The organism is Mesorhizobium sp. WSM3868, assembly GCF_002294785.1.
Classification (GTDB): Bacteria; Pseudomonadota; Alphaproteobacteria; order Rhizobiales; family Rhizobiaceae; genus Mesorhizobium.
In genome coordinates this window covers 223,558-277,985 of the sequence record NZ_NSGB01000005.1, presented here as the reverse complement: position 1 = coordinate 277,985, position 54,428 = coordinate 223,558, and the positions used below count along the sequence as shown (strand labels likewise).

Here is a 54,428-nt window from a genome sequence, read left to right as displayed (position 1 = left end):
CATTCCGGCCCAGCTGAAAGGCATCCGCAAGCGCGGCGAGGCTATGGCGCAGGTCGAGGCCACGCTGCATATGCGGGTCGCGCCGGACCGCTGGCGGGCCTTCATGCGGCCCGGCAAGCGCATCGCCGTCGGCGACCACATTCATTTCGGCCACGACCAGAATTCCTGCTTCCTCGGCCAGCTCGACGCGACAGTGATCGAGAAGGGCGAGGCGGGCGAGGTGTTGCTCGGCTTCGACCTCTCGGGCGTCTTTCTCGACGAGGCAATGCACGCCGTAGGCCATATCCCATTGCCGCCATACATCGCCTCGAAGCGAGATGACGACGAGCGCGACCGCAGCGACTACCAGACCATCTATGCCAGGGAAGAGGGCGCGGTCGCGGCCCCCACCGCCGGCCTGCATTTCACGCCGGAGCTGTTTGCAGCGCTGGAAGCCAAGGGCATCGAGCGGCGCTTCGTCACGCTGCATGTCGGCGCCGGCACCTTTTTGCCGGTTAAGGCCGACGATACCGCCGACCATAAGATGCATGCGGAAACGGGTTTGGTGAGCCAAGAGACGGCAGACGCGCTCAACGCTGCAAGGGCGCGGGGAGGGCGGATTGTCGCCGTCGGCACGACCTCGCTGCGCCTTCTGGAAAGTGCCGCGCGTGAGGACGGCAGGATCGAGGCCTGGTCCGGGCCGACCGATATCTTCATCACCCCCGGCTACCGCTTCAAGACAGCTGACATGCTGATGACCAATTTCCACCTGCCGCGCTCGACGCTGTTCATGCTGGTCTCGGCCTTCAGCGGACTGGACGCGATGCGTTCGGCCTATGCGCATGCCATCGAGAGCCGCTACAGGTTCTACTCCTACGGGGACTCCAGCCTGCTTTACCGAGCGGAGACGAGCGATGGACGATGATCTAGAGAGAATGGACCGCGAGGCGCTCATCGCGGAAGTGACAAAGCTGCGCGCCGGTATCCGCGCGCATCGCGATGCGACCGGCCATGATCTCTGCTGGCATCATCCCGACCTCTGGGACCTGCTGCCGGAGAAGACCGAGCCGGCGATCGCCGTGCCGCCGTGGCCGAAATTCATGCGCGGCTGCATCCGCTACCGGCAGTCGCTCGACGAGCAGGCACCCGGCGCCCCGGTGCACGACAAGGAATTCGATGACTGAGACTTTCTCTTTCAAGCTGCTCGCCACCGACGGTAATGCGCGGCGCGGCCTCATCAGCATGCCGCGCGGCGAGATCCGCACGCCGGCCTTCATGCCGGTCGGCACCGGCGGCACCGTCAAGGCCATGTATATGGATCAGGTGCGCGGCGTCGGCGCCGACATCATCCTCGGCAACACCTATCATTTGATGCTCAGGCCAGGCGCCGAGCGTGTGGCGAAGCTCGGCGGCCTGCATGAATTCGCGCGCTGGCCGCACCCGATCCTGACCGATAGCGGCGGCTTCCAGGTAATGTCGTTGTCGAAGCTGAGGAAGCTTAGCGAAACGGGCGTCACCTTCCGCTCGCATATCGACGGTGCGCGCTACGAGATGTCGCCGGAGCGGTCAATCGAAATCCAGGGGCTGCTCGATTCCGATATCCAGATGCAGCTCGACGAGTGTACGGCGCTTCCCGCCAAGCCGAAGGAAATCGAGCGCGCCATGGAACTGTCGCTGCGCTGGGCCGAACGCTGCAAGGCGGCGTTCGGCGATCAGCCGGGCAAGGCGATGTTCGGCATCGTGCAGGGCGGCGACAGTGCTGTGATGCGCGTGCGTTCGGCGCAGGCGCTGGCGGCGATGGACCTCAAAGGCTATGCCGTCGGTGGGCTGGCGGTCGGCGAGCCGCAGGCGGTGATGCTGGAGATGCTGGACATAACCTGCCCGGAACTGCCGGCCGACAGGCCGCGCTACCTGATGGGTGTCGGCACCCCGGACGACATCTTGAAATCCGTGGCATGCGGCATCGACATGTTCGACTGCGTGATGCCGACGCGCGCCGGCCGCCATGGTCTGGCCTATACGCGCCGCGGCAAGATCAACCTGCGCAACGCCCGCCATGCCGACGATCCGCGTCCGCTGGACGAGGAAAGCGACTGCCCGGCCGCGCGCGACTATTCGCGCGCCTATCTCCATCATCTCGTGCGCTCGCAGGAGTCGCTCGGCGCAATGCTGCTCACCTGGAACAACCTGTCCTACTACCAGAAGCTGATGCAGGACATCCGCGCCGCGATCGAGGCAAAAGCCTTCGAGACGCGCGCTGCCGAGATTTCGGAATGCTGGGCGAGGGGCGATCTGCCGGCGCTATGAACGCTTTTATGTGCTCACCGAAGTCGCGGCGCGCAGGCTGCAGCCGGTGATCTTAAAGCTGCCGTCGGGCTGCTGTTCGAGCGTGTACACCGCCTCATAGTCCTTGCCGTCGGGCCCGACGATCAGCACCTGCTGGACGATCGAGGCCGGCCCGGTCTGCTCCACCTTGCCGAAGGAATAGTTCTGCGGCCTGCGCACCGGCGCATAGCCGTTGGTCACCATGTTCATGAAGGTGTCGACGGTCGGGAAGATCCGCTTCACATTTGGCGCGGCGAAGCTGTAGGCGGTGGCGCCGTCATCGGCGAGAAAGGCCTTGAGCTGGCTGTCGATGACTGTTTGCGCCGCTTTGATCTCGGCGTCACCGGCGAAGGCCATGGATGCAAGAACCATCGGAACGAGAGCGAGTGCGAACAATACGCGGCGCATGGCCTGTCTCCAGAATTCGCGTGGAACAACTATCATACGCTGGCCGGCGTGCCGTGGTTTCACCGTTTCGCAGATTTCTTGCCTGCATGGATGCCTCCGCTAGGACCTGACCTGAGGTGTTCCCGAACTGTCCTTGGTGGAGTCCCCGGGCCAGTGTGGCATGCCGATGGCGGAGTTGCGGCAAGCGGCCGCCAAGGCGCGTGCAGCCTGATGCTTGAAAGCCCGTCGCCAGTCTGCCACAAGGGCCGCTCATTCGCGAAGACTGGCAGGACTGGGAAATGAAGGCATTTTTCGTGCAGATAAAGTGCGATCTGGGCAAAGCCTATGAGGTCGCCAGCGCGCTCGCCGATGCCGAGATCGCCTCCGAAATCTATTCGACCGCCGGCAATTACGACCTGCTCGCAAAATTCTATGTCGACGACGAGGAAGACATCGGCCACTTCATCAATGAACGGGTGCAGATCCTGCCTGGAATCAAGGACACCTTCACCATCGTCACTTTCCGGGCGTTCTGATTTGCCGTTTGATGCCCGCTCACCGGGCATGAACTGACCCGGCGTCGCTCCCGCTGCCCTAATCGTAGGCAATTTGCATAGGACGGCCGCCAGCGCCGCCCAAATCATCGATTGCGCTTGATTTTCTCCAGCCGGGCCAGTGAAATGGCTTCAGAGGGGAGTACGCGATTGGCAGCGTTCGACGAAATGCTTCCGGAAGTCTCCGGATTGAGAAGACCATATCAGGCTTATGATCGCTGGCTGAAGGAACAGGACCCGGCCAGGCTCACCCAGAAAATGGAGGACGCCGAACGCGTCTTCCGCAAGACCGGCATCACCTTCGCCGTCTATGGCGAGCAGGAAGCTTCCGAACGGCTGATCCCCTTCGACATCGTCCCGCGCATCATTTCCGGCCAGGAATGGCGCCGGCTGACGCAGGGCATCGAGCAGCGCGTGCAGGCGCTCAACGCCTTTCTCGACGATATCTACCACCGCCAGGAAATCCTGCGCGCCGGGCGCGTTCCCAAGGAGCTGGTGGCGAAGAATGAAGCGTTCCTGCCGGAGATGATCGGTGTGAGACCGCCGGCCGGCGTCTACACCCATATCATCGGCGTCGACATCGTGCGCATCAGCGAGAATGAATTCTACGTGCTCGAGGACAATGCCCGCACGCCGTCGGGCGTCTCCTACATGCTGGAGAACCGCGAGACGATGATGCAGCTCTTCCCGGAGCTGTTCCAGCAGATCAAGGTGCGGCCGGTCGAGAACTACCCGCAACTGCTGCGCCAGTCGCTGGCGGCGGTGCGGCCGCAGAGCGCAAAGGGCGCGCCGACCATCGCGGTGCTGACGCCGGGCAGCTACAACTCCGCCTATTTCGAGCACGCCTTCCTCGCCGACCAGATGGGGGTGCAACTGGTCGAAGGACAGGATCTGCGCGTGGTCGACGGCCATGTCACGATGCGCACCACCGAAGGCTACAAGCAGATCGACGTGCTTTACCGGCGCGTGGACGACGCCTTCCTCGATCCGCTGACCTTCCGGCCGGATTCCGCGCTCGGCGTGCCGGGCATCATGGATGTCTATCGGGCCGGCAACATCACCATCGCTAACGCGCCGGGCACCGGCATTGCCGACGACAAGGCGATCTATTCCTACATGCCCGAGATCGTCGAGTTCTACACAGGCCGCAAGGCGATCCTCGGCAACATCCCGACCTGGCGCTGCTCGGAGCCCGACAGCCTGAAATATGTGCTGGAGCACATCGGCGAGCTTGTCATCAAGGAAGTGCACGGCTCCGGCGGCTACGGCATGCTGGTCGGCCCCGCGGCGACCAAGAAGGAATGCGAGGCGTTCGCCAAGAAGCTGCAGGCCAAACCCGGCAACTACATCGCCCAGCCGACGCTCGCGCTGTCGACATGCCCGATCCTGACCGAGAAGGGGCTGTCGCCGCGCCATGTCGATCTTAGGCCTTACGTGCTGGTTTCGGATCGTATCCAGATTGTCCCGGGCGGCCTGACTCGCGTCGCGCTCAAGGAGGGGTCGCTTGTGGTCAACTCCTCGCAAGGCGGTGGGACGAAGGATACGTGGGTGTTGGATGATTAAAGAGCGAATAGAGAGTAGCGAATAGCGAATAGGGAATAGGGAAAGAGGGGAATCCGACGCAATCAATTCTTACAGAGACCTAATTGTTTGGAAGGTGGCCAAACTGACGAAATCGGAAAAATGCTGCGATCGATGATCAGGAGCCTTCAACAGAGATCATGAAATCTTTTTTTCGCTACTCGCTACTCACTATTCGCTATTCGCTCGACACCGGAGCAAGCTGACATGCTTCTCGGCCGCACCGCCAACGGTCTCTACTGGATGAACCGCTATATAGAGCGGGCCGAAAACATGGCGCGCCTGGTCGATGCCGGCCTGCGCATGGCGCTGACGCGCACGCAGAACGCGTCGGAGGAATGGAACTCCGTCCTGCTCAGCGCCGGTTCCGACCTTGCCTTCTCGCAGAAATACCAGGACTACACCGTCGCCAACGTCTCGGATTTCCTGCTGCGCGACACTTCGAATCCGTCGAGTACGATGGCCTCGATCGAGACGGCGCGCAACAATGCGCGCATGGTGCGCACAGCGCTGACGCGCGAGACCTGGGAGAGCATCAACGAGGCCTGGATGTCGCTGAAGCGGATGCTGGCACGGCCGATCGACGAGCGCGATCTGCCGACGGTGCTCGACGCGATCAAGCGCGAGACGGCGCTGATCCGCGGCTCGTTCTACGGCACGATGCTGCGCAACGAGATCTTCGACTTCTCGCAGCTCGGCACCTATGTGGAGCGCGCCGACAACACGGCCCGCATCCTCGACGTGAAATATTATGTGCTCTTGCCGTCGATCTCCTGGGTGGGCTCGACACTCGACAATTATCAATGGGAATCGATCCTGCGCTCGGTGTCGGCGCACCGCTCCTACCGGTGGGTGTATGACGCGGACTACAAGCCGACCAACATCGCCGACTATCTGATCCTCAATGTCCGCATGCCGCGCTCGCTGACCTTCTGCTATCGCTTCCTGGGCGAGCATCTGAGATTCCTCGCCGACGACTATGGCGAGCGCCATGCCTGCCACGCCACCGCCGAGAAAATTCAGACGATGCTGAAGAAAGGGTCGATCAAGGATATTTTCGACCACGGCCTGCATGAATTCCTGGCGGAATTCATTCGTGACAACACCAGGCTGGGGGATGAGATCGCCTTGGACTACCGGTTCTACTGAGCGCTGGAGAGACAGGCGCCATGCGGCTCAAGATCACACACCGGACCGAGTACCGCTACGATGCACCGGTGCAGTACCTGTTGCAGCGGCTGCGCCTGATGCCGGTTAGCGGATCGACTCAGACGGTTGCGTCCTGGGTGATCAAAATCGACGGCGCGCGAGAGGAGGTTCGCTTCACGGACCATTTCGGCAATGACACGCAGTTGGTGAGCGCCGAGGGCGGCCAGCACACCATGATAGTCGAGGCGGCGGGCGAGGTGACGACGCGCGACACCGCCGGTGTGTCCGGTGCGCATCATGGTTTCGCGCCGCTCTGGCTGTTCAGCCAGCAAACGCCGCTTACGACCGTCGGCGACGGCATTCGCGACCTGGCCGCTTCGGTCGGGGAGGGGACGGATATCGACAGGCTGCACAAGCTGATGGGCGCGATCCGGGAGCGCGTCGCCTATAAGCCCGGGACGACCAGCGCCGTGACGCCGGCGGAAGAAGCGCTAACGCTGAAGGCCGGTGTCTGCCAGGATCACAGCCACATCTTCACCGCCGTGGCGCGCGTGATGGGCTTCCCCGCGCGCTATATCAGCGGCTATCTGATGATGGATGCCTCGGTCGAGCAGGCGGCAAGCCATGCCTGGGCAGAAGCGCATGTGCCGGGCCTGGGATGGGTTGCCTTTGATCCCGCCAACGGTATCTCTCCCGACGAACGCTATGTAAGAGTGGCGGCGGGTCGGGACTATAGCGATGCCTCGCCTGTGTCGGGAATACTGCTGGGGCAAGCGGAAGAGAAGCTTGCCGTCACCGTCACGGTAGAGCAGTAGTCTCTGCCAAGATTCACCAGAAGAGCGACCATGACCTATTGCGTCGGCCTCAAGATCGATCGTGGACTCGTGTTCATGTCGGACACGCGCACCAATGCCGGCATGGATTCGATTTCGACCTTCAGGAAAATGCATGTCTGGGAAGAGCCTGGCGAGCGCGTCATCGTGCTGATGTCTGCAGGCAATCTTGCCACGACGCAAGCCGTGGTCAGCCTGCTGGACGAGCGCAACAAGGCGGCCGGCGACCGTCACGAGAAGCTGCTCGAGACCCCGTCAATGTACCAGACGGTGCGGCTGGTCGGCGAGACGGTGAAAGAGGTGATCGCACACTCTTCGCCGGCCGGCGATCAGGCGGATTCCTATTTCAACGCCTCCTTCATCCTCGGCGGCCAAATCAAGGGCAGCCAACCCCGGCTGTTCATGATCTATCCCGAGGGCAATTTCATCGAGTCGACCGACGACACGCCATTCTTCCAGATCGGCGAGACCAAATACGGCAAGCCGATCATCATCCGTGCCTATGACCGTACGATGAGCCTGGCCGAGACGGTGAAGCTGCTGTTGGTCTCCTTCGACTCGACGCTGAAGTCGAACCTGTCGGTCGGCCTGCCGCTCGACCTGCTCTTCCTGGAACTGGATGCTTTCAAGGTCGGCCTGAAGAAGCGGATCGGTCATGACGACCAATATTACCGAACGATATCGGATGGCTGGTCCAACGCGCTAAAGGCGGCCTTCGCCAGCCTGCCCGATTTTCCCGGCTAGGGCGTTCGCCTACGAAGCGGTTGCCTCATTATATTTAACATGGTCGAAGTGGCGGGCCGATCAAGGTCCGGCGGCTGCTGAGAGGATACATGGACAAGAAAGAATTCCGCGATTGGTCGAGGCGAGCCGCGGATTGGGGCGTGGACTACCGGTCCAGCCTGCGCGATCGTCCGGTGCGGCCGGCGATCGCGCCCGGCGACATATTCAGGAGCATCGAAGAGTCGCCGCCCGAGACGGCCGAGCCGATGGAAAAAATCTTCGCCGATTTCGAAACGAAGATCGTGCCCGGGATGACGCATTGGCAGCATCCGCGCTTCTTCGCCTATTTCCCGGCCAATGCGGCGCCGGTCTCGGTGGTGGCCGAGTATCTCGTCTCGGCGATGGCCGCGCAGTGCATGCTGTGGCAGACCTCGCCGGCGGCGACAGAGCTCGAGACGCGTATCGTCGACTGGATGCGCCAGGCGCTGGGCCTGCCCGAAGGATTCTCCGGTGTCATTCAGGATTCGGCTTCGTCGGCGACGCTTGCCGCGGTGCTCACCATACGCGAGCGGGCGCTTGACTGGCAGGGAAACAGACAAGGTCTCGCCGGCCAGGCGAAGCTGCGTGTCTATTGCTCCAACCAGGTTCACACCTCGATCGACCGAGCGATCTGGGTCGCCGGCATCGGCGAGGAGAATCTCATCCGTATCCCGGTAACCGGTCGTTTTCGCGCGATGGACACGCCGGCGCTCGAGGCGGCAATTATCGCCGATCGCGAGGCCGGCCTGCTGCCGGCGGGCATTATCGCCTGCGTCGGCGGCACCAGCACCGGCGGCACCGATGACATCGCTGCCGTAGCGGCTGTGGCGAAGCGGCACGGCCTTTACCTGCACGTCGATGCGGCCTGGGCCGGGTCGGCAATGATCTGCCCGGCGTACCGGCATTTCTGGGCCGGTGTCGAGAGCGCCGATTCCATCGTCTTCAATCCTCACAAATGGCTCGGCGCGCAATTCGACTGCTCGATCCAGTTCGTCAGCCAACCGGAAGACCTTGTGCGCACGCTGGCCATCAAGCCGGACTATCTCAAGACCGGAGGTCATGACGGCATCATCAATTATTCGGAATGGTCGGTGCCGCTCGGCCGCCGCTTCCGTGCGCTGAAACTCTGGTTCCTGCTGCGCGCCCACGGGCTGGAAGGATTGCGCAAGATGATCCGAAACCATATAGCCTGGAGCGAGGGCCTTGCCGCACGGCTGGTCGGGGAAGCGGATTTCGAGCTCGTCACCGAGCCGATGCTGTCGCTGTTCTCGTTCCGCCATCGCGCCCCTCAGGGTGCCGATCCAGACGAGCACAATTTGCGTCTCGTCGATGCCATCAACACGGACGGACGCATCTATCTGACGCAAACGCGCGTCGATGGTCGGGTGGCGATCCGCTTTCAGGCGGGACAGTTCGAGACCACGGCCGGCGATATTGATGCGGCCTTCGATGTCGTCACAGAGATTGCGCGTCGGCTTACCCTTGAGGCGACAAACTGATTGCGGACCGGTTTGCCTTTGCGAGAAGGTGAATTTCGTTAGCCGGCTTGCCCCTTTCCATCACTTTCGTTTTCCGATATAGACGGAAAAAACGAAAATGAAGGGTAGCGGATGTTCCTTTCGCCACGCCACGCCGAGATCATCCAGATGGCGAAGGACAACGGCCGGGTGCTGGTCGACGACCTGGCGACACATTTCAGCGTGACGCCGCAGACCATCCGCAAGGACCTCAACGACCTCTGTGACCAGCGGTTGCTGACGCGCATCCATGGCGGGGCGCTGTTCCCGTCCGGCATCGAGAACATGGAATACGAGGCGCGGCGCAAAATCGCTGCCGATGAGAAGGAAGCGATCGGCCGCGCCGCGGCCAGGCTCATTCCCGACAACGCCTCGCTGTTCATCAATATAGGCACCACGACGGAAGCCGTCTCAAAGGCGCTTCTCGACCATAACGGGCTTATGGTCATCACCAATAACATCAACGTTGCCAATAGGATGCGGATCTATCCTTCGATCGAGGTGGTGATCGCCGGCGGCGTTGTGCGCGGCTCCGACGGCGGCGTCGTCGGTGAGGCCGCGGTGGATTTCATTCGCCAGTTCAAAGTCGACTACGCCGTCATCGGCGCCTCGGCCATCGACCATGACGGCGCGCTGCTCGACTTCGACTTTCGCGAAGTGAAAGTGGCGCAGGCCATCATCGCCAATGCGCGTCATGTGATTCTCGTCTCCGACCGGACAAAATTCGAGCGCACGGCGCCGGTTCGCATTGGTCACCTGTCGCAGGTGAACACCTTCATCACCGACCGTTGCGACATTCCTTCGGTGCGCCGGATTTGCGAGGAAACGGAGGTTCGTTTGATCGAGACAGCGCTCGGATAGAGTCTCTTCACGGACATCTCACGCATCTGTGATATTTCGTTTGACATTCGGATTGAGTTCGAAATAATCCCGCCACGGTTTCGCGAAACACAAAAATGGTGCAATGCGAAATCGTGGAGGAACCCTGTGGACGCATCTCCGATCCATGACATTTTTGTCATAGGCGGCGGCATCAATGGCTGCGGCATCGCCCGCGACGCCGTTGGCCGCGGATTTTCCGTATACCTCGCCGAGATGAACGATCTCGCCAGCGGGACTTCCTCCGGCTCGACCAAACTGATCCATGGCGGGTTGCGCTATCTCGAGTTCTACGAATTCCGGCTGGTGCGCGAAGCGCTGATGGAGCGCGAGGTTCTGTGGAAGAACGCGCCGCATATCATCTGGCCGATGCGCTTCGTGCTGCCCTACGCCAAGGGCCTGCGTCCGGCCTGGCTGATCCGGCTCGGCCTTTTCCTTTACGACCATATCGGCGGGCGCAAGCTGCTGCCGGCGACCAAGACGTTAGACATGGCCACCGATCCGGCCGGCAAGCCGCTGAAGCCGCTGTTCCGCAAGGCGTTCGAATATTCGGACGGCTGGGTCAACGATGCCCGCCTGGTGGCGCTCAATGCCCGCGACGCGGCCGACCGCGGCGCCGTCATCCGCACTCGCACCAAGGTGGTCAGCGCGCGCCGCGAGAGCGCGCTGTGGACGATCAAGATCCAGAACGTGCTGACCGGCGAGACCGAGGAAGTCCGCGCCCGTCTTCTCGTCAACGCCGCCGGGCCGTGGGTGGATCAGGTGCTGGCAAAATCGGTCGGCCAGAACGATGTGCACAATGTTCGGCTGGTGCAGGGCAGCCACATCGTCATCGGCAAGAAGTTCAACGATCCGCGCGCCTATTTCTTTCAGAACAAGGACGGGCGCATCATCTTCGCCATTCCTTACGAGGAAGAGTTCACGCTGATCGGCACCACCGACCGCGACTTTCCGGGCGATCCGCATGAGGTGAAGATCAGCGATGCCGAGATCGACTATCTTTGCGCCGCCGCGAGCGAATATTTCGCCCAGCCGGTCAAGCGTTCGGACATCGTCTGGACCTATTCGGCGGTGCGCCCGCTTTATGACGACGGCGCCTCGAAGGCGCAGGAGGCGACGCGCGACTATGTGCTGAAGGCCGATGGCGGGGAGGGTGCTGCCCCCTTGCTCAACGCCTTCGGCGGCAAGATCACCACGTTCCGCCGGCTGGCGGAATCGATGCTGGAGAAGATCGAAGGCTTTCTCGGCAAGCGCGGCAAGCCATGGACCGCCAACGCGCCGCTGCCCGGCGGCGATTTTCCGGCGACCGGGTTCGACGCGCAGGTATCGAGGCTCAAGAACGCCTATCCGTTCCTCGACCAACGGCTGGCACGCAGGTTGACCCGGCTTTACGGCACGTGCGCGGAGAAGCTGCTTGGCCTCGCCAAGTCGAATGCCGATCTCGGCCGCAATTTCGGTGCCGACCTCTACGAAGCCGAGGTGCGCTACCTGGTCGAGAACGAGTGGGCGATCACCGCCGAGGACGTGCTGTGGCGCAGGACCAAACGCGGCCTGCATTTCAGCCGCGAGCAGACGGCGGCATTGGAAGAATTCATGCGCGGGTTGAGCAGCCGCCATGTCGCCGCGGCGGAATGAGGATCGAGCGCTGATGCGCAAGGCCTGGGAGGAGGCGTGATGCTGGAACTGAGGAACGTGACGAAGACGGTCGGCGCGCAGGAGCATATCCGCGACGTGTCGCTGACGCTTCAGCACGGCTCGCTGAATGTCCTGCTCGGGCCGACGCTTTCCGGCAAGACCAGCCTGATGCGGCTGATGGCCGGGCTCGACGCGCCAAGTTCCGGCTCGGTGTGGTTCGACGGCAAGGACGTCACCGGACAGCCGGTGCAGAAGCGCAACGTCGCCATGGTCTACCAGCAATTCATCAACTATCCGGCGATGACGGTGTACGAGAACATCGCCTCGCCGCTTCGGGTTGCCGGCATCGAACAGGCCAGGATCGACAAGGAGGTCCGCAACGCTGCGGCACTTCTCAAGCTCACGCCCTATCTCGACCGCACGCCGCTCAACCTCTCGGGCGGCCAGCAGCAGCGCACGGCGCTCGCCCGCGCCATCGTCAAGAACGCCAGCCTGGTGCTGCTCGACGAGCCGCTCGCCAATCTCGACTACAAGCTGCGCGAGGAGTTGCGCGCCGAATTGCCGAAGATTTTCGCCGCGGCGGGCACGATCTTCGTCTATGCCACGACCGAGCCGCACGAGGCGCTTTTGCTCGGCGGCAACACCGCAACGCTTTCGGAAGGCCGCGTCACGCAGTTCGGCCCAACCGTCGAGGTGTTCCGCAAGCCGGTCGACCTGGTGACGGCGCGGACCTTCGCCGACCCTCCGCTCAACACCATTGTTCTCGCCAAGAAGGGATCGGATTTCCTTCTCGAAGGCGGCGTCAAGCTGCCGGTGCCGCCGGAACTGCTCGGCATTCCGGATGCCAGCTACACGATCGGCTTCCAGCCGCACCATTTGTCGCTCGAGCGTCCCAACGCCGGCGCCGTGCCGGTGCGGGCCAAGGTCACCATCACCGAGATCACCGGCTCGGAGAGCTTCGTCCATCTCGACTTCGCCGACGCGCGCTGGGTGATGCTCGCGCACGGCATCCTCGATTTCGAGACCGACGACGAGGTCGAGGTGTTCATCGACCCGCGCCACATCATGGTCTTCGACCAGAACGGCCGCGCGGTGACTGCGTCGAAGCTGGCGGCCTGAGGAGGAAGCGATGGCACGCATCGACGTCAACCACATCCGCCACTCCTACCTGACCAATCCAAAGAAGGATTCGGATTTCGCGCTGAAGGAGGTGCATCACACCTTCGAGGACGGCGGCGCCTATGCGCTGCTCGGGCCGTCCGGCTGCGGCAAGACCACCTTGCTCAACATCATTTCGGGGCTGCTCCATCCCTCGCACGGCCAGCTTCTGTTCAACGGCCGGAACGTGACCAATCTGTCGACGCAGGAGCGCAATATCGCCCAGGTGTTCCAGTTCCCGGTCATCTACGACACCATGACCGTCTACGACAATCTGGCCTTTCCGCTGCGCAACCGCCGCGTGCCGGAGGCCGATGTCGACCGCAAGGTGCGCGAGACGCTCGACATGATCGATCTCGCCTCGATGGCGAACCGGAAGGCGCGCCGGCTGACCGCCGACCAGAAGCAGAAGATCTCGCTCGGTCGAGGACTGGTGCGCTCGGACGTCAACGCCATCCTGTTTGACGAGCCGCTCACCGTCATCGATCCGCATATGAAATGGGTGCTGCGTTCGCAGCTGAAGCAGCTGCATCGCCGGTTTGGTTACACCATGGTCTATGTCACGCACGACCAGACCGAAGCGCTGACTTTCGCCGACCGCGTCGTGGTCATGTATGACGGCGAGATCGTGCAGATCGGCACGCCGGCCGAGCTGTTCGAGCGGCCGCGCCACACCTTCGTCGGCTATTTCATCGGTTCTCCGGGCATGAATGTGCTTCCGGTTGCGCTCGAAGGCAGGACGGCTTTGCTGCGGCTCGCAGCGCATCGAACTGCCGGGCGCACCCAAGGCCGAAGCCGGTCCCGTCGAGCTCGGCATCCGTCCCGAATATGTCCGGCTCGGCCGCGAGGGCATGGCGGTGTCAGTCAGCAAGGTCGAGGATGTTGGCCGCCACAAGGTGGTTCGCGCCAATCTCGAGGGCAAAGAGATCGCCGCCGTCATCGGCGAGGACGATGAGGTGCCGACCGAACCCAGGGTCCGCTTCGATCCGGCCGGCATCAACATCTATGCCGATTCATGGCGCGTCGAGATGGGGGCGTAGATGGAAAAGACCTGGAACAACAAAGCCTGGTTCCTCGTCCTGCCGGTGTTGGTGCTGGTGGCCTTCTCGGCCGTCATTCCGCTGATGACCGTCGTCAACTATTCGGTGCAGGACACGTTCGGCAACAATGTCTTCTTCTGGGCCGGCACCGAGTGGTTCGAGGAGTTGCTGGCGTCCGACCGCTTCTGGGAAGCGATGGCGCGCAACCTGATCTTCTCCTTCATCATCCTGGCGATCGAGGTGCCGCTCGGCATCTTCATAGCGCTCAACATGCCGAAGAAGGGCTGGGGCGTGCCGGTCTGCCTGGTGCTGATGGCCCTGCCGCTGCTCATCCCATGGAACGTCGTCGGCACGATCTGGCAGGTGTTCGGCCGCAACGACATCGGCCTGCTCGGCTACTACGTCAACGCATTCGGCATCGACTACAACTATGTCCAGGATCCGATCGACGCGTGGGTCACCGTCATCATCATGGACGTCTGGCACTGGACGAGCCTGGTCGTGCTGCTCTGCTATGCCGGCCTGGTTTCAATCCCTGACGCCTTCTACCAGGCGGCCAAGATCGACGGCGCCTCGCGGTGGGCGGTGTTCCGCTACATCCAACTGCCGAAGATGCAGCGCGTGCTGCTGATCGCGGTGCTGCTGCGCTTCATGGACTCCTTCATGATCTATACCGAGCCCTTCGTCGTCACCGGCGGCGGTCCCGGCAATTCGACCACCTTCCTGTCGATCGACCTCGTCAAGATGGCGCTCGGTCAGTTCGATCTCGGTCCGGCGGCGGCCATGTCGCTGGTCTATTTCCTGATCATCCTGTTGTTGTCGTGGGTGTTCTACACCGTGATGACCAACTACGACGCGGAGCGCTGAGATGGCGAGCGCAAACGAGACGACACGCGTAAGCGAAGCGGCGGTCACCGAGGTAGGCAGCACCCTTTCGCAGGACGAGGTGGCGAAGCTGATGCGGCGCCGGGGCGAGGAATCGCGCTGGTGGTGGATTGTGCCGACGCTCTACATCCTCGTGCTGCTGCTGCCGATCTACTGGCTCATCAACATGAGCTTCAAGACCAATGCGGAGATCGTGTCGTCGCTGACGCTGTTCCCGCACAATCCGACGCTGGCAAATTACCGCACCATCTTCACCGATGCGTCCTGGTATTCGGGCTACATCAGTTCGATCACCTATGTGGTGATGAACATGGTGATCTCGGTGGCCGTGGCGCTGCCCGCGGCCTACGCCTTCTCGCGCTACCGCTTCCTCGGCGACAAGCACCTGTTCTTCTGGCTGTTGACGAACCGCATGGCGCCGCCGGCGGTGTTTGCCCTGCCGTTCTTCCAGCTCTATTCGGCCTTCGGCCTGATCGACACCCATATCGCCGTGGCGCTGGCGCACTGCCTGTTCAACGTGCCACTGGCGGTATGGATCCTGGAAGGCTTCATGTCCGGGGTGCCGAAGGAGATCGACGAGACCGCCTATATCGACGGCTATTCCTTCCCGCGCTTCTTCGTAAAGATCTTCTTGCCACTGATCGCGAGCGGCATCGGCGTCGCCTGCTTCTTCTGCTTCATGTTCTCTTGGGTGGAGCTTCTGATCGCCCGCACGCTGACGACGACCGACGCCAAGCCGATCGCGGCCACCATGACCCGCACCGTCTCGGCCGCCGGCATGGACTGGGGGCTGCTCGCCGCGGCCGGCGTGCTGACGCTGATCCCCGGCGCGCTGGTGATCTGGTTTGTGCGCAACTATATCGCCAAGGGCTTCGCCCTGGGGAGGGTGTGATCGATGAACCTCGACTTCTCCTGGATGGCGTGGACGTTGCCGACAGCGGCTTTCTTCGGAACCGTATTGCTGCTGCTGGTCGGCATGGCGGCCTGGGAATATGCCTCGCCCGGCGGCAATCCGCGCGTCGGGATCCTGCGCTTCGAAACGACGCGCGGCGACCGCCTCTTCCTGTCGCTGCTCGGCAGCGCCTTTATCCATCTCGCTTGGCTGGGTCTTGTTGGACCCAACCTGTGGTGGGCTCTCGCTCTCTCCGTGGTCTACGCGATCGGCGTATTCCGATACGTATAGAGGGGGAAATAGTTGGAGCGGCCGCGTGCCGGCGGCCGCTCCAGATCGCACTTGCAACCTAAGACTGGAGGAAACACATGCGACGGCAAATTTTTACATCAACGACAGCCATTGCACTATTGCTGGGCGTAGGTAACGCCTATGCCGGTATGGACGAGGCAAAAGCTTTTCTCGACAAGGAGATAGGTGATCTGTCGACGCTTTCGCGCGCCGATCAGGAAAAGGAAATGCAGTGGTTCATCGACGCAGCCAAGCCGTTTGCCGGCATGGACATCAAGGTCGTGTCGGAAACCATCGCCACCCATTCCTATGAATCGCAGGTGCTGGCGCCGGCCTTCTCGGCCATCACCGGCATCAAGGTCACCCACGACACGATCCAGGAAGGTGATGTGGTCGAGAAGATCCAGACCCAGATGCAGACCGGTCAGAACCTCTATGACGGCTGGGTCAACGACTCCGACCTGATCGGCACGCACTGGCGCTACCAGCAGGTGCGCAACCTGACCGACTGGATGGAAGGCGACGGCAAGGACGTCACCAATCCGAATCTCGACCTGAAGGACTTCATCGGCACCTCGTTCACGACGGCGCCCGACAAGAAGCTCTATCAACTGCCGGACCAGCAGTTCGCGAACCTCTACTGGTTCCGCTACGACTGGTTCAACGACGAGAAGAACAAGGCCGACTTCAAGGCCAAGTACGGCTACGACCTCGGCGTTCCCGTCAACTGGTCGGCCTATGAGGACATCGCCGCGTTCTTCACCGGCCGCGAAATCGATGGCAAGAAGGTCTACGGCCACATGGACTACGGCAAGAAGGACCCATCGCTCGGCTGGCGGTTCACCGACGCCTGGCTGTCCATGGCCGGCAACGGCGACAAGGGCATTCCGAACGGCCTGCCGGTCGACGAATGGGGCATCAAGGTCGACGAGAATTCGCGGCCCGTGGGCTCCTGCACCGCGCGCGGCGGCGACACGAATGGTCCGGCTGCCGTCTACTCGATCCAGAAATACCTCGACTGGCTGAAGGCCTACGCTCCGGCCGAAGCGCAGGGCATGACCTTCTCCGAATCCGGGCCGGTTCCGGCGCAGGGTGGGGTTGCCCAGCAGATCTTCTGGTACACCGCTTTCACCGCCTCGATGGTCGACGCCAGCGCCAAGGCGGTGCTGAACGACGACGGCACGCCGAAGTGGCGCATGGCGCCGTCGCCGCACGGCGTCTACTGGAAGGACGGCATGAAGCTCGGCTACCAGGACGTGGGTTCCTGGACGTTGATGAAGTCGACGCCGACCGACCGCGCCAAGGCCGCCTGGCTTTACGCCCAGTTCGTCACCTCGAAGACCGTCGACGTGAAGAAGAGCCATGTCGGCCTGACCTTCATCCGCGAGAGCACGATCCACGACAAGAGCTTCACCGAGCGCGCTCCGAAGCTCGGCGGCCTGATCGAGTTCTACCGCTCGCCGGCCCGCGTTCAGTGGTCGCCGACCGGCACCAACGTGCCTGACTATCCGAAGCTCGCTCAGCTTTGGTGGCAGGCGATTGGCGACGCGTCGTCGGGTGCCAAGACCGCGCAGGAAGCCATGGACTCGCTTTGCGCCGAGCAGGAAAAGGTCATGAGCCGCATCGAAAAGTCGGGCGTCCAGGGCGATATCGGCCCGAAGATGGCCGAAGAGCATGATCTCGAATACTGGAACAAGGACGCGGTCTCGAAGGGCAACCTTGCGCCGCAGTTGAAGATCGAGAACGAAAAGGAAAAGCCGATCACCATCAACTACGACGAGTTGGTGAAGAGCTGGCAGCAGCAGTAACTGCATGACGCAGGCCCGCGAGCCTGTGTAGGAAATGCGGGGGAGGCGGCTTGGCCGTCTCCCCTGTTGCATGAGAAGTGGAGGGACGGAATGAGCGGTTTTGTGCTGGCCATCGACCAGGGAACGACCTCGACCAGGGCGATCGTCTTCGACAGCGAAATGAAAGTCGCCGGCACGGGCCAGCAAGAATTCACGCAGCATTATCCGGCTTCCGGCTGGGTCGAGCATGATCCGGAAGACATTTGGGCAAGCGTGCTCGCGACAGTGAAGGCGGCGCTGAAGGCTGCCGGTTGCGCAGCATCGGATATGGCCGCGATCGGCATCACCAACCAGCGCGAGACGGTGGTCATCTGGGACAAGGCGACGGGAAAACCGATCCACAACGCGATTGTGTGGCAGGACAGACGAACCGCGCCGCTTTGCCAGAAGCTCAAGAAGCAAGGGCTGGAGAAGACGTTCACGAAAAAGGCCGGGCTGCTGCTCGATCCGTATTTCTCCGGCACCAAGATCGCCTGGATGCTGGACAAGGTGAAGGGCGCGAGAAAGCGCGCCGAGAAGGGCGAATTGCTCGCCGGCACGATCGACAGTTTTCTCATCTGGCGCCTGACCGGCGGCAAGGTACACGCCACCGATGCCACCAACGCCTCGCGCACGCTGGTCTACAACATCGAGAGGAACGTCTGGGACGACGAGCTGCTGTCCATCCTGAACATACCGGCCGCGGTCCTGCCGCAGGTGAAGGACTGCGCCGATGATTTCGGTGTCACAGAAAAGAGCCTTTTCGGCGCCGAGATGAGGATTCTCGGGGTCGCCGGCGACCAGCACGCAGCGACCATCGGCCAGGCCTGTTTCGAGCCGGGCATGATGAAGTCCACCTACGGCACCGGCTGCTTCGCGCTGCTCAACACCGGCGCCGATCTGGTGCGATCGAAGAACCGGCTCTTGACCACCATCGCCTATCGGTTGAACGGCAAGACCACCTATGCGCTGGAAGGCTCGATCTTCATTGCTGGTGCCGCCGTGCAATGGCTGCGCGACGGCATCAAGGTGATCGGCAAGGCCGAGCAGAGCGGCGCGCTGGCGGCGACCGCCGATCCGGCGCAACAAGTCTATCTGGTGCCGGCCTTTGTCGGACTAGGCGCGCCGCACTGGGACGCGGATGCCCGCGGCGCGATCTTCGGCCTGACGCGCAATTCAGGCCCGGCCGAGTTCGCGCGCGCGGCGCTCGAATCCGTCGCCTTCCAGACGCGGGACCTGCTCGACGCCATGCGCAAGGATTGGAAGGGCGCTTCCGCCAAGACCGTGCTGCGGGTCGACGGCGGCATGGTCGCATCCGATTGGACCATGCAGAGGTTGGCCGACATCCTCGACGCGCCGGTCGATCGGCCGACCATCCTGGAAACGACCGCGCTGGGTGCCGCCTGGCTTGCCGGATCGAAAGCCGGCGTGTGGCCGAAGGCGAAGGAGTTTGCCAAGACCTGGGCTCTCGATAAGCGCTTCAAGCCGGATATGGACGCCGCCACCCGTTCCGCCAAGCTGAGTGGCTGGCGCGACGCAGTGCGCAGGACTCTGAGTGTGCAATGAGGGGCGCGGGAGACACGGCAAGGCGAGGGGGCATGAAGCATCCGGACTGGTACCCCGCATGGCGTGACGAGGCTTTCGACCAACTGAACGCCAAGAACCATCGTTTGGAGGATGAATTCCGCCTCGGCAGCTGGCAGCGCTACGACTATGACTTAACCACCGGAAAACTGCTTTTTTCGGCAGATGGTGTCGTCAAGGTGGTCGCTCACATACAGATTGCCGGCTCTACAAGCGCCAAGGCGGACAACTGGCGATGGGCTTGGGCAAATTCAAATTTGCCGGGCGACCTTCTCAGCGACGCCAAACTGGTTCGGTCATTCGGCGAGGAGAAGGGCATAGACGAACTGGCGCAGGCTTATGTGCTCGACGTGGCCGATGACCTCGAAGCGCTTGGTTGGGGACTGACCGGTGCCATGGTTCGGATTTGCAACGCGCTCGGAGCCTATCGCTCACCGCGAGGGGAAGGCGGGGGCCTGTACCTGATATTGAAAAGCGTCAACTGGGCCAGTTGAATGAACAGAGAGCCCGTGCCTTGCGGCACGGGCTCGGTCAACGACCCTGGATACTGACTGGAGGCTGTCAGTAGGGCGAAACGCACTGCTGACGCGGGCCGTTGTAGGGCTGGAAAGTGTTGTCCGAGGCGCGATAAGACCGATAACGGTCATAGCACCACTGCACATGCGCATCGCCGCCACGATAGACGCGGTTCTGGCTGTTGATGATGGCGCCGGTAATCAGCGCGCCGGTGGCGAAGGCAGCGAGCGGGAACCAATAATCGCCATGCCGGCGATAGCCGCGGCGATATTCACGGTAGCCGCGATGGCCATTCCAGTAGACGACGCCGTCGCGACGCGAGAAATCGCGGTTGAAGCTGCGGTGTCGTCTCCAATCCCGATACTGCACGGTCTGGACATCCGACCAGAGGCCCTGGGATTGTGGCACATAAGCTGGCTGAGCGTTGACCGGCACCACCTCCGCCGCGATGAACGACGCCGAGAGGGCGGCTGCCATCAGGCCTGATGCGATCCTTTTCATCGATGTACTCCTCGAGGGTTGGTAATCGTCCCTGTGTTGCGAAACGGGTCTGGGTTGCAATTGGTTCCCGCTTCTCCATCAACCTATTGTTATCGTAGGGCTTTCTGAAGCGGCCCGGGTCCGGGTGATCGGCGGAGGCACCGAAAGCTTCTCCCGGGCACCTTAAGCGCTCCGTTGGAATCCGTTCAAAATCCGCCTTGGAAGCTGGTGTTTTTCCGGTTGACCGGTCGCGGCACTCTCCCTATGTTCCGCGCAATTTCGAGGGCGGCGTTTTGAGCCCGCGGGAGCGCGTAGCTCAGCCGGTAGAGCAACTGACTTTTAATCAGTAGGTCATGGGTTCGAATCCCATCGCGCTCACCAAATTCCAAGCCATTTCAACGAGATAAGCTTTGGCAGCGAAACGGGCAGACCGCTTTTGACGCCCCGCGTTACCTGTGGCTGCCCAATTCGTGATTGGGACCGAGAAAGCCCGGCAGCCGAAACGACCCGACCAGCGGCATCTGGTCTTCCTGTCTCATTTCAGGACGGGAATGCTTGGCATCGGCTTTGCACCCAGACATGGCCGGCTTGATCCCCGGCAGCTCGTCGGGCTTGAAGGCCGTTGTTGGGGGCCTCGCCCGGCGAGTTCTTCCCAAAGCGACCCTGCCGGCGCCGCTGCTGCCTTCCGCCTAGGCTCAACAGCCTCCGTGAGTTCTGATTGTCAGGTTCCGCAAGATCGCTTGCGGGGAGTCACTCATGCTCGGCAGGCGGCTTGCGCGGGCAGGACGGTTGCGCGATGCTGCCGTTGGGGAGTGGTGTCGCAATATCGATTCTGTGGAATCACCACTATGTTCGTTGACTACTATGAGCTGCTCGAGATCAGCCCGAACGCGAATTCGGAAACGATCGAGCGGATATTTCGTTACTTTGCCATGCGCTACCATCCCGACAATCGGGATACCGGCAATGAGTCACGCTTCAGCGAAATCGTAGAAGCCCACAATACGCTCAAAGATCCAGTCAAACGCGCCCAATACGATGTCCAGTATAGAGACCATTTGAGCGTTCGCCGCGAGCTCGCCGAAGAAGCCAGCGATGCCAGAGGGCTTGAACGGGACGTTGTCATCCAGGCCAAGCTGCTGTCGCTTCTCTATGTAAAACGTCGACAGGACGTCAACAATCCTGGCATCGGCGATGAAGAGCTCGAACGCTTGTCAGGCTGCCCGCGAGAACATCTGGAATTTCATCTTTGGTATCTGAAGGCAAAGAGCTGGATAGCAAGGATCGAAAACGGGATGTTCGCGATCACCGTAGACGGCATCGATCGCGCCAATTCAGAGCATCGCCGTGAAACCGTCGCAACCAGGCTGCTGGATCATGCAACTTGACGGTGCCCTCTGATACTGCCGGCTGATCGGTTGCTCTTACATTCGCGAATGCTTGTGTTCGAATTCCGCCGGGGCCATGGTTGCCCGGCGAGGAGGAGCGATCCGGTGTGGGCCGGCCGCGCCATGCCTGGTTCCGTGCAACCGGGCAGGTAGCGTCAGGATGGCGGCCCAAGGGGAGGATAAATTGCCCGAGAAGAAGGTGATTGCCGTCAAAGACTGGACTTGCGCCATGAGTGACGAACTCGGCCGCGTGGCCCTGACGGTCAATCCGACAGACGGTGAGCCGATCCTGGTCTTGCTGACGATCTTTCAGGCGGCAAAGATGGGGCGCGAGCTGCAGTCGCCGAAACGCGTTCAGTTTTCCATCTAACTGGGGATCGAGACGTCGGCAAAGGCTGGAGCGGCACCCCAACCTTGTCGCCAGGCGGGGTGGCGGCTAAGGTCGATCCTTCCCGAAGGAGAGCTCGACCATGGCACTTGACCTTTCGGTGGATGCTTCAGCCGCTAAAGCGGCGACGCTGCCTGGCAAATATCTGTTTGGCCCGGTCGCCGATTTCCTCATGCTCGGCGGCAGCGCGTTTCTGATCCTGCCCATCCTGTTCCTGGTGCCGCTCGAATATGAAGGCCTCGTCGCTGCAACCATGGTCGTCGTGGCATATCTGGTCAACTACCCCCACTTCGCCCACTCGTACCAGATTTTCTATCGCAATTTCGGGCGCAAGGTGAGGGGCAACGGATACGAGAAGAGCCTGCAGCTTCGCTACATTTTCGCGGGCATCGTCGTCCCCCTGATCATGGCCGCGTTCTTTGCATATGGCGCGGCAAGGGCGGACACTCAGCTGCTGGGATACGCAGCCAACGCCATGTTCTTCTTCGTCGGTTGGCACTACGTCAAGCAAGGCTACGGCATGCTGATGGTCGACGCCGTCCTGAAGCGTAAATTCTTCGACAATCGTGACAAGAAGGTGCTGCTGGTCAACAGCTATGTCGTGTGGATCCTGGCATGGCTCCAGACGAACACGGCGGTGACCCAAGGGAAATATTACGGCCTGGAATATTACACATTCGCGGTCCCTTCCTGGATAACCAACATTGCCCTGCTAGCGGCCGTCGCCTCGACGGCGGCCACGGTTCTGATGCTGATCAACCGCTGGCACAGAAATGGTCATGCGCTGCCGTATAACGGCATCGTAGCCTATGTCGCGTCGCTCTATCTGTGGATCCTGATTGCGAGGATAAACCCGCTCTGGCTGCTAGTGGTGCCGGCGCTCCACTCGCTGCAGTATCTGGCCGTGGTCTGGCGCTACCAGACGAACGTCGAGCGCGACGTCGCGGATGCCGCACAAAATCCGCAACCGAAGGTACTGTCCTTTCTCGGACCTCTCTACAGGCTTAGGGTTCTGGGATTCATCGTCGGGGGTGGTGCGCTCGGATATCTCGGCTTCTGGCTTATGCCGATGGCGATGACCGCCTTGATCCCCTACGACAAGCAAGTCCTCGGGTCCTCGCTGTTCTTCTTCATCGTGCTGATCTTCATCAACGTGCACCATTATTTTCTGGACAACGTGATGTGGCGCCGCGGCAATCCTGAAGTGTCCAAATATTTGTTCCGCTAACGCTGAAGCCGCAGGTCGGAGCAGCCGGGTTCACGCCACCAGCGACACATTCCCGCCGGCATGGCGCTCGAGGCGTCCGGCGAGGTCGAGCTCCAAGAGCACCATGGCGATCTGCGCGGCGCTCAGGCCTGTGTGGCGGATGATCTCGTCGACCGCGATCGGCGTCGGGCCGAGCGCTTCCAGCACGTCGGCGCGTTCGTCTTCGCCGGGCGGCGGCATTGCCGACAAGTCGGGCGCCTCGGCGAGCGGCATGGTCCTTGGCGGGCGAGTGCCAGCCAGCGGTGCCAGCGCGCCCAGAATGTCGGCCGCTTCGGTGACGAGCGTGGCGCCGTCCTTGAGCAGCGCATTGCTGCCGGCGGCACGCGGGTCGAGCGGCGAGCCCGGAACCGCGAAGACCAGTCGGCCCATCTCGCCGGCCAGCCTGGCGCTGATCAGCGAACCCGAGCGCTGTGCGGCTTCGACCACGACGAGCCCGAGCGCAATGCCGGCGACGAGGCGGTTGCGGCGCGGGAAATCCTGCGCTCGCGGCTGCCAGCCGAAGGGCATTTCCGAAACGATGGCGCCGCCGCGCTCGGCGATGTCGTCGCACAGACCGGCATTTTCCGGCGGGTAGGGCACATCGAGGCCGCCGGCCAGCACTCCGACCGTGCCGGTCGAAAGGCTCCCCTGATGCGCCGCGGTGTCGATGCCGCGTGCGAGGCCGGAGACGATGGCGTAGCCCTCGCGACCGAGGTCGCTCGCCAGCATGCGCGCCATCTTGATGCCGGCGAGCGAGGCGTTGCGGGCGCCGACGATTGCCACCGCAGGGAGACGGAACACCGCGCCTTCACCCTTCACCGCCAACAGCGGCGGCGGGTTGTCCAGGGTCTTCAGCAAAGCGGGATAGTCTGCTTCGCCGATGCCGACGAAGCGGGCGCCGGCGCGCCGGGCCGCTTCCAACTCCGCCTCGGCTTCGCCGGCGGAGGGAATGCGAGCGATGCGGTTGGCGCCGCCCGAGATCATCAGCTCGGGCAGCATTTCGAGCGCGGCTTCGGCCGAGCCGAAGCGGTTGATCAGTTCGCGAAAAGAGGCAGGGCCGACATTCGGCGTGCGGATCAGGCGAAGCCAGGCAAGCCGTTGCCGCTCGCTAAGCCGCGGGCCGGCGACCGGAGCACTCACCCCTTCGCCCCGATCTTGCCCTCGGTGCCGGCGAGCAGCCGCGAGATGTTGGCGCGGTGCTTGACGAAGACGATCAGGCTCATCAGCGCGAACAGGCCGGCGATCTGAGGCGTGCTGATGAAGTAAAGCGCGATCGGCACGACCACCGTCGCCGCGAGCGCCGCGAGCGAGGAGTAGCGGAACAGGAAGGCCATGGCGAGCCAGACAACGGCGAAGACAACCATGCCCTGCCAGGCAAGCCCGAGCAGCACGCCGAGGTAGGTGGCGACGCCCTTGCCGCCCTTGAATCCTAGCCAGACCGGAAAGAGATGGCCGTGGAAAGCGCCGAAGCCCGCGAGCAGTCCCAAGTCCGGCGAGAAATGTCCGGCGATCAGCACTGCCGCGGTGCCCTTCAGCGCATCGAGCAGCAGCGTCGCAGCGGCGAGCCCCTTGTTGCCGGTGCGCAGCACATTGGTCGCGCCGATGTTGCCTGAACCGATCTGGCGGACATCGCCGAGACCGGCCGCGCGGGTAATCAAAAGCCCGAACGGGATCGAGCCGAGCAGGTATCCGAAGATCAGTGCGAGCCCGTAACCCATTGTCCCCCACCTATTTCAGCCGATCCAGCTGCTTCCGGCTTTGGTCGATTGATGTTCAGGCCGAAAACACTGTGCGGCCCGCCACCATGGTTTGCAAGACTTTGCCCTGGAGGCGCGCGCCTTCGAAACAGGTGTTCTTCGACCGCGAGCGCAGGCCGCTCTCGCTGACGATCCAGGGCTCGTCAAGATCGACCAGCGTAAGATCGGCCGCGCCACCCGGCTTCAGCGTGCCGCCGGGCAGGCCGAACAGTCTTGCCGGCGCGGTGGACAGGGTCTCGACCAGCCTGAGCAGCGGCACATCGCCATTGTGGTGGAGCCGAAGTGCTGCGCCAAGCAGCGTCTCCAGCCCGATCGCCCCGGCGGCGGCATCGGCGAAAGGCAGTCGCTTGGTATCAACGTCCTGCGGGTCGTGCGAAGAGACGATGATGTCGATCGTGCCGTCCTTGATCGCCTCGACCATCGCCAGCCGGTCGTCCTCGGCGCGCAAGGGCGGGGTGAGCCGGAAGAAAGTGCGGTATTCGCCGACATCGTTCTCATTGAGCGACAGATTGTGGATGGCGACGCCCGCCGTGACATTGGCGCCGTCGGCCTTTGCCCGGCTCACCGCGCCAACCGCCATCGCAGTCGAGATCTTGGCGGCGTGATAGGCGCCGCCGGTCAGCCGCGCCAGCGCCAGGTCCCGCTCCAGCGGGATGAGCTCGGCCTCGCGCGGGATGCCGGAAAGGCCGAGCCAGCTCGCATAAAGCCCCTCGTTCATCACGCCGGCCGAGGCAAGGTCGGCATCCTGGGTTTCATGCGCGATCACGCTACCGAAATCGCGGGCATAAGTCAGCGCGCGGCGCATGACCAAGGCGTTGGCGATCGTGTGTCGACCATCGGTGAAGGCCACGGCGCCGGCTTCGCGCAGCAGGCCGAACTCGGTCATCTCGCGGCCGTAGAGACCCTTGGTGATTGCCGCCGCTGGGAAGATGTTGACGCTTGCGGTGTCCCTTGCCGTGCGCAGCACGAATTCGACCAGCGCCACATTGTCGATCACCGGATTGGTGTCAGGCATCATGACGATGGAGGTGACGCCGCCGGCTGCCGCAGCGACGCTTGCCGAGGCGATGGTCTCGCGGTGCTCACCGCCGGGTTCGCCGATGAAGACGCGGGCATCGATGAGACCCGGAATAATCGTCTTGCCGGCGCAGTCGATGACGACAGCGCCTTCGGGCGCGCCTTGGTTCAGCGCCGCCTTGCCGGCGGCGACGATCCGGCGGCCGTCGACGATGACGGCGCCGATCTCGTCGACACCGCGCGAGGGGTCGACGATGCGGGCCTTGTTGAAGAGCGTCACGCTCATGCGCCGCGTCCCTCCTGGTTGCGGCGCGGATCTAACAGCGCTTGCATAACCGCCATGCGCACGGCTACGCCCATCTCGACCTGTTCCTGGATGACGCTCTGCGGCCCGTCGGCGATCTCCGAGGCGATCTCGACGCCGCGGTTCATCGGCCCGGGATGCATGACCAGCGCATCCTCCTTGGCCGCTTTCAGCTTCTCGGCGTCGAGGCCGAAATAGCGGAAATATTCACGGATCGACGGCACGAAAGCGCCTTCCATGCGCTCGCGCTGCAGGCGCAGCATCATCACGACGTCGGCGTCCTTCAATCCTTCCGCCATCGAGCGCGACACGATCACGCCCATCCTGTCGATGCCCGCGGGCAGCAGCGTCGAGGGTGCGACCACCCGCACCTGCGCGCCGAGCGCGTTCAAGAGCATGATGTTCGAGCGGGCGACGCGCGAATGCAGAATGTCGCCGCAGATCGCCACGATCAGCTTCGACAGCGGGCCCTTGGCGCGGCGGATGGTCAGCGCGTCGAGCAGCGCCTGCGTCGGGTGCTCATGTGCGCCGTCGCCGGCGTTGACCACCGAGCAGCCGACCTTTTGCGCCAGAAGTGCTGCCGCGCCCGCCGACTGATGGCGGATGATCAGGATATCCGGACGCATGGCGTTGAGCGTCATGGCGGTGTCGATCAGCGTCTCGCCCTTCTTCACCGAAGAGCTCGCCACCGACATGTTCATGACGTCGGCCCCGAGCCGTTTTCCGGCGAGCTCGAAGGACGATTGCGTGCGGGTCGAGGCCTCGTAGAAGAGGTTGATCTGTGTCCGGCCGCGCAGCGTCGAGGTCTTCTTTTCAGATTGCCGCGAGATCGAGACGGCCCGGTCGGCGCGATCGAGCAGCAGCTCGATATCAGCGGGGGAAAGATCGCGGATGCCTAGAAGATGGCGGTGAGGGAACAGCGGCAGGGACGAAGCGTCGGTCATCTCAAGGCGCTGCTATAGGGTGCGGTCCGGCCAGCCGCAAGCGCCAGCTTTGGATTGCGCGCGTTCTCCCCGGTATTTTCGTCGCGCGCCTTGCATTGCTTGGCTATAAGGCCCGATGGCTTCGGATTCGCGACCGCGGCCTTGAGATGGTAAGGACCTCTCTGCCAACTGAAGGATTGGGCGTGACTGACGAGGTGATCAACCAGCCGCCGCCACTGACGGGCGGCAACGCATGGCGGGGCGATCCGTTGCTCATCCAGCTTGCCGAGCGTTTTTCCGATTCCGTCCGCAAGGATCTGGACGGGCTCGGCAGGTTCGTCATGACGCAGGAAGCACAGGAACTTGCCCGGCTCGCCAACACCGACACACCGAAGCTCAGGACGCATGACCGCCAGGGACGACGCGTCGATCTGGTCGAGTTTCATCCCGCTTATCACGCGCTCATGCGACGCTCGGTTGCCGGCGGCCTGCATTCCTCGGTTTGGGAAAACGGCGATGCCGAGATCGGCCGCCGGCATCAGGTGAGGGCGGCGCGCTTCTACCTGACCGCGGAGCTCGAGACCGGACATCTTTGCCCCATCACCATGACCAGCGCTTCGCTGGCGGCGCTGATGGCGAGCCCAAAGCTGTTCCGCGAATGGGCGCCGCGCGTGACAACGCGCAAATACGACCAGAGCCAGAAGCCGCCGGTGCAAAAGACCGGGCTTACCCTCGGCATGGGCATGACCGAGAAACAGGGCGGCACCGACGTGCGCGCCAATGTCACAAAGGCCGAGCGCGCGGGAAACGGCTTCTATAGGCTGACCGGGCATAAATGGTTCATGTCGGCGCCGATGTCCGACGCCTTTCTCGTGCTCGGGCAGGTGCCGGAAGGGCTTTCATGCTTCCTGGTTCCGCGCATCCTGGGCGACGGCTCGGGCAATGGCTTCCGCTTCCAGCGCCTGAAGGACAAGCTCGGCAACCGCTCCAATGCCTCGTCGGAGGTCGAGTTCGTCAATGCCATCGGCGAGATGGTCGGCGAGCCGGGCGCCGGGATCAAGACGATCATGGACATGGTCACGCTGACCCGGCTCGACTGCGCCGTCGCTTCGTCAGCGCTCATGCGCGCCGGGCTGGCCGAAGCCGTCCACCACGCGCGCCATCGCCAGGTGTTCGGCACCAATCTGGTCGACCAGCCGCTGATGCAGCGGGTCCTCGCCGACATGGCGCTCGACGTTGCCGCCGCGACGGCGCTGTCGTTCCGGCTGGCGCGTTCCTTCGACGAGGCGGCGAGCGATCGCGGCGAGGCGGCCTTTGCCCGCGCCATGACGCCAGTGGTCAAATACTGGGTATGCAAGATTGGGCCGGCCTTGCTTTACGAGGCGATGGAGTGCCTCGGCGGCAACGGCTATGTCGAGGAAGCGCCGCTTGCCCGCTATTACCGTGAGGCTCCGGTCAACGCGATCTGGGAAGGCTCCGGCAACGTCATGGCGCTCGACGTGCTGCGTGTGCTTGGCCGCGCGCCAGGCCTGTTCGAGGAGGTGCTGGCCGGCATCGACCGCGACCTCGGCGCCGGCGGGCGGGGCACCATCGGCGTGCTCAACGCGGCCATGCAGGTGGCTTCGACCGACCAGGGCTCGGCGCGCCTGCTGACCGAACAGCTGGCGCTTTCGGCGGCGGCGGCGGAGCTGCGCCGGCTGGGGGCAGGGCGGATCGCCGACGCTTTCGTCGAAACAAGACTCGGCGGCCAATGGCGCACCACCTACGGCATGCTCGATTCGCGCCATGACGCGCGCATGATCATCGACACGCTCTACCCGCCACTGAGCTGAGCAGCCCGAAAGGCGTTCGATCGCCGGCCTGTGGATTGTCGTTAACCTTAACGAATGGTTTCCATTGCGGGGAGGCTTCGCGGAGCCCACTCTGTCCACCGGAGTAGGGAAATGTTAACCATGACGATCCCGTGCTCCCAGGCAGGAAGCGCATGCGGCACGTTTTGACATCATTTCTGGCCTTGCATTGGGCGGTCGTCTTCGCCCTGCTGGCCTACATCTGCATGGATGGCAATCGCGGCATCGCGTCGGCGCTCGGCGTGCTTGGCGTCTCGCTGCAAAGCAGCCGTTTCCCGGATCTCGATCATGCTCTCGTCGTGGCGCCGCTCGCGGTCGCTCTGCTGATCGTCGCGCTGCTGTTCTGCTGGGCCTTCGTCGAGACGCTGCTCAACATCGCGACAAGGCCGGATGCGGGCGATACGGTGGTGCGGATAGCCTTCATCTCCTCCTCCTTCCTGCTTTCGGTGATTCTCGTCGGCGGCGCCGCGCAAGGCATCAACGGGCTGTTCATGGTCGTCGCCATCCAGATGACGGCGCTGCTCGCCTCTTATGTCGCGGTGCTCGCCGAGCGACGCTCGGCTCTCGCCGCGATGACCTTGCATGAAAGCGAAGCCCGCCTGGTTTCCCATCGCATGGGGGCGGGCGTCGCGCACAGCTCGCTCCTGTCCCGCATCTCCAGCCGGCCGGAAACCAGACCCGGAGGTCGCCGCTGATGCGCGCCTTGTTCGCATTCTGGGCGGCCCCGCTGGTCCTGTTCTGGGGCTGGTTCTTCCTGTCTCTCAACGACATCAATTTCGGCTACGTGATGCTCAGCCGCCAATTGCACGACCTGGTCTTCCAGCTTTACGGCCAGATGCTCGGCGTCGATCCGGGAATCATCCCCGGTATGGTGGCGCGGGCCTGTGTGTTCGACAGTTTCCTGCTGCTCGGGCTGGTGGCATTCCGCCGCCGGCGCCAAATCGCCGAGTGGATCAGGCGGCGCCGGGAAGGCCCTGTCAGCCCCGATCAGCTCGGCCGAGCGACTGGAGTCGGTCCAACGCTCCCTGCAGAATAAATGCCGCCGCCGCCGAATCGATCTTGCCGGCGCGCTTCTTGCGCGAGAAATCCATCTCGATCAGCGTCCGTTCCGCCGCGACCGTCGACAGCCGCTCGTCCCACAGCACGAAGGGCAGGTCGGACAAGGCGGCCAGGTTGCGCGCGAAGGCGCGGGATTTCTGGGCGCGCGGTCCTTCCGATCCGTCCATGTTGACGGGAAGGCCGAGCACGATCGCGCCGACATTGTCCTTCTCGAGCTGAGCCAGCAACTGGGCGGCATCGAGCGAAAACTTCTTGCGCAGGATGACCGGGCGCGGATGGGCGAAGGACAGGCTTCGGTCCGACACCGCCACGCCGATCGTCTTGTCGCCCAGATCAAGCCCGGCGAGCGTGCGGCCGCCCGCGAGAAGTGCCGGCAATTCCTCGATGCTTATGATGCCCAACCGCTCGTCCTGGTTAGTCGCCGCGCGGCTTTTTTGATCGGCCGCGGACTTTCAATTTGCTTTCGGCGTTCTATCCTTTGGCAACGAGAAAATCGAGGAATCCCTTCATGAAACTGACCTGGTATGGACATTCGGCATTCCGCATCGAGACCAAGGACGCCAACATCCTCATCGACCCGTATCTGGTCGGCAATCCGTCTTGGACGGGCGGCTGGGAAAATCCGGCCGAAGGGGTGACGCATGTTCTTCTGACCCATGGCCACAGCGATCATATCAGCGGCGCCGCCGAGGTGCTGAAGAAGAGCGGCGCCATGCTTGTCGCCAATTTCGAGATCTGCATGTATTTCGTCGGCCAGGGGGTCAGCGATAAGAAGATAAACCCCGGCAATATAGGCGGTACGGTCGATTGCGGTCCCTTCACCGCCACTTTCGTCCAGGCTTTGCACTCCTCTTCGTTCGGCGGACAAGACGGCACCAACACCTATCTCGGCAATCCGGGCGGGCTCGTGCTGCATTTCCCGGAGGACAAGACGCTCTACCACATGGGCGACACCGACATCTTTTCCGATATGGGGCTGATCAACGAATTGCATGAACCGAAGATCGGCATCGTGCCGATCGGCGATCGCTTCACCATGGGCGGCGCGGTGGCTGCCCTAGCCTGCCGCCGCTTTTTCCGCTTCGATACGGTCGTTCCCTGCCATTTCGGCACCTTCCCGATGATCGACCAGACCGCCGACAAATTCGTCGCCGGCATGGAGGGATCCGGCGTCAAGGTGGCGCTGCCCGAGATCGGCAAGGCGATCACGATCTAGGCGTTCGTCCTATGTAGTAGGGTACACTACCTAGAGCGGCGCCCGAAGCACCGCATCCCGGTCGGCGGCATGATCTATGTTGCGCCGCAAGCGCGGCGCCGCTATAGCCCGCACTGGTTTTCCCGAGGCAAATAGACATGTCCGTTGATCTTCAGACCGTGAAGCGCGTCGCGCACCTTGCCCGCATTGCGGTGAGCGAGCAGGATGCCGAGCGCATGACAGGCGAGCTGAACGCCATCCTTGGCTTCGTCGAGCAGTTGAACGAGGTGGACGTCTCCGGCGTCGAACCGATGACTTCGGTCACGCCGATGGAGATGAAGAAGCGGCAGGATATGATCACCGACGGCAACAAGGCGGTCGACATCGTCGCCAACGCGCCGGCCACGGAAGAGAATTTCTTCCTCGTTCCCAAGGTCGTGGAGTAAGGGCAGGATGGCCGTCGAAATCGGCGTCGAGACGCCCTTGCAGGACGACGTGCGCGCGCTGGTCGCAGAACTCAACACCGCGCTGCTCGAACTGACGCCGCCGGAACATTGCTATCACCTCACCGTCGAGCAGATGGCTAGCCACGACACGACCGTGTTCGTCGCCCGCGACGCTGGCCTTGCGGTCGGCTGCGGCGCGCTGAAGCGTCATGCCGACGCGGTCGGCGAGGTCAAGCGCATGTACACGCGGCCGACGCATCGCGGCCAGAAGATCGGTGCCCAAATCGTTGCGCGGATCGAGGGTCTGGCGCGGCAGGAAGGCCTGAAGCGCCTGGTTCTGGAGACCGGCGATCGCCACCCTGCCGCCTGGGCCGTCTACGAACGCGCGGGGTTTTCGCGTTGCGGCCCGGTGCTGGATTATCCCGACTCGGAATGGTCGGTGTTTTACGAAAAGAGCCTTACCTGATGAGCGATCTCACACATCTCACCATTTCCGAGGCCCGCGCCAAGCTGCGCGGCAAGGAGATTTCGGCTGCCGAGATCACCGAAGCCTATCTCTCGGCGATCGAGCGCGCCAATCCGGTGCTCAATGCCTATGTCGCGGTGACCGGCGACAAGGCGCGCGAGATGGCCAAGGTTTCCGACGCGAAGCTCGGCAAGGGCGAGGGCGGGGCGCTCGAAGGAATTCCGCTCGGCATCAAGGATCTGTTCGCCACCGAAGGCGTCCACACCCAGGCCTGCAGCCATGTGCTCGACGGTTTCCAACCGCGCTACGAATCGACCGTCACATCCAATCTGTGGGCCGACGGCGCCGTTATGCTCGGCAAGCTCAACATGGACGAGTTCGCCATGGGCTCCTCCAACGAGACCTCCTATTACGGCCCGGTCATCAATCCTTGGCGGCGCTCGCGCCTCGACACGGTGGTGACGCCGACGACGCATCAGGGCGACGGCGGGTTTGTCTCGGCCGGCGGCGCGAAGACCGCGCGGACGTTGGATAACGCCCAGCTAGTGCCGGGCGGCTCCTCCGGCGGATCGGCTTCCGCGGTCGCCGCCTTCCTCTGCGCCGGCGCCACCGCGACCGATACCGGCGGCTCGATCCGCCAGCCGGCAGCCTTCACCGGCACCGTCGGCATCAAGCCGACCTATGGCCGCTGCTCGCGCTGGGGCGTGGTCGCTTTCGCGTCCTCGCTCGACCAGGCCGGTCCGATCGCGCGCGATGTGCGCGACGCCGCGATCCTGTTGAAGTCGATGGCCTCCTCCGACCCGAAGGACACGACGTCGGTCGACCGGCCGGTGCCGGACTACGAAGCGGTGATCGGCAAGCCGATCAAGGGCATGAAGGTCGGCATTCCGAAGGAGTACCGCGTCGACGGCATGCCCGAGGATATCGAGGCGCTCTGGCAGAAAGGAATTGCCTGGCTGAAGGATGCCGGCGCGGAGATCGTCGATATCTCGCTGCCGCACACCAAATACGCGCTGCCGGCCTACTACATCGTGGCGCCGGCCGAGGCCTCGTCCAACCTCGCCCGCTATGACGGCGTGCGCTACGGGTTGCGCGTGCCCGGCAAGGACATCGTCGACATGTATGAGAAGACGCGCGCCGCCGGCTTCGGCCGCGAGGTCAAGCGCCGCATCATGATCGGCACCTATGTGCTTTCCGCGGGTTACTACGACGCCTACTACCTGCAGGCGCAGAAGGTGCGCACGCTGATCAAGCGCGATTTCGAGACCGTCTTTGCTGCCGGTGTCGACATCATCCTGACCCCGGCCACACCGTCGGCTGCCTTCGGCGTCGCCGACGAGGACATGAACGCCGATCCGGTGAAAATGTATCTCAACGACATCTTCACCGTGACGGTGAACATGGCCGGGTTGCCGGGGATATCGGTGCCCGCCGGCCTCGACGGCAAAGGCCTGCCGCTCGGCCTGCAGCTCATCGGCAGGCCGTTCGACGAGGAAACGCTGTTCCAGACCGCCCACGTCATCGAACAGGCCGCGGGCAGGTTCCAGCCGGACAAGTGGTGGTAGCGTTGTCCCTCATTTAGTCCGTTAGCGTTGTGGCGTCCTTTGCGCGCCCAAAGGACGCGCGGCGCCGTAATGGGGTGACGGAATGTTCTACTATCTTTCCAAGATCCTCTGGTTTTTCGTCCAGCCGCTCAACCTGGCGATCTTCCTGCTGCTTGCCGGTCTGCTGGCGGCGCTCTTCCGCCGCCCTCGGCTGGCCGGCACCGGCAGCGTGCTCGCCTTCCTGATCCTCGCGCTTTCGGCCTGGACCTCGCTTGGCGCAATGATGCTCAATCCGCTGGAGGAACGCTTTCCCAAGCCGCCGCTGCCGGACAAGGTCGATGGCATCGTCGTGCTCGGCGGCGGTTTCGAGGGCGCGATCAATCTGGCGCGCGGCGGCTATGAGCTGAACAGCGGCGGCGATCGCATGGTCGAGACGGCGATCCTCGCCAGGCGTTTTCCGCAAGCGAAAGTGGTCGTCTCCGGCGGCAATGGCGAGCTTTTCGTCGACGGCGAGGGCGATGCCGACACCGCGCCGCGCCTGCTTGGCGCGCTGGGGGTCGCGCCCGATCGCCTGATTCTTGAGAACAAGTCCCGCAACACGTACGAAAATGCAGTCTTCACCCGCAGGCTGGTCGAGCCGAAACCGGGCGAGACATGGCTGCTGGTGACGTCTGCCTTCCATATGCCGCGCGCCAAGGCGCTGTTCGACAAGGCCGGTTTTCCAACCGTCCCTTGGCCGGTCGATTACCGGACCTCAGGCAAGGAAGGCATCGGACTGTTCCGCGACAATCCGGCCGATTCGCTGCAGGCGACCACCATGGCGATCCGCGAATGGATCGGGCTCTCCGCCTATTGGCTGTCGGGCCGCATCGATCAACCTTTCCCGGCGCCGGGCGGCTGACCAAGCACTGCCTGGCGCGCGGCCGAGAAGAACTGACGGCGCACAAGCACGGCAAGCAGCACCAGCGTCGACAGCACGAACACCGTCGGGCCGACGAACGAGCCGAGATAGCCGATCGAGAAGAAGACGGCGCGCAGGCCGGAATTGAAATGCTTGCCGGCTAGCACGTTCATGCGGGTGGCCCGCCACACCGCCGTCCCGCTGACCGGATTACGCGAGGCCCCGCCATGCGGGACCGGCACGGCACCAATCAGGATCGAGCAGTAGTTGAACAGCCGGTAGGCCCAGCCGAATTTGAAGAAGGCGAAGGCGAGGATCAGCACCAGGCCGAACATCTTGGTCTGGAAGGCCTCGCGGGAGAATGCGGAGGCCAACGGCAGGTGAGCCATTATGGTTAGAACCCGGTCGGAAGCCCCGAGAAGGGCAAAGCAGCCGCCGAGCGCGATCAGAGAGCTCGAGGCAAAGAAGGCGGTGCCTTGCTGCAGCCCGGACATGATGGCGGTGTCGACTATGCGCACCTCGCGCTCGGCCATGTTGCGCATCCAGGCTTCGCGCTGAGCGTTCATGGCCGTGGTCAGCGACACGCGGCTAACGAGCTTGCCGTCGGAGGCCAGCGTATGCAGCACCCAGACGGCTAAGAAGAAGCCTAGAGCGGCCAAGTCTGCCGCCGAAAGATGAAGGGAATCGCCCATACGTTCTTTTACCACAGGCCCGGCGGGCGCTTCGACGGCGGAAGCAAGCGGATACATGTCGCTGCCGGAGCAAACAAGGTCGGCTGACGCCGCGCCGCGACATGCAAAACAGCGGAAACATCGCGAGAATTCCTATATGTAAGTTTTGAGCGGCCTCCAGGAGACAGCGGCGCGTGTTCCTTTCGGTTTTCGACCTGTTCAAGATCGGTATCGGTCCATCGAGTTCGCATACGATGGGGCCGATGACGGCTGCCCGGCGTTTCCTCGACGAAATCCTCGCCGACGACTGGCCGCGCCCGGCCGGCGTCAAGGTCGATCGGATCGGCGCCAGCCTGCACGGCTCGCTCGCTTATACCGGCATCGGCCATGGCTCGGACCGCGCCGTCATCCTCGGCTTGGCCGGCGAGACGCCGCAGACGGTCGATCCGGATGAGGCGGATAGCATCGTTGCCCGCATCGGAACGGAGAAACGGATTTCACCGCGTGGGCATCCGGCCTACCGCTTCGACCCGGCCAAGGATCTGGTGCTCGACCGCAAGACGCCGCTGACCGGCCACGCCAACGGCATGGCCTTCTATGCCTACGATGCGTCCGACCGGCTGCTGCTCAAGCGCATCTATTATTCAATCGGCGGCGGCTTCGTCGTCTCCGAGGAAGAGTTGCAGCGCATGAAGGCCAAGGGCTCGGTGACGACGGAAGGCAAGAAGGTGCCTTATCCGTTCAAGAACGCCGTCGAGATGCTGGCGATGGCGGCCAAGAGCGGGCTTTCGATCGCCGAGATGAAGCGGTCCAACGAGGAAACGCATATGTCGCGCGAGGAGCTGGACGCCGGCCTCGACGCGATCTGGAGCGCCATGAAAGGCTGCATCGACCGCGGGCTGTCGCAGGACGGCATCATGCCGGGCGGACTGAAGGTGCGGCGCCGCGCACGCCAATTGCATGACAAGCTGCAGGAGCAGTGGCAGCAGAACCGGCCCAACCCCTTGCTCGCCAATGACTGGCTGTCGATCTATGCCATGGCGGTGAATGAGGAGAACGCCGCCGGCGGGCGCGTGGTGACCGCGCCGACCAACGGTGCCGCCGGCACGCTGCCGGCGGTGCTGCGCTACTGGCTGCATTTCCATCCCGAAGCCGACCAGCCGAGCATCCGCGACTTCCTGCTGACGGCCGCCGCCGTCGGCGGCATCATCAAGTCAAACGCTTCGATCTCGGGCGCCGAGGTCGGCTGCCAGGGCGAAGTGGGATCCGCTTCGGCAATGGCGGCGGCCGGGCTTTGCGCGGTCATGGGAGGCACTCCGGAGCAGGTCGAGAACGCCGCCGAAATCGCGCTCGAGCACCACCTCGGCATGACCTGCGATCCGGTCGGCGGCCTGGTGCAGGTGCCCTGCATCGAGCGCAATGCGCTGGGCGCGGTCAAGGCGGTGACAGCCGCCTCGCTCGCCATCAAGGGCGACGGCACGCATTTTGTGCCGCTCGATGCTGCTATCGAGACCATGCGCCAGACCGGCCTCGACATGAACGAGAAATACAAGGAAACCAGCCTCGGCGGACTGGCTGTCAACGTGGTCGAGTGCTGACCTTGCCCTTTCCACCGGCGGGCTTGGTTTGCCGAAGCGATCGAAACGGCCACGCTGGCCTCACGATCTGGCTGAAGTCGGCCTGTGCATAATCCCGCTTGGCGTTGAATGCCTCCGGCGCTGTCGCTAGATTGCGGGCATGTCTCTCAATCTCGTCAAACTCTGCGTCGGCTGCGACAGCGTCGAGGACCTGGAAGAGTGGATCGCCTTCCGTCTCGACGAGCGGTGCCGCGCCGGCGAGCCGGCCGAGCACTGGCACACCACGCGCATGGTGCCGACGCGCGGTGGGGAGATCACCGATGGCGGCTCGCTCTACTGGGTGATCAAGGGCAACGTCCAATGCCGGCAGCTGATCACGGAGATCCGGCCTTTCGTCGACGGCGAAGGCATCGGCCGCTGCCATCTCGTGCTTGATCCCGAAGTGGTGCGAACCGACTGGCAGCCGCGCCGCGCCTTCCAGGGCTGGCGTTATCTTAAGCCCTCCGATGCGCCAGCCGATCTCGGCAAGGGCAGGGCCGCATTGGCCGAGATGCCGCCGAAACTGCGCCTGGAGCTTGCGGAACTCGGCCTGCTCTAAGACTGCAGGTCCTCATCTTCCGCTTGCTGGCCCTTCGAGCGGCCCGGTGTGGGGCTTGCAAGCACCGCCCCTGCGCCACATCTTGATTTCGATGCACAATCATTTGGATGGCGGTGCAAACTATGGGCGTGATCATCGCATTGGCAGCCGTGCTCCTGGTGCTTTTCGGCGCCGCGACAATCTTTGTGCGTGCCGACGCAGCGAGGATGGCGGACAGTCTCAGAACGCTTGGGCCCGCGCTGTTGGGCCTGATCGGCGCGACGATGCTCGTGGTCGGCCGCAGCAGCTTTGGCGGCCTGCTGATGATTGCGGCTGCAGGCTGGTATGCCTGGATGCGGGCGAGGCGACCGCCACCGAAACTTGTCGCGGCCAAACGCTCAACCGTGCGCACCGCGGCTCTCGAAATGGAGCTCGACCACGACAGCGGCAAGCTCGAAGGCCTTGTTCTCGCCGGCCATTATGAGGGGAGAATGCTGAGCGCCATGGAGATCGCCGAGCTGCAGCAACTCCATGTCGAGCTGCGGCCGGACCCGGAGAGCCGCCAGCTGCTAGAGACGTATCTTGACGGCCGTTTTCCCGTCTGGCGCAAGGACGCGCAGCCGGACAGTGGCGAAGGGCTGGGTGTTGCGCCAGGTGCGGGCGCCATGACTAAGGAGGAGGCCTACAAGATCCTTGGTCTTGAAGCGGGGGCTGCCGCGGCGGATATCCGCAAGGCGCACCGCCGCCTGATGCAGCGCCTGAACGCCGATGTCGGCGGCACGTCTGTCCTGGCGGCGCGGATCAATGAAGCCAAGGACGTCTTGCTCTCCAATCACGACTAGTCTCCTTCGACGCGGAACTTCCCGGGAGGTTCAAAAGCCGCCTATTGCTGGACGGCGTAGCACTCGATCTTCTTTCGCTTCAGGGCGTCGCAAGCTTTCCAGGCTGCGTCCTTCGAGCCGAAACCGCCGAAGCGGGCGCGGTAGTAGGTGACGCCGCCCTTGTCGAACGCGACCGTGAAGCCCGATGCGTCGGCCAGCACCTTCGGCGCCTGCTTGGTCGTCTTGTCGAGAAGCGCCTGAGCCCCCGATTGCGTCGGCGAGGACGCGACCTGCACCACCCATCCCGACGGCAGCGAGGCCGTCTTGACCGGATCGATGGCCGGGGCGGCGGCTGCCGCCGGCTCGGCGTAAGCGGCAACCGTCGGGGACGTGGCTTCGGGCTGTGATGCGGTTTCGGTCTCTGAGGTGGTTTCTTGGGGCGCGGGTGCCGGAGCCATGGCGGCCACCGCAACCGTCTTCACCTTCCTGACCTGGATCACCGGCTCGGTTTCCTCAGCGACCGGCGCGCTGTAATCGGCTGACGCGACTTCGGTGTCGTCGACAGCCGGTTTTTCGTCCGGAGTCGGCGCGTCATGCTTGGGCAGGAGGACCTTGGCCAGAGCCTTGATCGGATTGCCGCCGCCCGCCTTGGCGATCAGGTTGCCGCCGCCGCGGGCCGAGGCGCGCGGCAGATAGGTGTTGATCAGTGAAGCCATCTGGTTGTCGCGGCTGCGGCCGGAAGCGCCGCCCATCACCACTGCGACGAGGCGGCGATCGCCATCGGCGACTGAGGAGACCAGGTTGTAGCCGGAAGCGCGCGTGTAGCCGGTTTTGATGCCGTCGACACCCTTGATGCGGCCGAGCAGGCGATTATGGCCGTTGATGCGCTGGCGGCCATAGAGGAACGAGCGCTGCGAGAAATAGCCGTAATATTGCGGGAAGTGCTCGCGGAGCGCGATGCCGAGCATCGCCATGTCGTGCGCCGTGGTGAACTGGCCCGGGTCGGGCAGGCCATTGGCGTTGCGGAAGACAGTGCCGTTCATGCCAAGCTGGCGTGCCTTGGCCGTCATCATGCGGGCAAAATTGTCTTCGCTGCCGCCGAGCAACTCGCCCAGCGCGGTCGCCGAGTCGTTCGCCGACTTCGTCACCATCGACAGGATCGCGGTCTCGACCGGCACCGACCCGCCGGCGCGCACGCCGAGCTTGGTCGGCGGCTCGGACGCGGCATGGGCCGAGAACGGCACCGGCGTGTTCTTGCCGATCCTGCCCTTCGCCAATGCCTCGAAGGTGAGGTAGAGCGTCATCATCTTGGTGAGCGAAGCCGGATAGCGCCGGCCGTTGGCGTCAGCCGAATAAAGCACCCTTCCGGTCTTGGCGTCGACGACAATCGCGGCAGACTTTGCCGCCATCGCGGAGGCGACGTCGGCGGCGACAATCGTCACCGCGAGCGCGGCAATCATGATCGCTTTGAAGGAGAATGAAGATTTGGAGACGAAGCCCGACAACGCCTGACGCACCGTTACTTACCCTGAATTTTCGTTGCCCCGGAGGCGGCAGAGGGGTGCCTGCCTCACTTGCGGCCAAGCTATCGCGGTCAGCGTTACCAATCCGTTTATGGTAACCGCCGCGTTCACCATTTTCTGGCGATTTGAGCCTCTGTTTATTCGAACTTTAGCGGTCGCTGTCGCGCGGAGCCCTTGCGGCTCAAGGCAATCTTGACTTTTGTGCAGCGCACAATATATTCCGGTGCATTGCACAAGGGCGCCCGGGGCTAAATGGGCGTTTCAACCAAGGGAAGGCATGAAATGACCCAGACCTATGAGGACTTCGCGAAATACGGCAAGGAGTTTGCCGACACCGGGCTGAAGAGCTTTGCCTCGCTCACCAAGGGTGCGCAGGCGATCGCGACCGAAGCCGGCGAATACACCAAGAAGAGCTTCGAGGCCGGCAGCGCCGCCTTCGAGAAGCTGTTCTCGGCCAAGTCGATCGAGAAGGCCATCGAGATCCAGACCGACTACGCCAAGCAGAGCTACGAGAGCTTCGTGGCCGAGGCCAGCAAGATCGGCAATCTCTATGCCGAGCTCGCCAAGGAAGCCTACAAGCCGTTCGAATCGGTCGTCGCCAAGGCGAAGTAATTTCGTCCGATCACATCGGGCAGGCTAGCCGGCCCGCAAAAACAACCCGGTCGCGGAAACGCGGCCGGGTTTTTTCATGCGCCGCCGCAACCACCCGCGCCTTGCCGCATTCACGATTGAGAAATTCGCTGAAGTTTGCGTACCTAGCCATATTGTCAGCTAAACAGAAGGGCTTAAAATCGGCCATCGAAGACCTACATGTTGAACTCGCATGAGGATTCGAAAAGGCAGGACTACGTGACGATCGGTTTGACTGCCACGGCAGGCGTGGTGCGAATGCAAGGTGACGGCGACCGCAACGATCCCGGTCGCGGCACGGCGGTCATCACGCGCACCAAAACCAAGACAAAAAAGCCCAGCCTCTACAGGGTCCTCATCCTTAACGACGACTACACTCCCATGGAGTTCGTGGTCCACGTCCTGGAGCGTTTTTTCCAGAAGGACCGCGAGGCCGCCACACGCATCATGCTGCATGTTCATAATCATGGAGTGGGCGAGTGCGGGGTCTACACATTCGAGGTGGCCGAGACCAAAGTGTCTCAGGTCATGGATTTCGCCCGACAGAATCAGCATCCGCTGCAATGCGTGATGGAGAAGAAGTGAGGTAACATGCCGGCTTTCTCCCAAGGCCTGGAAAAGGCGCTACATCAGGCGCTGACGTTCGCCAACGAGCGGCATCATGAATATGCAACGCTCGAACACCTGCTGCTGGCGCTCATCGACGACACCGAGGCGGCCGCGGTGATGCGCGCCTGCAATGTCGATCTCGACGAGCTCAAGCACACCGTTCTGACCTATATCGACACCGAGCTCGACAACCTCGTCACCGGTTACGACGAGGATTCGAAACCGACCGCCGGGTTCCAGCGCGTCATCCAGCGCGCCGTCATCCATGTGCAGTCGTCCGGCCGCGAGGAGGTGTCCGGAGCCAATGTGCTCGTCGCAATCTTTGCCGAGCGCGAAAGTCACGCGGCCTATTTCCTGCAGGAACAGCAGATGACCCGCTACGACGCGGTCAACTACATCTCGCACGGCATCGCCAAGCGCCCCGGCGCTTCGGAGTCGCGCACGCCGCGCGGCGCCGACGATGAGCAGGGCGGCCAGAACGGCGCCGAGCCGCAGGAGGACGGCGGCAAGAAGAAGCCGCAGGACGCGCTGACGGCCTACTGCATCAACCTCAACAACAAGGCCAAGGCCGGCAAGATCGATCCGCTGATCGGTCGCGAAAGCGAAATCAATCGCACCATCCAGGTGCTGTGCCGGCGCTCCAAGAACAATCCGCTCTATGTCGGCGACCCCGGCGTCGGCAAGACGGCGATCGCCGAGGGCCTTGCCAAGCGCATCGTCGAAGGAGACGTGCCCGAGGTGCTGCAGGACGCCACCATCTTCGCGCTCGACATGGGCACGCTGTTGGCCGGCACCCGCTATCGCGGCGACTTCGAGGAGCGGCTGAAGCAGGTCGTCAAGGAGCTTGAGGATTATCCCGGCGCGGTGCTGTTCATCGATGAGATCCACACCGTGATCGGGGCAGGGGCCACGTCCGGCGGCGCCATGGATGCGTCCAACCTGTTGAAGCCGGCGCTGTCGTCCGGCGCGATCCGCTGCATCGGCTCGACGACGTACAAGGAGTTCCGCCAGTTTTTCGAGAAGGACCGCGCGCTGGTGCGGCGCTTCCAAAAGATCGACGTCAACGAGCCGACCATCGAGGACGCCATCGAGATCATGAAGGGCCTGAAGCCCTATTTCGAGGAGTTCCACAAGGTCCGCTACACGAGCGAAGCGATCAAGGCTTCGGTGGAGTTGTCGGCCCGCTACATCAGCGACCGCAAGCTGCCGGACAAGGCGATCGACGTGATCGACGAGACCGGTGCCTCGCAGATGCTGGTGCCTGAGGCCAAGCGCAAGAAGACGATCGGCATCAAGGAAATCGAGGCGACGATCGCCACCATGGCGCGCATCCCGCCGAAGACGGTTTCGGCGGACGACGAGAAGGTGCTGCAGGGTCTCGATGTCGAGCTGAAGCGCGTCGTCTACGGTCAGGATACCGCAATCACAGCGCTGACGTCGGCGATCAAGCTGGCGCGGGCGGGCCTGCGCGAGCCGGAGAAGCCGATCGGCTCCTACCTGTTCTCAGGGCCGACCGGCGTCGGCAAGACGGAAGTGGCCAAGCAGCTCGCGGCCTCGCTCGGTGTCGAGCTGATCCGCTTCGACATGTCGGAATATATGGAACGCCACACCGTCTCGCGGCTGATCGGCGCACCTCCCGGCTATGTCGGCTTCGACCAGGGTGGACTGTTGACCGACGGTGTCGACCAGCATCCCCATTGCGTGCTGTTGCTCGACGAGGTGGAGAAGGCGCATCCGGATCTGTTCAACATCCTGTTGCAGGTGATGGACCATGGCAAGCTGACCGACCACAACGGCAAGCAGATCGACTTCCGCAACGTCATCCTGATCATGACGACCAATGCGGGCGCATCGGACGCTCAGCGCGCGGCGATCGGCTTCGGCTCGACCAAGCGCGAGGGCGACGACGTCGAGGCTATCAACCGGCTGTTCACGCCCGAATTCCGCAACCGTCTCGACGCGATCATCCCGTTCGGCTCGCTGCCGATACCGGTGATCCATCAGGTGGTGCAGAAATTCGTCATGCAGCTCGAGGCCCAACTTTCCGAGCGGGGCGTCACCTTCGACCTGTCGCCGGACGCGATCGCCTGGCTGGCCGACAAGGGCTATGACGAGCGCATGGGCGCGCGTCCGCTCGGCCGCGTCATTCAGGAGCACATCAAGAAGCCGCTGGCCGACGAGGTGCTGTTCGGCAAGCTGAAGAAGGGTGGCACGGTGCGCGTCACCGTCGAGAAGAAGGAAACCGGCGAGACCGGCCTGAAGCTCGAATCGTTGGCCGATGAAGCTCCGGTGAAGCCGAAGAAGGAAGAGCCCGAGGACGCGCCGAAGCCGAGGAAGGCGGCGGCGAAGAAGCCTGCCGCCAAGAAGGCGGTGGCGCAGAAGCCGGAGCCGAAGGGCAAGGACGGCGGCAAGCGAAGCCTGGTGCCGCAACTGCCCCGCAAGGGCTGATCGACCTGAGCGCGTCCCGCTGAAACGGATTCAGGCGGCGCACGCTAGTCTAGGTGCTTGTTACCAAAACGGCCGCCCGCCTTTGGGCGACATGCATTGAAGTCAAAAAGCCCCGGCAACGGGGCTTTTTGATTGGGAGGAACCGGCACGTGACGGCTGGCCAAATCATCCATACCGAATGGCGCGCGGCCCTCCGGAAGTCGAGCATTGCCGCCCCGGGAAATGTTTGCTGGCTGCAGAGTCAAGCAACGCCGTCCGGCGCGAAGCGTGTCAGGAAATATCCGCACGCCTTCCAGATCATGATCGACAAGAGCGCACCCGCGTAGCCGTCGATGGCATAATGCCAGCCAAGCGCAACTGAGCCGACCATTATCAAGGCAGCGAATGCCCACATCAGGATACCGGCCGGCCGGGAGCGCTGCGTTGCGTACAAAGAGAAAAGCACCGCCATCGCCACGTGCATGGACGGGAAAGCGGATATGCCGATGCTGCCGACGGTCGCGCCGGTATAGCCGCTCCATAGCATGTCCTGCGTGCTAAGCGCCCAGATCGGATAGATGCGATCGGCGGCGGCGAGTGCCTGCATGAGGGGACGGAAGTCACCGCCGAGTCCCAGTCGGTCGTAAAAGCACGGCCCTGCCGACGAGAGCCCCATCGCCAGGAAGAAGCCGCCAAGCGTCCATATCAGCATGAAGCTCATCAGGAACTGATGGCGCAGCTTCGTATCTTTGCGCGTGATGCAGGCGGTGAAAACCGTGGCGATGAGCACGATGAACCAGAAATTGTAGGCGAGATTGAGCATCCTCAATGCAAATGGCGACTGGACGACAAACCACAGCCATTCGTCCGGGGCTCTACCGAAATGCAGGATCCGATCGGCGTGGGCCAGCGCCTTGTCCCATGCAAAAGGGGAGAGGATTGCGATGGCTCCTTTCAGAACACCGACGGCGGATACGAAGGCGATGCTGGCGGTCAGGCCGTTGAGACTGTTGGCCGTGCGTTCGGCGTCGCCGAAAAAGCTGCCCAGCGATTTCAGGAAGGTGCCGAGCGGTTCGGGATCCCGTTTGACCAGCGCAAGGTGGAGAAAGATCCCAAGTGCAAAGACGCAACCGCAGATCCAGAAAGCGATCAAAAGGTACTCAATGTATTCTTTCAATATGCCGAAATCCGGCATGTTTCCGGTGCGCATGCCGATAGCTATTGCCAGAAGCAGAGCGCCGACGGCCAAGGCGTGAAGCAATCTGTGTCGTCGAAAGGCGTGTGCCAGGGCGATCAGAAAAGCCCGTCCGCCAGCCATCCTCGCAAGGGGGGTCGACGCCGCAACCGAATTGTCCATGGTTTGAAACCCAATAGCTCGCCACGCCCCAGCGTTCTACAACGAGATGGTTCGATATTTCCTAACCAAACGATTCGAGTGCAAACGGTCGCATCCGGGCGCCGCACGCGGCCGGCCGGGGAAAAACGCGCCGGGGTTGTCGCGGCAAACCGATATAGGATCGTCAGTGCGAGGCTGTCAGTCGGCCTTCAACGGCGACGGGGCCGCGCGCTTTAGTTTCCCAGTGCCGCGCGGATCTTGCCGGCGTTCTCGGCCAGCACTTCCGGCTTTTCCATCTGCCCGGAATGGGGCTTCAGCGGCACGCCGTCGAAGCGCGGAATGACGTGGACATGGAGATGGTAGACGGTCTGCCCGGAGGCCGGCTCGTTGAATTGCATCAAGGTGACGCCGTCGGCGTTGAAGGCCTTTTTCACGGCAACCCCCACCTTCTGCACCACGGCAAACAGCGGACCGAATGTTGCCGGATCGGCGTCGAGGATATTGCGCGACGGCGCCTTCGGCACCACCAGCGTATGGCCGACTCCTTGCGGCATCACATCCATGAAGGCTACGACCGCATCGTCCTCATAGATGCGGTGCGAGGGGATTTCGCCGCGCAGGATTTTCGCAAAGATGTTGCCGGGATCGTAGGCTTCGGCCATGGCGGGCACTCCGGATTAGGTCGTCGTCCGGTGTAGCGAAGCCGCTTCCGAGCGGCAAGACGATTGAGCCGATCTGTCGGCAGCGCGGTCGGCCATCGCTGTTCCATGATCGCAGGTGTTGTCGTCTGATACGTCAATGTCAGGATGGAGCGACTGTGAAGTGGATCGTCGCCGGATGGCTGTTGTTCATTGTGTCGGCGCTGTTCTTCATCGCCGCCGCGTGGCGCGCAGGCGATCTGCTGGCGCTTGGCGGCGGCATTTTCTTCCTGGTTGCCTGCTTTTCGCTCCTCGTTCCGATCGCGGCCCGAAAGCCGCAATGACTGTGGATGGCAAGGCCCGAGCTATTCCTTGAGATCCTTGCGGAACGGGGTGTGCTCTTCGAGATACTCCCCCATCCGCTCCACCTCGCGACGCTCGCGGCGAAGGTAGTCGGCAACCGCGTTGCGCAGGCCGGGATGGGCGATGTAGTGCGCCGAATGCATGGTCACCGGCTGGTAGCCGCGCGCCAACTTGTGCTCGCCTTGCGCGCCGGCCTCCACCACCTTCAACTTGCGCTCGATCGCGAAGTCGATCGCCTGATGGTAGCAGACCTCGAAATGCAGGAAGGGGTGATCCTCGATGCAGCCCCAGTTGCGGCCGTAAAGCGCGTCGGACCCGACGAAGTTGATGGCGCCCGCAATGTAGCGGCCGTTGCGCTTGGCCATGACCAGGAGAATGTCCTCGGCCATGCGCTCGCCGATCAGCGAGAAGAACTGGCGGTTGAGATAAGGGCGGCCCCATTTCCTGCCGCCGGTATCCATGTAGAAAGCGAAGAAATCGTCCCAGACGCGTTCGGTGATGTCCCTGCCGGTCAGCCAATCGATGCTGATGCCGTCGGCCAGCGCCTCGCGACGCTCCTTTTTCATCGCCTTACGCTTGCGTGAAGCGAGCGTGGCGAGGAAGTCATCATAGCTCGAAAAGCCTTCGTTGAAGAAATGGAACTGCTGGTCGGTTCGGTGCAGGAAACCCGCTGCTTCGAGCGTCGCAATGTCGGGCTCGGCGGCGAAAGTGACATGCGCGGAAGACACGCCGAGCTTGTCGGTCACCAATTTCAGGCCGGCGGCGAGGCCGGCCCTCACCGCGCCTTCGTCCTCGCCCCTGCTTACGAGCAGGCGAGGCCCGGTGACGGGCGTGAACGGCACCGAGCATTGCAGCTTCGGATAATAGCGCCCACCTGCGCGCTCGAACGCGTCCGACCAGCCGTGGTCGAAGACATATTCGCCCTGACTGTGCGATTTGAGATAGCAAGGCACGGCGCCCAGCAGCTTGCCTTGCGCCGTCTCGAGCCTGAGGTGATGACCCTGCCAGCCGGTGCGCCGTACGGCACAGCCAGAATCCTCAAGCGCGCTCAGAAAACCGAATGAAACGAGCGGGTTGTAGCCGTTTGCTGTGTCGCCGCGCGTGGTTGCGGCGAAGCCGTTCCATTCATCGCAGGTGAATGCGCCGATGGTCGTCGCGATGCGGACCGAATAGTCCGCATTCGCTGTCGGTCCATCGTCGTCGTCACCCTGATCCATCCGGCTTATTTAAGCGTCCTCAGGGCTGCTACAAGTCACGTTTCAGGCACTGCCTCACAGCATGATGCCGAAAGTGCGAAGCGGTTTTCGGACGGCATCATGCTCTCTCTCAGATTGATTTCGGCGGATCTGATCCAGGTCATTCGACCTGAAATCATCCAGCTCTAGGCGACCTTGACCAGGTCCGGCTCAAAGCCCTCGAAGGTCATCTGGTCGGCATATTTGAAGGTGAGGTCGACCGCCGGCTGGTCGTGCACAGTCCAGGTGATGACCGGCATCTTGAGCTTTTCGCGCACGAAGCTGACGAACGGGTTCGGCAGATCGCCGGCGGCGTAAGAGGTGAAGGCGAGGTTGTGCGCCAGCATGGCAAAATGCGCCTCGATCAGCTGGTCGTCCTTGCCGTAGGCGGTGAGCCCGCCGGGAATGCCCGGCGCCTCCTTGGCGAAGGCGCGGATCAGCCAATGGTCAAACGACATGATCGCCACCTTGCCAGTGTAGCGCTTGAGCAGCCTGCCGACGCTTGCGACCAATCCTTTGTCGTGGCCGGGAACACCTTTCAGCTCGACCACCAGCGGCACGCGTCCGTCGATCAGGTCGAGCGCGTCCTGCAACGTCGGCACATGATCTTTCGTGCCGCCGACCTTGAGCGCGGCAAGCTCGGCCGCGGTGCGTTGCCAGACGAAGCCATCCTCGCCTGTCAGTCGTTTCAGGTCGCAGTCGTGGATGATGACGGGAACGCCATCGGACGAGACATGCACGTCGCATTCGATCGCGTAACCGCGCTCGGCTGCCGCGGCGAAGGCCGACAGCGTGTTCTCCCAGCGTGTCTTGTTCATGTCGTGGAAGCCGCGATGCGCGACGGGGCGGGCAATCAGCCAGGAAAGGTCGGTCATGTCAGGCTCGTTCACTCGACTTCGAAGATCGCTTCGATCTCGACCGCGGCATTGAGCGGGAGCGACGCAGTGCCGACGGCGGAGCGAGCGTGCTTGCCACGTTCGCCGAGGACCGCGACGAGGAAGTCGGAGGCGCCGTTGGCGACCAGATGCTGCTCGACGAAGTCCGGCGCCGAGGCGACGAAGACCGTGATCTTGACCAGCCGGCGAATTTTTTCGAGATCGCCAAGTGCTGCCTTGGCCTGCGCCAGAATGTTGATGGCGCAGAATTTTGCGCCCTCCTTGCCGGCGGCGGTATCGATGTCGCGGCCAAGCAGCCCGCTTGCCTGCAGCTTGCCGTCCTTCAGCGGCAGCTGCCCGGCGGTGAAGAGCGTGTTGCCGGTCCGGCAGTAGGGCACGTAGTTGGCGGCCGGCGCTGCTGCGGCCGGAATGGCGACGCCGAGATCGCTTAGCCGCTTTTCGATTGTTTCGCTCATTGGTTTTCCCTATTGCTGGAAGGCGCCGCGTTGGCGGGGCCGAAATTGCTATTTTTGCCTCGCTTCCGCCACGACTTTTTTTAAGCTGGACCATCTTTCCCTGCGGCCTGCCATCGGCCGCGACGATCGGAGCACTGCATGCGCTTGACGCGCCTTTTCCTTTCCGCCGCTCTCGTGTCGGCGGCCATCCCGATGGCTCCGGCCCTTGCCGTGCCAGCGCTGCAGGCGCACCGCGCCGTCTACGATCTCACCCTCAACAAGGCGTCCGACCGCTCCGGCATCACAGGCATCTCCGGCCGCATGGTCTATGAGTTCAACGGCTCTCCCTGCGAGGGCTATACGGTGAAGTTCCGTTTCGTCACGCAGATCGTCACCAGCGAGAACACCAGGCTGACCGATCAGCAGACGACGACGTTCGAGGACGCGGAAGGCAAGACCTTCTCCTTCGTGACGAAGTCCTTCGTCGACCAGAACCTCGACAAGGAAGTCAAGGGTATGGCGACCAGGGAGCCGAAAGGCCTCAAAGTCAACATCGACAAGCCCGAGAAGAACACGCTCGAGCTCGCCGCCACGCAGTTCCCCACCCAGCACCTCGTGGAGCTGATCGGCAAGGCCGAGAAGGGCGAGAACTTCTATCAGACCAATCTGTTCGACGGCTCCGAGGATGCCAATAAGGTGATGACGACCACCGTCGTCGTCGGCAAAAGAGCCGACGCCGACAAGGCGGACCCGGAAGCGCCGGCGCTCGCCAAGCTTGCCACCGACAAATACTGGCCGGTCGACATCGCCTATTTCGACGACACCGACAAAAGCGGCGAAGAGGTGCCGGAGTACCGGATCAGCTTCAAACTGCATGAGAACGGCATCACGCGCGACCTCGTCATGGACTATGGCGACTTCTCGATGACCGGCAAATTGGTGAACCTGTCGCTGTTCGATCAGGCCAAGCCCTGTCCGGCCTCGAAATAGCGGCGGGTTAACCACTACGGCGATCCGTCGCCGAGCCCGACTTGAAGGCGCCGCAATCCCGTTCCAGCATTCCCGTAGGCATTTCGGGGGAAAGCTTGGGCAGGATCGACGTGTTCGTGGCGCCGCGACCCAATCCGGCGCTGATCAAGGTGATGACGATCGTCAACCGGATCGTCATGCTGCGAGGGGTTCCCGGCTTCCGCGACTTGTTGCCGTTCAATCGGCTCGCCGGCCTGCGCGGCGTCGCCAATGTGCGTCACATCGACTTTCCCGTCGCCGACCAACAGAAGCTGCAGACCTGCTGTGGCCAAGGCCAAGCGACGTTCATCACGCCCAACCATCCGGAATTCTTCACCGACTGGATGATCGACAAGGAGATCGTCTCGCGCGTCAGCCCGCTTGCCGCCTCATGGGCAACACATGGGGTGGTGAACGGGCTCGGTCGGCTGATGCAGAAATTTTGGCTGGCCAACAATCTGATCGCGCAGATTCCCGGCAACAGCGAAGCCGCCAAAGCGCATTCGGTCGATTGGGCGCTGAAAGGCCATGGCGTGCTGCTTCATCCGGAAGGCAGCGTCGGCTGGCACGGCAACTATGTCGCGCCGCTGCTTCCCGGCGCGGTGGAGATGGGGCTGGCGGCCCTGAAGCGCGGGCGCGAAACCAACAAGGATTTCAAGGTCTGGGTGGCTCCTGTTGTCTGGAAGCTCGCCTTCATCGGCAATGTCGAGCGGCCGCTCGCCAGGGAATGCGCCTATGTCGAGAAAAAGCTGAAAATGGAAAGTGTTGCAGCCGGCTCCCTGCCGGAGCGCGTCTACAGCATCTATTCAGGCCTGCTCTCCCTCGACGAGCAGGCCTGCGGCCTGACCGCAGAGGCGGGCGCTTCCTTTGCCAGCCGCCAGCAAAGGGTGCTGGCCGAGCTTGGCCTGCGGCTCGCCGATGCCGTTGCGGCCGAACCCGACCTCGATTTGGCCGAGTTGCTGCGGCGTTCACGCCGGTGGCTGCGCGAGGGCAAGGCTGATGCGGATGAGCAGAAACGCGTGCGAAAACTGGCGGAAACGATCCAGCGCGTCCAGCGCGTCGGCTCCTGGGCCTTCGCCAATCAGACGATAACCCAGGAGGAGATCGCCGAGCATCTGAAGCGCATCCGCAACGACTATTGCAAAGGCAACTTGCGCGATTCGATCAACCGCTTCATTCCGCAGCCCGCCGGGCCGCGCTGCGCTCACATCCGCGTGCCCGAGCCGTTGGCGCTTCATGCCTATGATGGTTCGGTCGAAGAGGCGCTCGCCGTGCTGCGCTCAAGGATGCAGGAAGCGGTGTCGAGAATCGTGACCGAACTTGAAGCCGCCGGCGGCTTCATTTCCTATCCGAATCCCTTCTATCATCGCTGACTTCGCGTCGGCCCGGGATGATTGTGAGCGGGCCGCCGATGTCGGTTGGAGTGCGGCAAGCTCGATGGCTGTCTATGTCGATGCGGCGATCTGGAAATGGGCCGGCCATCGCTGGTGCCATCTGCTCGCCGACGACACCGACGAGCTCCACCGCTTTGCCGCCGAACTCGGCCTCAAGCGCTCGTCCTATCAGGGGCCGCCGAAGACTTCGGCGCCGCATTACGATATCACCGGCTTTGAGCGCGACCGCGCCGTGCGGCTTGGCGCGGTCGAATGCAGTCGCGAGGAGATTGTCGCCGTCTTCCGCCGCGTCAGAGTGCCGAACGGCAAGACCCGACGCTGACGGAGTTTTGATGCATGTCGTTGTCCCAGAACCGCCGAACACTTCTGGGCCACATGCATAAGTGCGCGGATCGCCGCAGGTGAGGGCGTTTTCTGGTAGCTCGCTTGCGTTTACGAGACTTCCCCTCTATATGCGCGCTCATTCCACACACGGACTTTGGTGTCTGCCCGGGAGAAGTCCGGCTGAAACCTCCGGTGGCATCAGGACATAAGTCCGAAATGCCTGTGTCCGTGGAGGCCAACCGGAAAGGAACTAAGGAATGGCTCTGCCTGATTTCAGCATGCGCCAGCTTCTGGAAGCTGGTGTTCACTTCGGCCACCAGACCCACCGCTGGAACCCGAAGATGGCGCCCTACATCTATGGCGCCCGCAACAACATCCACATCATCGATCTGTCGCAGACGGTGCCGCTGCTGCACCAGGCCCTGAAGCAGGTTTCCGACACCGTCGCCAAGGGCGGCCGTGTGCTGTTCGTCGGCACCAAGCGCCAGGCTTCGGACATCGTCGCCGACGCCGCGCAGCGTTCGGCCCAGTATTACGTCAACTCGCGTTGGCTGGGCGGCATGCTGACCAACTGGAAGACGATCTCGAATTCGATCCAACGCCTGCGCAAGCTCGACGAGACGCTGGCCGGCGAGGCCCAGGGCCTCACCAAGAAGGAGCGCCTCAACCTCGACCGTGAGCGCGAGAAGCTCAACAAGGCGCTGGGCGGCATCAAGGACATGGGTTCGACGCCGGACCTGATGTTCGTCATCGACACCAACAAGGAAGCGATCGCCATCCTCGAGGCCAAGCGCCTCGGCATCCCGGTCGTCGCCATCATCGATTCCAACTGCGATCCGGACAAGATCGACTTCCCGATCCCCGGCAATGACGACGCGGCCCGCGCGATCCAGCTTTATTGCGACCTGATCGCCAAGGCTGCGATCGACGGCATCGCCCGGCAGCAGGGCGCGCTGGGCATGGACATCGGCGCGTCGGCCGAGGCTCCGGTCGAACCGGCGCTCGACACTCCGGCCACTGAAGCTCCGGAAGCTTGAAAAACGAAGGCCGGCTTCGGCCTTCATCTTTCCAATAAGTTGGCGCGTTAAAGCGCTTTTGCCGGGCGCATCATCGGGATTCGATGGTGCGTCGGCGCTTTTGAAACAAAGAGGCGACAATGAGCATTTCGGCTGCACAGGTCAAAGAACTCCGCGACTTGACCGGCGCGGGCATGATGGACTGCAAGGCGGCGTTGAAAGAAACCAACGGCGACATAGAAGCGGCCGTCGACTGGCTGCGCAAGAAGGGCATCTCCAAGGCCGACAAGAAGGCCGGCCGCACCGCGGCGGAAGGCCTGATCGGCGTCGATTCCGGTGTTCGCGAAGCCGCGGTCGTCGAGGTGAACTCCGAGACCGACTTCGTCGCGCGCAACGCCGCCTTCCAGGAAATCGTCGCCAACGTCGCCAAGGTGGCGCTCGCCTATGGCACGACCGAAGCAGTTGCCGCGGCCAAGTATCCGGGCTCCGACAAGTCAGTCACCGACACCATCAAGGACGCGGTCGGCACCATCGGCGAGAACATGGGCTTCCGCCGCTCGGCCAAGCTCACTGTCCCGCATGGCGCGGTGGCGACCTATGTCCACAATGCCGTCGCGGATGGCCTCGGCAAGCTCGGCGTGCTGGTCGCGATCGAGACCACCGGCAATGAGCATGCGGCGAACGCCTTCGGCCGCCAGGTCGCCATGCATGTCGCCGCCACCAACCCGGTTGCGCTGACTGCCGAGGAAGTCGACCCGGCCCTGATCGAGCGCGAGAAGGCGATCTTCTCCGACCAGGCGCGCCAGTCCGGCAAGCCGGAAGCCATCATCGAGAAGATGGTCGAGGGCCGGCTGCGTAAGTTCTATGAAGAGGTGGTGCTCCTGAAGCAGGCCTTCGTGCTCAATCCCGACATCACCGTCGAGAAGGCGCTGAAGGATGCCGAGAAGGAGATCGGCGCGCCGGCCAAGATCACCGCTTACCTGCGCTTCGCTCTGGGCGAAGGCATCGAGAAAGAAACGACCGATTTCGCGGCGGAAGTCGCGGCCGCGGTCAAGAAATAGCCCGAAGCAAAAGTAAGGCTACAGAGCTCAGGCAACTCGGCCGGGTGTCCGCATGGATGCCCGGCCGATCTCTTGAGCGGTATCGATAAAGGCTCTGAGCTTCGGCGCCATCGATGCCCGGCGCGGGAAATAGAGGAACAGGCCCGGCTCCTCGATCGCCGTCTTCGGCAGGATCTGAACCAGACGACCCGCGGCGAGATCGGCGCGCACCAGCGGCTCGAATGCGTAGGCGAGCCCGACACCAGCAAGCGCAAGATCGATCGCCGCAAGGGAATCGGTGACGATGGCCGTGCCGCGCGTCTCGACCACGACATCCTTGCCGTTCTCGTTCAGATCCCAACGATAGAGCCCGCCGGCGCGGACAAGCCGGTAGCCGATGCAATTGTGCTTGGCGAGATCGGCCACCGCGCGGGGACGGCCGTGCTTTTCGACGTAGGCGGGCGAGGCGACAACCACCGCCTTGAAGGGAGGCGTAAGCCGCACGGTGATCATGTCCTGTGCGATCATCTCGCCCAGCCTGATGCCGGCATCGAAACCCTCGCCGACGATATCGACCAGGGCCTGGTCGGCGAAGACCTCGACCGTTACCTCCGGATAGCGTTCGGCCATGGCCGCGATCACCGGCGTGACCGCCAGGGGGATCGCGATATTGGACGCATTGATCCTGAGCAGGCCGGAGGGCCTGCCGTTGACGCCGCGGATGCGGTCGATGCGCTCGGAGATGTCCTGCAGGGCAGGGGCCGCGGTCTCCACCAGCGCCTTGCCGGCTTCGGTCAGCGAAACGCTGCGCGTTGTGCGCGCAAACAGCGGCTGGCCGATGCGCTCTTCCACCAGCCGCACCGCATGGCTGACGGCCGACGGACTCATGCCGAGCTCGGCCGCGGCAAGCGCGAAGCCGCCGCGCCGAGCCACGGCGACGATCACCGGCAGATGCGTCAGCAGATCTCGATCCATTCATGAATAACATCGCATAGTCCTTGCGAACAATGCAATCTTATCGATGCCGTCAAGGTGGTCCACATTGTCGCCAAACACATCGGCGGTGGGGCGCGATGCGCAAGGAGAAGAAAAACATGAATGCTTTGAGACACGTGACCTTCGCGGCAGGACTGGCACTGGCGCCCGTCGACG

58 protein-coding genes, 1 tRNA gene and 1 pseudogene (2 of these 60 only partly in view) are annotated in these 54,428 nt (G+C 63.0%); 44 read left to right on the top strand and 16 right to left on the bottom strand.

Annotated elements, in window-relative coordinates:
- The 3 genes in view from queA to tgt are tightly spaced (each overlapping or abutting the next) and all read left to right on the top strand, a layout consistent with a single transcriptional unit that may run on beyond the window.
- Positions 1-904, top strand: partial view of a tRNA preQ1(34) S-adenosylmethionine ribosyltransferase-isomerase QueA gene (gene queA / locus CK221_RS11300; RefSeq protein WP_095777758.1) — the 3' portion only. It extends 185 nt beyond the left edge of the window; the window shows 904 of its 1,089 coding nt (coding positions 186-1,089); its start codon lies beyond the left edge, outside the window; the stop codon is at positions 902-904.
- The gene (locus CK221_RS11295) at positions 894-1,163 is read left to right on the top strand and encodes a hypothetical protein (protein WP_095777757.1); all 270 of its coding nucleotides are present in this window, start codon (positions 894-896) and stop codon (positions 1,161-1,163) included. The genes queA and CK221_RS11295 overlap by 11 nt, the downstream gene beginning before the upstream one ends.
- On the top strand, positions 1,156-2,286 hold the full coding sequence (gene tgt / locus CK221_RS11290; RefSeq protein WP_095777756.1) for a tRNA guanosine(34) transglycosylase Tgt: 1,131 nt from the start codon (positions 1,156-1,158) through the stop codon (positions 2,284-2,286). The genes CK221_RS11295 and tgt overlap by 8 nt, the downstream gene beginning before the upstream one ends.
- A 6-nt stretch (positions 2,287-2,292) precedes the next feature.
- Here the strand turns inward: tgt and CK221_RS11285 are convergent, their stop codons facing one another.
- Positions 2,293-2,712: a DUF4864 domain-containing protein gene (locus CK221_RS11285; protein WP_066992501.1), complete on the bottom strand. Its 420-nt coding sequence runs from the start codon at positions 2,710-2,712 to the stop codon at positions 2,293-2,295.
- 278 nt (positions 2,713-2,990) lie between these two features.
- On the opposite strand from CK221_RS11285, the gene CK221_RS11280 reads away from it, so the two are divergent.
- The 16 genes and pseudogenes from CK221_RS11280 to CK221_RS11205 all read left to right on the top strand — a co-directional run bounded on the left by CK221_RS11280 (position 2,991) and on the right by CK221_RS11205 (position 19,771).
- Positions 2,991-3,227, top strand: a complete 237-nt coding sequence (locus CK221_RS11280; RefSeq protein WP_066992504.1) for an Lrp/AsnC ligand binding domain-containing protein — start codon at positions 2,991-2,993, stop codon at positions 3,225-3,227.
- Between the two features lie 168 nt (positions 3,228-3,395).
- Positions 3,396-4,808 (top strand): circularly permuted type 2 ATP-grasp protein, encoded by a 1,413-nt coding sequence (locus CK221_RS11275; protein WP_066992507.1) that lies wholly within the window; start codon positions 3,396-3,398, stop codon positions 4,806-4,808.
- Between the two features lie 225 nt (positions 4,809-5,033).
- Positions 5,034-5,975, top strand: a complete 942-nt coding sequence (locus tag CK221_RS11270; protein ID WP_066992511.1) for an alpha-E domain-containing protein — start codon at positions 5,034-5,036, stop codon at positions 5,973-5,975.
- 20 nt (positions 5,976-5,995) lie between these two features.
- A complete protein-coding gene (locus CK221_RS11265) occupies positions 5,996-6,790 on the top strand; it encodes a transglutaminase family protein (protein ID WP_095777755.1) in 795 nt (264 codons plus the stop codon).
- Between the two features lie 30 nt (positions 6,791-6,820).
- Positions 6,821-7,552 (top strand): peptidase, encoded by a 732-nt coding sequence (locus CK221_RS11260; protein ID WP_066992517.1) that lies wholly within the window; start codon positions 6,821-6,823, stop codon positions 7,550-7,552.
- A gap of 89 nt (positions 7,553-7,641) precedes the next feature.
- Positions 7,642-9,069 carry a pyridoxal-dependent decarboxylase gene (locus tag CK221_RS11255; protein WP_095777754.1) on the top strand — a complete coding sequence of 476 codons (1,428 nt, stop codon included), beginning with the start codon at positions 7,642-7,644 and terminating at the stop codon, positions 9,067-9,069.
- A 111-nt stretch (positions 9,070-9,180) separates the two neighbouring features.
- Complete coding sequence (locus CK221_RS11250; protein ID WP_066992523.1) at positions 9,181-9,948, top strand: DeoR/GlpR family DNA-binding transcription regulator; 768 nt, start codon at positions 9,181-9,183, stop codon at positions 9,946-9,948.
- A 126-nt stretch (positions 9,949-10,074) separates the two neighbouring features.
- Positions 10,075-11,601 carry a glycerol-3-phosphate dehydrogenase gene (gene glpD / locus CK221_RS11245; RefSeq protein ID WP_095777753.1) on the top strand — a complete coding sequence of 509 codons (1,527 nt, stop codon included), beginning with the start codon at positions 10,075-10,077 and terminating at the stop codon, positions 11,599-11,601.
- A 39-nt stretch (positions 11,602-11,640) separates the two neighbouring features.
- A complete protein-coding gene (locus CK221_RS11240) occupies positions 11,641-12,720 on the top strand; it encodes an ABC transporter ATP-binding protein (protein WP_095777752.1) in 1,080 nt (359 codons plus the stop codon).
- Positions 12,721-12,730: 10 nt separating this feature from the next.
- A pseudogene (locus CK221_RS11235) lies at positions 12,731-13,799 on the top strand (ABC transporter ATP-binding protein).
- Complete coding sequence (locus CK221_RS11230; RefSeq protein WP_066992534.1) at positions 13,800-14,666, top strand: sugar ABC transporter permease; 867 nt, start codon at positions 13,800-13,802, stop codon at positions 14,664-14,666. It abuts the pseudogene before it with no gap.
- A 1-nt stretch (position 14,667) separates the two neighbouring features.
- The gene (locus CK221_RS11225) at positions 14,668-15,576 is read left to right on the top strand and encodes a carbohydrate ABC transporter permease (RefSeq protein WP_095777751.1); all 909 of its coding nucleotides are present in this window, start codon (positions 14,668-14,670) and stop codon (positions 15,574-15,576) included.
- 3 nt (positions 15,577-15,579) lie between these two features.
- Positions 15,580-15,867, top strand: a complete 288-nt coding sequence (locus tag CK221_RS11220) for a DUF2160 domain-containing protein (RefSeq protein ID WP_067319787.1) — start codon at positions 15,580-15,582, stop codon at positions 15,865-15,867.
- Positions 15,868-15,944: 77 nt separating this feature from the next.
- Entirely contained in the window at positions 15,945-17,675 is a 1,731-nt protein-coding gene (locus tag CK221_RS11215) for an ABC transporter substrate-binding protein (RefSeq protein WP_066992542.1), read from the top strand.
- Between the two features lie 90 nt (positions 17,676-17,765).
- Positions 17,766-19,259: a glycerol kinase GlpK gene (gene glpK / locus CK221_RS11210; RefSeq protein WP_095777750.1), complete on the top strand. Its 1,494-nt coding sequence runs from the start codon at positions 17,766-17,768 to the stop codon at positions 19,257-19,259.
- Between the two features lie 32 nt (positions 19,260-19,291).
- A complete protein-coding gene (locus CK221_RS11205) occupies positions 19,292-19,771 on the top strand; it encodes a DUF6882 domain-containing protein (protein WP_095777816.1) in 480 nt (159 codons plus the stop codon).
- 67 nt (positions 19,772-19,838) lie between these two features.
- On the opposite strand, the gene CK221_RS11200 is transcribed toward CK221_RS11205, so the two are convergent.
- Entirely contained in the window at positions 19,839-20,294 is a 456-nt protein-coding gene (locus CK221_RS11200) for a BA14K family protein (protein WP_095777749.1), read from the bottom strand.
- Between the two features lie 284 nt (positions 20,295-20,578).
- Between CK221_RS11200 and CK221_RS11195 the strand changes: the two genes are divergently transcribed.
- From CK221_RS11195 to CK221_RS11180, 4 genes are all read left to right on the top strand, one after another.
- Positions 20,579-20,654: transfer RNA gene (locus tag CK221_RS11195), tRNA-Lys, on the top strand.
- A 467-nt stretch (positions 20,655-21,121) separates the two neighbouring features.
- Positions 21,122-21,661 (top strand): J domain-containing protein, encoded by a 540-nt coding sequence (locus CK221_RS11190; protein ID WP_095777748.1) that lies wholly within the window; start codon positions 21,122-21,124, stop codon positions 21,659-21,661.
- A gap of 184 nt (positions 21,662-21,845) precedes the next feature.
- Entirely contained in the window at positions 21,846-22,031 is a 186-nt protein-coding gene (locus CK221_RS11185; RefSeq protein WP_066992556.1) for a hypothetical protein, read from the top strand.
- 100 nt (positions 22,032-22,131) lie between these two features.
- Positions 22,132-23,277 carry a hypothetical protein gene (locus tag CK221_RS11180; RefSeq protein WP_095777747.1) on the top strand — a complete coding sequence of 382 codons (1,146 nt, stop codon included), beginning with the start codon at positions 22,132-22,134 and terminating at the stop codon, positions 23,275-23,277.
- A 30-nt stretch (positions 23,278-23,307) separates the two neighbouring features.
- Here CK221_RS11180 and dprA read toward each other — a convergent pair whose 3' ends face one another.
- The 4 genes from dprA to CK221_RS11160 are packed head-to-tail and all read right to left on the bottom strand — an operon-like array spanning position 23,308 to position 27,317.
- Positions 23,308-24,435: a DNA-processing protein DprA gene (dprA, locus tag CK221_RS11175; RefSeq protein WP_066992563.1), complete on the bottom strand. Its 1,128-nt coding sequence runs from the start codon at positions 24,433-24,435 to the stop codon at positions 23,308-23,310.
- Positions 24,432-25,013, bottom strand: a complete 582-nt coding sequence (gene plsY / locus CK221_RS11170; protein WP_095777746.1) for a glycerol-3-phosphate 1-O-acyltransferase PlsY — start codon at positions 25,011-25,013, stop codon at positions 24,432-24,434. The genes dprA and plsY overlap by 4 nt, the downstream gene beginning before the upstream one ends.
- 55 nt (positions 25,014-25,068) lie before the next feature.
- Positions 25,069-26,355, bottom strand: a complete 1,287-nt coding sequence (locus tag CK221_RS11165) for a dihydroorotase (protein WP_095777745.1) — start codon at positions 26,353-26,355, stop codon at positions 25,069-25,071.
- Positions 26,352-27,317 carry an aspartate carbamoyltransferase catalytic subunit gene (locus CK221_RS11160; protein WP_095777744.1) on the bottom strand — a complete coding sequence of 322 codons (966 nt, stop codon included), beginning with the start codon at positions 27,315-27,317 and terminating at the stop codon, positions 26,352-26,354. The genes CK221_RS11165 and CK221_RS11160 overlap by 4 nt, the downstream gene beginning before the upstream one ends.
- A 182-nt stretch (positions 27,318-27,499) precedes the next feature.
- On the opposite strand from CK221_RS11160, the gene CK221_RS11155 reads away from it, so the two are divergent.
- The 3 genes from CK221_RS11155 (at position 27,500) to CK221_RS11145 (ending at position 30,182) form a co-directional block, all read left to right on the top strand.
- Positions 27,500-29,128, top strand: a complete 1,629-nt coding sequence (locus CK221_RS11155) for a DNA alkylation response protein (protein ID WP_095777815.1) — start codon at positions 27,500-27,502, stop codon at positions 29,126-29,128.
- A 152-nt stretch (positions 29,129-29,280) separates the two neighbouring features.
- Positions 29,281-29,841 (top strand): hypothetical protein, encoded by a 561-nt coding sequence (locus CK221_RS11150; protein ID WP_095777743.1) that lies wholly within the window; start codon positions 29,281-29,283, stop codon positions 29,839-29,841.
- The gene (locus CK221_RS11145) at positions 29,841-30,182 is read left to right on the top strand and encodes a DUF6105 family protein (protein WP_066992578.1); all 342 of its coding nucleotides are present in this window, start codon (positions 29,841-29,843) and stop codon (positions 30,180-30,182) included. Before CK221_RS11150 ends, CK221_RS11145 begins: the two co-directional genes overlap by 1 nt.
- On the opposite strand, the gene ruvX is transcribed toward CK221_RS11145, so the two are convergent.
- On the bottom strand, positions 30,124-30,606 hold the full coding sequence (gene ruvX / locus CK221_RS11140; RefSeq protein WP_095777742.1) for a Holliday junction resolvase RuvX: 483 nt from the start codon (positions 30,604-30,606) through the stop codon (positions 30,124-30,126). The genes CK221_RS11145 and ruvX overlap by 59 nt on opposite strands.
- A 107-nt stretch (positions 30,607-30,713) precedes the next feature.
- Between ruvX and CK221_RS11135 the strand changes: the two genes are divergently transcribed.
- The 5 genes from CK221_RS11135 to CK221_RS11115 all read left to right on the top strand — a co-directional run bounded on the left by CK221_RS11135 (position 30,714) and on the right by CK221_RS11115 (position 34,757).
- A complete protein-coding gene (locus CK221_RS11135; protein WP_095777741.1) occupies positions 30,714-31,421 on the top strand; it encodes a metal-dependent hydrolase in 708 nt (235 codons plus the stop codon).
- A gap of 137 nt (positions 31,422-31,558) precedes the next feature.
- Entirely contained in the window at positions 31,559-31,846 is a 288-nt protein-coding gene (gene gatC / locus CK221_RS11130; protein ID WP_066992584.1) for an Asp-tRNA(Asn)/Glu-tRNA(Gln) amidotransferase subunit GatC, read from the top strand.
- A gap of 7 nt (positions 31,847-31,853) precedes the next feature.
- Positions 31,854-32,312 carry a GNAT family N-acetyltransferase gene (locus CK221_RS11125; RefSeq protein ID WP_095777740.1) on the top strand — a complete coding sequence of 153 codons (459 nt, stop codon included), beginning with the start codon at positions 31,854-31,856 and terminating at the stop codon, positions 32,310-32,312.
- Entirely contained in the window at positions 32,312-33,877 is a 1,566-nt protein-coding gene (locus CK221_RS11120) for an amidase family protein (RefSeq protein ID WP_095777739.1), read from the top strand. The genes CK221_RS11125 and CK221_RS11120 overlap by 1 nt, the downstream gene beginning before the upstream one ends.
- A gap of 82 nt (positions 33,878-33,959) precedes the next feature.
- A complete protein-coding gene (locus tag CK221_RS11115) occupies positions 33,960-34,757 on the top strand; it encodes a YdcF family protein (RefSeq protein ID WP_095777738.1) in 798 nt (265 codons plus the stop codon).
- On the opposite strand, the gene CK221_RS11110 is transcribed toward CK221_RS11115, so the two are convergent.
- Positions 34,730-35,449, bottom strand: a complete 720-nt coding sequence (locus CK221_RS11110; RefSeq protein WP_095777814.1) for a DUF599 domain-containing protein — start codon at positions 35,447-35,449, stop codon at positions 34,730-34,732. The two genes, CK221_RS11115 and CK221_RS11110, sit on opposite strands and share 28 nt — an antisense overlap.
- Positions 35,450-35,622: 173 nt before the next feature.
- Between CK221_RS11110 and CK221_RS11105 the strand changes: the two genes are divergently transcribed.
- The 3 genes from CK221_RS11105 to CK221_RS11095 all read left to right on the top strand — a co-directional run bounded on the left by CK221_RS11105 (position 35,623) and on the right by CK221_RS11095 (position 38,424).
- The gene (locus CK221_RS11105) at positions 35,623-37,026 is read left to right on the top strand and encodes an L-serine ammonia-lyase (RefSeq protein ID WP_095777737.1); all 1,404 of its coding nucleotides are present in this window, start codon (positions 35,623-35,625) and stop codon (positions 37,024-37,026) included.
- A gap of 139 nt (positions 37,027-37,165) precedes the next feature.
- On the top strand, positions 37,166-37,603 hold the full coding sequence (locus tag CK221_RS11100) for a DUF1489 family protein (RefSeq protein WP_067319848.1): 438 nt from the start codon (positions 37,166-37,168) through the stop codon (positions 37,601-37,603).
- Positions 37,604-37,725: 122 nt separating this feature from the next.
- Positions 37,726-38,424, top strand: a complete 699-nt coding sequence (locus tag CK221_RS11095) for a molecular chaperone DnaJ (RefSeq protein ID WP_095777736.1) — start codon at positions 37,726-37,728, stop codon at positions 38,422-38,424.
- Positions 38,425-38,465: 41 nt separating this feature from the next.
- Here the strand turns inward: CK221_RS11095 and CK221_RS11090 are convergent, their stop codons facing one another.
- Positions 38,466-39,920, bottom strand: a complete 1,455-nt coding sequence (locus CK221_RS11090; RefSeq protein WP_095777735.1) for a D-alanyl-D-alanine carboxypeptidase — start codon at positions 39,918-39,920, stop codon at positions 38,466-38,468.
- A gap of 288 nt (positions 39,921-40,208) precedes the next feature.
- Between CK221_RS11090 and CK221_RS11085 the strand changes: the two genes are divergently transcribed.
- Positions 40,209-40,538, top strand: a complete 330-nt coding sequence (locus tag CK221_RS11085; protein WP_066992785.1) for a phasin family protein — start codon at positions 40,209-40,211, stop codon at positions 40,536-40,538.
- A gap of 10 nt (positions 40,539-40,548) precedes the next feature.
- Here the strand turns inward: CK221_RS11085 and CK221_RS30215 are convergent, their stop codons facing one another.
- Positions 40,549-40,725, bottom strand: coding sequence for a hypothetical protein (locus CK221_RS30215; RefSeq protein WP_156751000.1), 177 nt, complete (start codon positions 40,723-40,725; stop codon positions 40,549-40,551).
- An 89-nt stretch (positions 40,726-40,814) separates the two neighbouring features.
- Here CK221_RS30215 and clpS point away from each other — a divergent pair, with 89 nt between their 5' ends.
- Both clpS and clpA read left to right on the top strand, forming a co-directional pair.
- On the top strand, positions 40,815-41,141 hold the full coding sequence (gene clpS, locus CK221_RS11080) for an ATP-dependent Clp protease adapter ClpS (RefSeq protein ID WP_041000825.1): 327 nt from the start codon (positions 40,815-40,817) through the stop codon (positions 41,139-41,141).
- 6 nt (positions 41,142-41,147) lie between these two features.
- Positions 41,148-43,613: an ATP-dependent Clp protease ATP-binding subunit ClpA gene (clpA, locus tag CK221_RS11075; RefSeq protein ID WP_066992605.1), complete on the top strand. Its 2,466-nt coding sequence runs from the start codon at positions 41,148-41,150 to the stop codon at positions 43,611-43,613.
- A 241-nt stretch (positions 43,614-43,854) separates the two neighbouring features.
- On the opposite strand, the gene CK221_RS11070 is transcribed toward clpA, so the two are convergent.
- On the bottom strand, positions 43,855-44,949 hold the full coding sequence (locus tag CK221_RS11070; protein ID WP_245299550.1) for a phosphatase PAP2 family protein: 1,095 nt from the start codon (positions 44,947-44,949) through the stop codon (positions 43,855-43,857).
- A gap of 212 nt (positions 44,950-45,161) precedes the next feature.
- A complete protein-coding gene (locus tag CK221_RS11065; RefSeq protein WP_095777734.1) occupies positions 45,162-45,590 on the bottom strand; it encodes an HIT family protein in 429 nt (142 codons plus the stop codon).
- A 155-nt stretch (positions 45,591-45,745) separates the two neighbouring features.
- Here CK221_RS11065 and CK221_RS30210 point away from each other — a divergent pair, with 155 nt between their 5' ends.
- Complete coding sequence (locus CK221_RS30210) at positions 45,746-45,910, top strand: hypothetical protein (protein WP_170950204.1); 165 nt, start codon at positions 45,746-45,748, stop codon at positions 45,908-45,910.
- Between the two features lie 21 nt (positions 45,911-45,931).
- Here the strand turns inward: CK221_RS30210 and CK221_RS11060 are convergent, their stop codons facing one another.
- The 3 genes from CK221_RS11060 to CK221_RS11050 form a co-directional block, all read right to left on the bottom strand.
- Positions 45,932-47,146, bottom strand: a complete 1,215-nt coding sequence (locus CK221_RS11060; RefSeq protein WP_095777733.1) for a GNAT family N-acetyltransferase — start codon at positions 47,144-47,146, stop codon at positions 45,932-45,934.
- Between the two features lie 164 nt (positions 47,147-47,310).
- Positions 47,311-48,039: a glycerophosphodiester phosphodiesterase gene (locus tag CK221_RS11055; RefSeq protein WP_095777732.1), complete on the bottom strand. Its 729-nt coding sequence runs from the start codon at positions 48,037-48,039 to the stop codon at positions 47,311-47,313.
- An 11-nt stretch (positions 48,040-48,050) separates the two neighbouring features.
- Positions 48,051-48,515 (bottom strand): RidA family protein, encoded by a 465-nt coding sequence (locus tag CK221_RS11050; RefSeq protein WP_066992618.1) that lies wholly within the window; start codon positions 48,513-48,515, stop codon positions 48,051-48,053.
- A gap of 138 nt (positions 48,516-48,653) precedes the next feature.
- On the opposite strand from CK221_RS11050, the gene CK221_RS11045 reads away from it, so the two are divergent.
- The 5 genes from CK221_RS11045 (at position 48,654) to tsf (ending at position 53,297) form a co-directional block, all read left to right on the top strand.
- Positions 48,654-49,484, top strand: coding sequence for a cell envelope integrity EipB family protein (locus tag CK221_RS11045; RefSeq protein ID WP_095777731.1), 831 nt, complete (start codon positions 48,654-48,656; stop codon positions 49,482-49,484).
- Positions 49,485-49,579: 95 nt separating this feature from the next.
- A complete protein-coding gene (locus tag CK221_RS11040; RefSeq protein WP_095777730.1) occupies positions 49,580-50,875 on the top strand; it encodes a hypothetical protein in 1,296 nt (431 codons plus the stop codon).
- A 64-nt stretch (positions 50,876-50,939) separates the two neighbouring features.
- Positions 50,940-51,218, top strand: coding sequence for a DUF4031 domain-containing protein (locus CK221_RS11035; RefSeq protein ID WP_067319872.1), 279 nt, complete (start codon positions 50,940-50,942; stop codon positions 51,216-51,218).
- 259 nt (positions 51,219-51,477) lie between these two features.
- Positions 51,478-52,257 carry a 30S ribosomal protein S2 gene (rpsB, locus tag CK221_RS11030; RefSeq protein ID WP_059188654.1) on the top strand — a complete coding sequence of 260 codons (780 nt, stop codon included), beginning with the start codon at positions 51,478-51,480 and terminating at the stop codon, positions 52,255-52,257.
- Positions 52,258-52,376: 119 nt separating this feature from the next.
- Positions 52,377-53,297 carry a translation elongation factor Ts gene (gene tsf / locus CK221_RS11025; RefSeq protein WP_095777729.1) on the top strand — a complete coding sequence of 307 codons (921 nt, stop codon included), beginning with the start codon at positions 52,377-52,379 and terminating at the stop codon, positions 53,295-53,297.
- Positions 53,298-53,324: 27 nt separating this feature from the next.
- Here the strand turns inward: tsf and CK221_RS11020 are convergent, their stop codons facing one another.
- Positions 53,325-54,251 carry a LysR family transcriptional regulator gene (locus CK221_RS11020; protein ID WP_095777728.1) on the bottom strand — a complete coding sequence of 309 codons (927 nt, stop codon included), beginning with the start codon at positions 54,249-54,251 and terminating at the stop codon, positions 53,325-53,327.
- Positions 54,252-54,370: 119 nt separating this feature from the next.
- Between CK221_RS11020 and CK221_RS11015 the strand changes: the two genes are divergently transcribed.
- Positions 54,371-54,428: the 5' end (the start) of a nuclear transport factor 2 family protein gene (locus CK221_RS11015; protein ID WP_095777813.1), read on the top strand. Its footprint extends 470 nt past the window's final position; the window shows 58 of its 528 coding nt (coding positions 1-58); its start codon is at positions 54,371-54,373; its stop codon lies off the right edge, out of view.

Excerpts from the sequence above, each read along its gene's own strand:
- CK221_RS11095 (WP_095777736.1), top strand. The coding sequence starts at position 37,726 with ATGGGCGTGATCATCGCATTGGCAGCCGTGCTCCTGGTGCTTTTCGGC.
- CK221_RS11020 (WP_095777728.1), bottom strand. The coding sequence starts at position 54,251 with ATGGATCGAGATCTGCTGACGCATCTGCCGGTGATCGTCGCCGTGGCT.
- CK221_RS11070 (WP_245299550.1), bottom strand. The coding sequence starts at position 44,949 with ATGGACAATTCGGTTGCGGCGTCGACCCCCCTTGCGAGGATGGCTGGC.
- CK221_RS11215 (WP_066992542.1), top strand. The coding sequence starts at position 15,945 with ATGCGACGGCAAATTTTTACATCAACGACAGCCATTGCACTATTGCTG.
- CK221_RS11270 (WP_066992511.1), top strand. The coding sequence starts at position 5,034 with ATGCTTCTCGGCCGCACCGCCAACGGTCTCTACTGGATGAACCGCTAT.
- CK221_RS11200 (WP_095777749.1), bottom strand. The coding sequence starts at position 20,294 with ATGAAAAGGATCGCATCAGGCCTGATGGCAGCCGCCCTCTCGGCGTCG.
- CK221_RS11085 (WP_066992785.1), top strand. The coding sequence starts at position 40,209 with ATGACCCAGACCTATGAGGACTTCGCGAAATACGGCAAGGAGTTTGCC.
- CK221_RS11280 (WP_066992504.1), top strand. The coding sequence starts at position 2,991 with ATGAAGGCATTTTTCGTGCAGATAAAGTGCGATCTGGGCAAAGCCTAT.
- CK221_RS11045 (WP_095777731.1), top strand. The coding sequence starts at position 48,654 with ATGCGCTTGACGCGCCTTTTCCTTTCCGCCGCTCTCGTGTCGGCGGCC.
- CK221_RS11060 (WP_095777733.1), bottom strand. The coding sequence starts at position 47,146 with ATGGATCAGGGTGACGACGACGATGGACCGACAGCGAATGCGGACTAT.
- CK221_RS11240 (WP_095777752.1), top strand. The coding sequence starts at position 11,641 with ATGCTGGAACTGAGGAACGTGACGAAGACGGTCGGCGCGCAGGAGCAT.
- CK221_RS11150 (WP_095777743.1), top strand. The coding sequence starts at position 29,281 with ATGCGGCACGTTTTGACATCATTTCTGGCCTTGCATTGGGCGGTCGTC.
- CK221_RS11110 (WP_095777814.1), bottom strand. The coding sequence starts at position 35,449 with ATGGGCGATTCCCTTCATCTTTCGGCGGCAGACTTGGCCGCTCTAGGC.
- CK221_RS11035 (WP_067319872.1), top strand. The coding sequence starts at position 50,940 with ATGGCTGTCTATGTCGATGCGGCGATCTGGAAATGGGCCGGCCATCGC.
- CK221_RS11225 (WP_095777751.1), top strand. The coding sequence starts at position 14,668 with ATGGCGAGCGCAAACGAGACGACACGCGTAAGCGAAGCGGCGGTCACC.
- CK221_RS11255 (WP_095777754.1), top strand. The coding sequence starts at position 7,642 with ATGGACAAGAAAGAATTCCGCGATTGGTCGAGGCGAGCCGCGGATTGG.
- CK221_RS11165 (WP_095777745.1), bottom strand. The coding sequence starts at position 26,355 with ATGAGCGTGACGCTCTTCAACAAGGCCCGCATCGTCGACCCCTCGCGC.
- CK221_RS11145 (WP_066992578.1), top strand. The coding sequence starts at position 29,841 with ATGCGCGCCTTGTTCGCATTCTGGGCGGCCCCGCTGGTCCTGTTCTGG.
- CK221_RS11180 (WP_095777747.1), top strand. The coding sequence starts at position 22,132 with ATGGCACTTGACCTTTCGGTGGATGCTTCAGCCGCTAAAGCGGCGACG.
- CK221_RS11260 (WP_066992517.1), top strand. The coding sequence starts at position 6,821 with ATGACCTATTGCGTCGGCCTCAAGATCGATCGTGGACTCGTGTTCATG.
- clpS (WP_041000825.1), top strand. The coding sequence starts at position 40,815 with ATGCAAGGTGACGGCGACCGCAACGATCCCGGTCGCGGCACGGCGGTC.
- tgt (WP_095777756.1), top strand. The coding sequence starts at position 1,156 with ATGACTGAGACTTTCTCTTTCAAGCTGCTCGCCACCGACGGTAATGCG.
- CK221_RS11125 (WP_095777740.1), top strand. The coding sequence starts at position 31,854 with ATGGCCGTCGAAATCGGCGTCGAGACGCCCTTGCAGGACGACGTGCGC.
- CK221_RS11250 (WP_066992523.1), top strand. The coding sequence starts at position 9,181 with ATGTTCCTTTCGCCACGCCACGCCGAGATCATCCAGATGGCGAAGGAC.
- CK221_RS11100 (WP_067319848.1), top strand. The coding sequence starts at position 37,166 with ATGTCTCTCAATCTCGTCAAACTCTGCGTCGGCTGCGACAGCGTCGAG.
- CK221_RS11220 (WP_067319787.1), top strand. The coding sequence starts at position 15,580 with ATGAACCTCGACTTCTCCTGGATGGCGTGGACGTTGCCGACAGCGGCT.
- CK221_RS11050 (WP_066992618.1), bottom strand. The coding sequence starts at position 48,515 with ATGAGCGAAACAATCGAAAAGCGGCTAAGCGATCTCGGCGTCGCCATT.
- CK221_RS11265 (WP_095777755.1), top strand. The coding sequence starts at position 5,996 with ATGCGGCTCAAGATCACACACCGGACCGAGTACCGCTACGATGCACCG.
- CK221_RS30215 (WP_156751000.1), bottom strand. The coding sequence starts at position 40,725 with ATGGCCGATTTTAAGCCCTTCTGTTTAGCTGACAATATGGCTAGGTAC.
- CK221_RS11190 (WP_095777748.1), top strand. The coding sequence starts at position 21,122 with ATGTTCGTTGACTACTATGAGCTGCTCGAGATCAGCCCGAACGCGAAT.
- CK221_RS11115 (WP_095777738.1), top strand. The coding sequence starts at position 33,960 with ATGTTCTACTATCTTTCCAAGATCCTCTGGTTTTTCGTCCAGCCGCTC.
- rpsB (WP_059188654.1), top strand. The coding sequence starts at position 51,478 with ATGGCTCTGCCTGATTTCAGCATGCGCCAGCTTCTGGAAGCTGGTGTT.
- CK221_RS11055 (WP_095777732.1), bottom strand. The coding sequence starts at position 48,039 with ATGACCGACCTTTCCTGGCTGATTGCCCGCCCCGTCGCGCATCGCGGC.
- glpK (WP_095777750.1), top strand. The coding sequence starts at position 17,766 with ATGAGCGGTTTTGTGCTGGCCATCGACCAGGGAACGACCTCGACCAGG.
- CK221_RS11285 (WP_066992501.1), bottom strand. The coding sequence starts at position 2,712 with ATGCGCCGCGTATTGTTCGCACTCGCTCTCGTTCCGATGGTTCTTGCA.
- tsf (WP_095777729.1), top strand. The coding sequence starts at position 52,377 with ATGAGCATTTCGGCTGCACAGGTCAAAGAACTCCGCGACTTGACCGGC.
- CK221_RS11065 (WP_095777734.1), bottom strand. The coding sequence starts at position 45,590 with ATGGCCGAAGCCTACGATCCCGGCAACATCTTTGCGAAAATCCTGCGC.
- CK221_RS11160 (WP_095777744.1), bottom strand. The coding sequence starts at position 27,317 with ATGACCGACGCTTCGTCCCTGCCGCTGTTCCCTCACCGCCATCTTCTA.
- CK221_RS11135 (WP_095777741.1), top strand. The coding sequence starts at position 30,714 with ATGAAACTGACCTGGTATGGACATTCGGCATTCCGCATCGAGACCAAG.
- CK221_RS11295 (WP_095777757.1), top strand. The coding sequence starts at position 894 with ATGGACGATGATCTAGAGAGAATGGACCGCGAGGCGCTCATCGCGGAA.
- clpA (WP_066992605.1), top strand. The coding sequence starts at position 41,148 with ATGCCGGCTTTCTCCCAAGGCCTGGAAAAGGCGCTACATCAGGCGCTG.
- CK221_RS11230 (WP_066992534.1), top strand. The coding sequence starts at position 13,800 with ATGGAAAAGACCTGGAACAACAAAGCCTGGTTCCTCGTCCTGCCGGTG.
- CK221_RS11120 (WP_095777739.1), top strand. The coding sequence starts at position 32,312 with ATGAGCGATCTCACACATCTCACCATTTCCGAGGCCCGCGCCAAGCTG.
- CK221_RS11205 (WP_095777816.1), top strand. The coding sequence starts at position 19,292 with ATGAAGCATCCGGACTGGTACCCCGCATGGCGTGACGAGGCTTTCGAC.
- gatC (WP_066992584.1), top strand. The coding sequence starts at position 31,559 with ATGTCCGTTGATCTTCAGACCGTGAAGCGCGTCGCGCACCTTGCCCGC.
- plsY (WP_095777746.1), bottom strand. The coding sequence starts at position 25,013 with ATGGGTTACGGGCTCGCACTGATCTTCGGATACCTGCTCGGCTCGATC.